Source organism: Cutibacterium porci, from assembly GCF_009696315.1.
GTDB lineage: Bacteria > Actinomycetota > Actinomycetes > Propionibacteriales > Propionibacteriaceae > Cutibacterium > Cutibacterium porci.
In genome coordinates, this window is the sequence record NZ_VUMG01000001.1 from 115,343 (window position 1) to 173,013 (window position 57,671).

Annotated in this window: 49 protein-coding genes and 1 pseudogene (2 of these 50 running past the window's edge); 38 read left to right on the forward strand and 12 right to left on the reverse strand. The window is 60.7% G+C overall.

Annotated features, from left to right (window positions below):
* A pseudogene (locus FYJ43_RS00505) lies at nucleotides 1-401 on the forward strand (SOS response-associated peptidase); it begins 249 nt to the left of the window's first position.
* Between the two features lie 272 nt (nucleotides 402-673).
* Here FYJ43_RS00505 and FYJ43_RS12135 read toward each other — a convergent pair.
* Both FYJ43_RS12135 and FYJ43_RS00515 read right to left on the reverse strand, forming a co-directional pair.
* The gene (locus FYJ43_RS12135) at nucleotides 674-1,405 is read right to left on the reverse strand and encodes a hypothetical protein (protein ID WP_229771541.1); all 732 of its coding nucleotides are present in this window, start codon (nucleotides 1,403-1,405) and stop codon (nucleotides 674-676) included.
* 179 nt (nucleotides 1,406-1,584) lie between these two features.
* Nucleotides 1,585-1,713, reverse strand: coding sequence for an acyltransferase (locus FYJ43_RS00515; RefSeq protein WP_154561043.1), 129 nt, complete (start codon nucleotides 1,711-1,713; stop codon nucleotides 1,585-1,587).
* Between the two features lie 277 nt (nucleotides 1,714-1,990).
* Between FYJ43_RS00515 and FYJ43_RS00520 the strand changes: the two genes are divergently transcribed.
* The 4 genes from FYJ43_RS00520 (at nucleotide 1,991) to FYJ43_RS00535 (ending at nucleotide 7,436) form a co-directional block, all read left to right on the forward strand.
* Nucleotides 1,991-3,172 (forward strand): L,D-transpeptidase, encoded by a 1,182-nt coding sequence (locus FYJ43_RS00520; RefSeq protein ID WP_154562021.1) that lies wholly within the window; start codon nucleotides 1,991-1,993, stop codon nucleotides 3,170-3,172.
* A gap of 242 nt (nucleotides 3,173-3,414) precedes the next feature.
* On the forward strand, nucleotides 3,415-4,629 hold the full coding sequence (locus tag FYJ43_RS00525) for a septal ring lytic transglycosylase RlpA family protein (protein WP_154561045.1): 1,215 nt from the start codon (nucleotides 3,415-3,417) through the stop codon (nucleotides 4,627-4,629).
* A gap of 278 nt (nucleotides 4,630-4,907) precedes the next feature.
* On the forward strand, nucleotides 4,908-6,194 hold the full coding sequence (locus tag FYJ43_RS00530; protein WP_154561047.1) for a citrate synthase: 1,287 nt from the start codon (nucleotides 4,908-4,910) through the stop codon (nucleotides 6,192-6,194).
* Nucleotides 6,195-6,410: 216 nt separating this feature from the next.
* Nucleotides 6,411-7,436 carry an adenosine deaminase gene (locus FYJ43_RS00535; RefSeq protein ID WP_154561049.1) on the forward strand — a complete coding sequence of 342 codons (1,026 nt, stop codon included), beginning with the start codon at nucleotides 6,411-6,413 and terminating at the stop codon, nucleotides 7,434-7,436.
* Between the two features lie 58 nt (nucleotides 7,437-7,494).
* On the opposite strand, the gene ald is transcribed toward FYJ43_RS00535, so the two are convergent.
* Together ald and FYJ43_RS00545 are read right to left on the reverse strand one after the other, a co-directional pair.
* Complete coding sequence (gene ald / locus FYJ43_RS00540; RefSeq protein ID WP_154561039.1) at nucleotides 7,495-8,607, reverse strand: alanine dehydrogenase; 1,113 nt, start codon at nucleotides 8,605-8,607, stop codon at nucleotides 7,495-7,497.
* 168 nt (nucleotides 8,608-8,775) lie between these two features.
* A complete protein-coding gene (locus FYJ43_RS00545; RefSeq protein ID WP_154561051.1) occupies nucleotides 8,776-9,786 on the reverse strand; it encodes an Lrp/AsnC family transcriptional regulator in 1,011 nt (336 codons plus the stop codon).
* Between the two features lie 298 nt (nucleotides 9,787-10,084).
* On the opposite strand from FYJ43_RS00545, the gene ord reads away from it, so the two are divergent.
* From ord to alr, 10 genes are all read left to right on the forward strand, one after another.
* The gene (gene ord, locus FYJ43_RS00550; RefSeq protein ID WP_154561053.1) at nucleotides 10,085-11,128 is read left to right on the forward strand and encodes a 2,4-diaminopentanoate dehydrogenase; all 1,044 of its coding nucleotides are present in this window, start codon (nucleotides 10,085-10,087) and stop codon (nucleotides 11,126-11,128) included.
* 11 nt (nucleotides 11,129-11,139) lie between these two features.
* Entirely contained in the window at nucleotides 11,140-11,487 is a 348-nt protein-coding gene (gene ortA, locus FYJ43_RS00555; protein ID WP_154561055.1) for a 2-amino-4-oxopentanoate thiolase subunit OrtA, read from the forward strand.
* Nucleotides 11,484-12,905, forward strand: coding sequence for a 2-amino-4-oxopentanoate thiolase subunit OrtB (gene ortB / locus FYJ43_RS00560; protein WP_154561057.1), 1,422 nt, complete (start codon nucleotides 11,484-11,486; stop codon nucleotides 12,903-12,905). The genes ortA and ortB overlap by 4 nt, the downstream gene beginning before the upstream one ends.
* Nucleotides 12,902-13,327 (forward strand): D-ornithine 4,5-aminomutase subunit OraS, encoded by a 426-nt coding sequence (gene oraS / locus FYJ43_RS00565; protein WP_154561059.1) that lies wholly within the window; start codon nucleotides 12,902-12,904, stop codon nucleotides 13,325-13,327. Before ortB ends, oraS begins: the two co-directional genes overlap by 4 nt.
* Nucleotides 13,324-15,627 (forward strand): D-ornithine 4,5-aminomutase subunit OraE, encoded by a 2,304-nt coding sequence (gene oraE, locus FYJ43_RS00570; RefSeq protein ID WP_154561061.1) that lies wholly within the window; start codon nucleotides 13,324-13,326, stop codon nucleotides 15,625-15,627. Before oraS ends, oraE begins: the two co-directional genes overlap by 4 nt.
* 2 nt (nucleotides 15,628-15,629) lie before the next feature.
* Nucleotides 15,630-17,060, forward strand: coding sequence for a glutamate mutase L (locus tag FYJ43_RS00575; protein ID WP_154561063.1), 1,431 nt, complete (start codon nucleotides 15,630-15,632; stop codon nucleotides 17,058-17,060).
* Nucleotides 17,057-18,145, forward strand: coding sequence for an alanine/ornithine racemase family PLP-dependent enzyme (locus tag FYJ43_RS00580; RefSeq protein WP_154561065.1), 1,089 nt, complete (start codon nucleotides 17,057-17,059; stop codon nucleotides 18,143-18,145). Before FYJ43_RS00575 ends, FYJ43_RS00580 begins: the two co-directional genes overlap by 4 nt.
* Before the next feature lie 38 nt (nucleotides 18,146-18,183).
* Nucleotides 18,184-19,656 (forward strand): amino acid permease, encoded by a 1,473-nt coding sequence (locus FYJ43_RS00585; RefSeq protein ID WP_407643714.1) that lies wholly within the window; start codon nucleotides 18,184-18,186, stop codon nucleotides 19,654-19,656.
* Nucleotides 19,657-19,983: 327 nt separating this feature from the next.
* Nucleotides 19,984-21,495: an amino acid permease gene (locus FYJ43_RS00590; protein WP_154561067.1), complete on the forward strand. Its 1,512-nt coding sequence runs from the start codon at nucleotides 19,984-19,986 to the stop codon at nucleotides 21,493-21,495.
* Between the two features lie 214 nt (nucleotides 21,496-21,709).
* Nucleotides 21,710-22,837 carry an alanine racemase gene (alr, locus tag FYJ43_RS00595; RefSeq protein ID WP_154561069.1) on the forward strand — a complete coding sequence of 376 codons (1,128 nt, stop codon included), beginning with the start codon at nucleotides 21,710-21,712 and terminating at the stop codon, nucleotides 22,835-22,837.
* Between the two features lie 200 nt (nucleotides 22,838-23,037).
* On the opposite strand, the gene FYJ43_RS00600 is transcribed toward alr, so the two are convergent.
* The 3 genes from FYJ43_RS00600 to FYJ43_RS00610 form a co-directional block, all read right to left on the reverse strand.
* Nucleotides 23,038-24,462, reverse strand: a complete 1,425-nt coding sequence (locus FYJ43_RS00600) for a phosphoglucomutase/phosphomannomutase family protein (protein WP_154561071.1) — start codon at nucleotides 24,460-24,462, stop codon at nucleotides 23,038-23,040.
* 115 nt (nucleotides 24,463-24,577) lie between these two features.
* A complete protein-coding gene (locus FYJ43_RS00605; RefSeq protein ID WP_326833204.1) occupies nucleotides 24,578-25,768 on the reverse strand; it encodes a galactokinase family protein in 1,191 nt (396 codons plus the stop codon).
* Nucleotides 25,765-26,601 carry a nucleotidyltransferase family protein gene (locus FYJ43_RS00610; RefSeq protein ID WP_154561073.1) on the reverse strand — a complete coding sequence of 279 codons (837 nt, stop codon included), beginning with the start codon at nucleotides 26,599-26,601 and terminating at the stop codon, nucleotides 25,765-25,767. Before FYJ43_RS00610 ends, FYJ43_RS00605 begins: the two co-directional genes overlap by 4 nt.
* Before the next feature lie 124 nt (nucleotides 26,602-26,725).
* On the opposite strand from FYJ43_RS00610, the gene FYJ43_RS00615 reads away from it, so the two are divergent.
* Nucleotides 26,726-27,526: a hypothetical protein gene (locus FYJ43_RS00615; protein WP_154561075.1), complete on the forward strand. Its 801-nt coding sequence runs from the start codon at nucleotides 26,726-26,728 to the stop codon at nucleotides 27,524-27,526.
* A gap of 221 nt (nucleotides 27,527-27,747) precedes the next feature.
* On the opposite strand, the gene FYJ43_RS00620 is transcribed toward FYJ43_RS00615, so the two are convergent.
* Nucleotides 27,748-28,629: an endonuclease domain-containing protein gene (locus tag FYJ43_RS00620; protein ID WP_154561077.1), complete on the reverse strand. Its 882-nt coding sequence runs from the start codon at nucleotides 28,627-28,629 to the stop codon at nucleotides 27,748-27,750.
* 256 nt (nucleotides 28,630-28,885) lie between these two features.
* Here FYJ43_RS00620 and fumC point away from each other — a divergent pair, with 256 nt between their 5' ends.
* Complete coding sequence (gene fumC, locus FYJ43_RS00625; protein WP_154561079.1) at nucleotides 28,886-30,292, forward strand: class II fumarate hydratase; 1,407 nt, start codon at nucleotides 28,886-28,888, stop codon at nucleotides 30,290-30,292.
* A 197-nt stretch (nucleotides 30,293-30,489) separates the two neighbouring features.
* Here fumC and FYJ43_RS00630 read toward each other — a convergent pair whose 3' ends face one another.
* From FYJ43_RS00630 to FYJ43_RS00640, 3 genes are all read right to left on the reverse strand, one after another.
* Nucleotides 30,490-31,401 carry a carbohydrate ABC transporter permease gene (locus FYJ43_RS00630; protein ID WP_154561081.1) on the reverse strand — a complete coding sequence of 304 codons (912 nt, stop codon included), beginning with the start codon at nucleotides 31,399-31,401 and terminating at the stop codon, nucleotides 30,490-30,492.
* 1 nt (nucleotide 31,402) lies between these two features.
* The gene (locus FYJ43_RS00635; RefSeq protein ID WP_154561083.1) at nucleotides 31,403-32,308 is read right to left on the reverse strand and encodes a carbohydrate ABC transporter permease; all 906 of its coding nucleotides are present in this window, start codon (nucleotides 32,306-32,308) and stop codon (nucleotides 31,403-31,405) included.
* Between the two features lie 223 nt (nucleotides 32,309-32,531).
* Nucleotides 32,532-33,842, reverse strand: a complete 1,311-nt coding sequence (locus tag FYJ43_RS00640; RefSeq protein ID WP_154562025.1) for an ABC transporter substrate-binding protein — start codon at nucleotides 33,840-33,842, stop codon at nucleotides 32,532-32,534.
* Nucleotides 33,843-34,094: 252 nt separating this feature from the next.
* Here FYJ43_RS00640 and FYJ43_RS00645 point away from each other — a divergent pair, with 252 nt between their 5' ends.
* Entirely contained in the window at nucleotides 34,095-35,075 is a 981-nt protein-coding gene (locus FYJ43_RS00645) for a LacI family DNA-binding transcriptional regulator (protein WP_195839879.1), read from the forward strand.
* Nucleotide 35,076: 1 nt separating this feature from the next.
* Here FYJ43_RS00645 and FYJ43_RS00650 read toward each other — a convergent pair whose 3' ends face one another.
* Complete coding sequence (locus tag FYJ43_RS00650; protein ID WP_154561087.1) at nucleotides 35,077-35,769, reverse strand: suppressor of fused domain protein; 693 nt, start codon at nucleotides 35,767-35,769, stop codon at nucleotides 35,077-35,079.
* A gap of 125 nt (nucleotides 35,770-35,894) precedes the next feature.
* On the opposite strand from FYJ43_RS00650, the gene FYJ43_RS00655 reads away from it, so the two are divergent.
* From FYJ43_RS00655 to FYJ43_RS00750, 20 genes are all read left to right on the forward strand, one after another.
* Nucleotides 35,895-36,752 (forward strand): mechanosensitive ion channel family protein, encoded by an 858-nt coding sequence (locus tag FYJ43_RS00655; protein WP_154561089.1) that lies wholly within the window; start codon nucleotides 35,895-35,897, stop codon nucleotides 36,750-36,752.
* 142 nt (nucleotides 36,753-36,894) lie between these two features.
* Nucleotides 36,895-37,566 carry a ParB N-terminal domain-containing protein gene (locus FYJ43_RS00660; protein WP_326833205.1) on the forward strand — a complete coding sequence of 224 codons (672 nt, stop codon included), beginning with the start codon at nucleotides 36,895-36,897 and terminating at the stop codon, nucleotides 37,564-37,566.
* A 98-nt stretch (nucleotides 37,567-37,664) separates the two neighbouring features.
* Nucleotides 37,665-38,564 (forward strand): ABC transporter ATP-binding protein, encoded by a 900-nt coding sequence (locus FYJ43_RS00665; RefSeq protein WP_154561091.1) that lies wholly within the window; start codon nucleotides 37,665-37,667, stop codon nucleotides 38,562-38,564.
* A 1-nt stretch (nucleotide 38,565) separates the two neighbouring features.
* A complete protein-coding gene (locus tag FYJ43_RS00670; protein ID WP_154561093.1) occupies nucleotides 38,566-39,363 on the forward strand; it encodes an ABC transporter permease in 798 nt (265 codons plus the stop codon).
* Nucleotides 39,364-39,391: 28 nt separating this feature from the next.
* Nucleotides 39,392-40,321, forward strand: a complete 930-nt coding sequence (locus FYJ43_RS00675) for an ACP S-malonyltransferase (protein ID WP_154561095.1) — start codon at nucleotides 39,392-39,394, stop codon at nucleotides 40,319-40,321.
* Nucleotides 40,321-41,784: a class I adenylate-forming enzyme family protein gene (locus FYJ43_RS00680; RefSeq protein WP_154562029.1), complete on the forward strand. Its 1,464-nt coding sequence runs from the start codon at nucleotides 40,321-40,323 to the stop codon at nucleotides 41,782-41,784. Before FYJ43_RS00675 ends, FYJ43_RS00680 begins: the two co-directional genes overlap by 1 nt.
* A gap of 71 nt (nucleotides 41,785-41,855) precedes the next feature.
* Nucleotides 41,856-42,089, forward strand: a complete 234-nt coding sequence (locus FYJ43_RS00685) for an acyl carrier protein (RefSeq protein WP_154561097.1) — start codon at nucleotides 41,856-41,858, stop codon at nucleotides 42,087-42,089.
* Nucleotides 42,090-42,093: 4 nt separating this feature from the next.
* Complete coding sequence (locus FYJ43_RS00690; RefSeq protein ID WP_229771542.1) at nucleotides 42,094-43,278, forward strand: aminotransferase-like domain-containing protein; 1,185 nt, start codon at nucleotides 42,094-42,096, stop codon at nucleotides 43,276-43,278.
* Nucleotides 43,275-45,587, forward strand: a complete 2,313-nt coding sequence (locus FYJ43_RS00695) for a lantibiotic dehydratase (protein ID WP_154561099.1) — start codon at nucleotides 43,275-43,277, stop codon at nucleotides 45,585-45,587. The genes FYJ43_RS00690 and FYJ43_RS00695 overlap by 4 nt, the downstream gene beginning before the upstream one ends.
* Complete coding sequence (gene sbnA, locus FYJ43_RS00700; protein WP_154561101.1) at nucleotides 45,571-46,635, forward strand: 2,3-diaminopropionate biosynthesis protein SbnA; 1,065 nt, start codon at nucleotides 45,571-45,573, stop codon at nucleotides 46,633-46,635. Before FYJ43_RS00695 ends, sbnA begins: the two co-directional genes overlap by 17 nt.
* A complete protein-coding gene (gene sbnB / locus FYJ43_RS00705; RefSeq protein ID WP_154561103.1) occupies nucleotides 46,632-47,654 on the forward strand; it encodes a 2,3-diaminopropionate biosynthesis protein SbnB in 1,023 nt (340 codons plus the stop codon). Before sbnA ends, sbnB begins: the two co-directional genes overlap by 4 nt.
* On the forward strand, nucleotides 47,651-48,439 hold the full coding sequence (gene fabG, locus FYJ43_RS00710; protein ID WP_154561105.1) for a 3-oxoacyl-ACP reductase FabG: 789 nt from the start codon (nucleotides 47,651-47,653) through the stop codon (nucleotides 48,437-48,439). The genes sbnB and fabG overlap by 4 nt, the downstream gene beginning before the upstream one ends.
* Nucleotides 48,440-48,534: 95 nt before the next feature.
* Nucleotides 48,535-48,831, forward strand: a complete 297-nt coding sequence (locus FYJ43_RS00715) for a phosphopantetheine-binding protein (protein WP_154561107.1) — start codon at nucleotides 48,535-48,537, stop codon at nucleotides 48,829-48,831.
* On the forward strand, nucleotides 48,828-49,334 hold the full coding sequence (gene fabZ / locus FYJ43_RS00720; protein ID WP_326833206.1) for a 3-hydroxyacyl-ACP dehydratase FabZ: 507 nt from the start codon (nucleotides 48,828-48,830) through the stop codon (nucleotides 49,332-49,334). Before FYJ43_RS00715 ends, fabZ begins: the two co-directional genes overlap by 4 nt.
* A 30-nt stretch (nucleotides 49,335-49,364) precedes the next feature.
* Nucleotides 49,365-51,407, forward strand: coding sequence for a GNAT family N-acetyltransferase (locus tag FYJ43_RS00725; protein WP_154561109.1), 2,043 nt, complete (start codon nucleotides 49,365-49,367; stop codon nucleotides 51,405-51,407).
* Between the two features lie 26 nt (nucleotides 51,408-51,433).
* Nucleotides 51,434-52,438 carry an aminomethyltransferase family protein gene (locus FYJ43_RS00730; protein ID WP_154561111.1) on the forward strand — a complete coding sequence of 335 codons (1,005 nt, stop codon included), beginning with the start codon at nucleotides 51,434-51,436 and terminating at the stop codon, nucleotides 52,436-52,438.
* Between the two features lie 5 nt (nucleotides 52,439-52,443).
* Nucleotides 52,444-54,789 (forward strand): beta-ketoacyl-[acyl-carrier-protein] synthase family protein, encoded by a 2,346-nt coding sequence (locus FYJ43_RS00735; RefSeq protein ID WP_154561113.1) that lies wholly within the window; start codon nucleotides 52,444-52,446, stop codon nucleotides 54,787-54,789.
* Nucleotides 54,786-55,457 (forward strand): 4'-phosphopantetheinyl transferase family protein, encoded by a 672-nt coding sequence (locus FYJ43_RS00740; RefSeq protein WP_154561115.1) that lies wholly within the window; start codon nucleotides 54,786-54,788, stop codon nucleotides 55,455-55,457. Before FYJ43_RS00735 ends, FYJ43_RS00740 begins: the two co-directional genes overlap by 4 nt.
* Complete coding sequence (locus FYJ43_RS00745) at nucleotides 55,454-56,584, forward strand: condensation domain-containing protein (RefSeq protein ID WP_154561117.1); 1,131 nt, start codon at nucleotides 55,454-55,456, stop codon at nucleotides 56,582-56,584. The genes FYJ43_RS00740 and FYJ43_RS00745 overlap by 4 nt, the downstream gene beginning before the upstream one ends.
* A gap of 34 nt (nucleotides 56,585-56,618) precedes the next feature.
* Nucleotides 56,619-57,671 carry the 5' portion of a DHA2 family efflux MFS transporter permease subunit gene (locus tag FYJ43_RS00750; RefSeq protein ID WP_154561119.1) on the forward strand. The gene runs 390 nt beyond the window's last position, so only the first 1,053 of its 1,443 coding nucleotides appear in the window; its start codon is at nucleotides 56,619-56,621; the stop codon falls past the right edge of the window.

Sequence of the window (57,671 nt, forward strand, 5' to 3'; positions counted from 1 at the left end):
GTCGTCCCTATGACCGGTTACTTTGAGTGGACCGGAAAGCGCGGTGACAAAAACCCCATTACATCCACGGGTGTGGGCTCTTAAGTGCCGCAGCCATAGCCACGACGCGAAAAATCGTCACCGGATTCGAAACAACGATGACCATCATCACCGCGCCGTCTCGCGATGCCGCCGGGAAGGTCCATGACAGGATGCCGGTTTTTCTCACTGAGGCGGATAGTGAGGAGTGGCTCGACCCTGGCCGCCTCAATTCTGTTCAGGCACGTGGTCTAGCCGCCCATATTGGCCAGGCGCGCGAAACGATCGCACGCGAGCTGAGGATCGACCAGGTAGATCGACGCATCAACTCAGTGCGCACGATCGACCCAGCCGATCCTCTTCTCATCGAGCCAGTGGCCTGACACTTTTTGTCACGGCATGGGGGGAAGAAGCCCTGGCGATCCATGAGCCTCGCGGTCATAGCAAGCGCGCAATTCTCGCCCAATGATTCTTCGCCGCAGACGACGCAACTCCGTGTCGAAGTCACCGACCGCTCCATTGCGCGCCTTCCCGCCAGCAGAAACCAGGCTCGGTCGGCTACCGACGCGCGTGAGCAACCTCCCATGACGCCCCCAGGTGTCTGTCGCCGCTGACCGGGAGCGCAATGACGCCCCCAGGTGTCTGGGCCGAGCTCTTAGTGCACTTGGGGAATCTTGACGGGTTCACCAAACTTAGACATGGATTGATCTGTGATTATCTGAGTTTTGGGCTCCGTCACCTCAATCTTCATTCCGAGGACCCTTTTGGAGTCATCGAGCCAGTAGGTAGCCTTCAGGCTCTCATGGCTTGCCTTAATGTCTTTCCCGTATGGCAACTTGGCGGCGTCGAGGACAGCGTCAAACCGATGGCCCCGAGATTCTTTGCCCACATAGCTCGCTGAACCGATGGCCTGCCGCGACGCACTGAGTCCCTCGTGGGGATCCGTCATCAGCCTGAACATCGCTGTGGCGAAGGCATCGTCAGTACCTTTGACCCACTTGGATCCGCTCTTTTTGTAAATATCTTTGCCGACGAAAACAACGTCCTCCTTGATCTTCCCGTCAGGTGTGGAAACGTGGGAGAGAACCTTGGGTTTGGCCTGATCACGAGCATCAGAGTCTGACGACAGCTTGATAGTGTCCTTCTTCCCAGACTCAATCACGCTCAGGGAGCCCTCGGTGCGGTACGTCGTCATGGTCTTCATACCGGTAGCCAAAGCGTCAGAAAGATCACTCTTGCTGACCTTCCCCTCAGTGAAAAGTGGATCGGAGGAGGGGGTCGGGCTGGAGGCTGCACTAACAGCCGTACCCGCTGCCGTGTTAGCAGCTTTAGCCCCATCATCGCGACCGCCGCATGCCGTCAAAGACAGGCTTGTCCCGGCAATCACGGCTATAACTGCAACCTTGACGTGAGCTCTTGAAACACTTCGCATAAGAATCACGGCTCTAGAAAAGTGCCGTCCTTTCTAGAGGCACATACTACCTATGCTCATGGTCCCAATGGAGCCCCGAGACGCGCGCCAGACGACCGGCCGATCAGAAATGCAGCTACCGCATCACGTTTGGCTCAGCCCAGCAGGCAATACCACCAAAGGGCAATAATGGCGACACCGACGACCGTCACAACAGCGACGATAAGCCACGTCAGCCAGTCAGGACGCTTGCGCACCGCGATCTGTTCGTCACCGTCATGCATAAGGAAACCTCCGAGGATCGGTCACTTTGGGGGATGCTCACGCCAGCGTAGCTTCGCGCCACAATTACCCCAATCTCGCCGATCAGCGTGCAGTGAACAGCATCTCGGTGACGCGTCAACGTTTGGAAAGTTGGCAGTATCCCGCTGTACGATGTAACTCGTTCATCTTCTCAAACCATGAACCATAGCTCTCATTTCGCGCACACGTATGGAGGTCACTGTGCCATCGAGACTGACCCGCCGTTCGGTTCTGGCTACAGGTGCCGTCGCTCTTCCATTGACAGTCGCCGCCTGTGCCAAGACCTCCACGGGTGAGGATGGTTTTGGCTCTAGTGGGCATCTAGGAGACGCCGGCGCCTCGGCCACTCCAACTCCAACACCCACCCCCACTCCAACCCCCGCTGCTGTGACGGTCACCGCAGATCACCCGATTACCAAGCTCCAGCCAGGCGATGCGCTGAAGTTTGCTGTCACCAATGGGGCTCTCACGGACGTCAAGGTCACGGACTCCGAAGACGGCGAAGTCAAGGGCACCCTCGAGGGCACCTCATGGACCCCGACGAAGCCCTGGCGCCTCAACCGCTCTTACACCGTCGCTGCGACCCTCTCGAATACCGACCCCCATGCTGGCCCGACAACGACGGTGACCACGAAAGCCAAGAGCATCGACGGCGACGTCAACGTCGTCCAGATGCTCTACAGCGACGCCTCGGTTGGCATCGGCATGCCAGTCATCATCAAGTTTGAGCATGAGGTTATCGACGCCGGTATGCGTGCCGCGATCCAAAAGGCCATGCAGATCGACGTCTCCCCGAAGCAAGAGGGATCGTGGGGATGGATCGACCAGACCCAGCTGATGTGGCGGCCCAAGGACTTTTGGAAAGCAGGCACGAAGGTAAGCGTGCGCGGAAACCTCACCGGCCTGCCAACGTCGAGCCACCGCTGGATCACCCACGACGTCGAAGGATCCTTCCAGATCGGCGATGCGCGAATTATCAAGATCTACATCGACGACCACAAAATGGATGTTCTCCGCAATGGCAGCGTTGTGCGCACAATCCCGGTGACCACCGGTAAACCCGGTGCATCCACCACCACTAGGTCCGGCACCAAGGTCATTATTGAGCGCGATACCACGAAGGTTATGGACTCCTCGACGGTTGGCATCCCTAGCGGAAGCTCGGGTTACTACCGCGTCAAGGTCAAGTACGCTATGCGTGTCACCTACACCGGTGAATTCATCCACGCCGCGCCGTGGTCCGAAGGTTCTCAAGGCAGCGCCAACGTCTCCCATGGCTGCGTCGGTTTGTCCACCGCAAGCGCCAAGTGGCTGTTTAACTTCTGTGCCGCCGGCGATCCGGTCATCAATTCAGGTTCAAACCGGCAGTTCAAGCCCGGCGAGGGCATCGGTTGCTGGTGCTACGACTGGGATGGCTGGCAAAAGCTCAGCGCGGTCTGAGACGTTTTATACCCGGCAAAACCCTCTACCTCGATGCAAGGTAGAGGGTTTCGTTATATCCGAGACCTCCGACATCTAGTGGTTTCTTTTGGCGTCACGACGCGGTTTCAGCTCTCATCAGCGCTGTTTAGCAGCAGTTGACGCGACACGCTCAAACCCTCAACGTCTTTGAGACGGCGGGCCGTGAATTCCTAAGGTCCCATCTGTCCCGGAAACGCCGGGACCAAAGCCCCGATGCCTTCATGGCGAGAGGAAGTCACACCGTGATCCGCCCTACGCGCTCAATCCGAGGTGCTGCCGCCACCATCGCCCTCACCTCCGGGATCAGCGTCGTTGCGCCGGCTGTCTTTGGCTCGGTCGCACACGCAGCAACCACGCAGAAGATGTACGCGACCACGGACGTCAACGTACGCTCTGCCTCCTCCAACTCCGGCAAGGTGCTGACCGTCGCAGCGCGCGGCCAGTCGGTGAAGGTCACCGGCGAAAAGGTGCGCGGATGGGTTCCCGTCGCCGTCAATGGCACCACCGGCTGGATCTACGAACGATTCCTCACCGAAGAGGCTGTCCGCCCGGCCCACGTTGATTCTTCCGAGTCCGTCCCCCACACCATGACCGCTACTGTCGCGGTGAACGTCCGCGGTGCCGCTAGCAATGACGGCAAGGTCCTCACCTTTGCCGAGCGAGGTCAGCAGGTGAAGGTCACTGGACGCCCCGACCGCGGCTGGGTACCGGTCTCGGTTAACGGCACGTCCGGATGGATATACGGACGCTACCTCACCACTGGAAAAGTAGCTGCTGCCCCCGCTGAGCCGAAGAATGACGCCAAGAAGAATTCTTCAGCGAGCCGCGACCAGCATCGTCCAGCCCTTGACAACGCCCCCATCCACACCACCACCGGAATCAACGTTCGCAGCACCCCCTCCGCCTCCGGCAACCTCGTCAGCCAACTCGCCGCCGGCACAGGCGTCCACGCCACCGGCAACGTCCACGGCAACTGGGTCCAAATCAACACCAACGGCCACACCGGCTGGGCATACCGCACCTACCTCACCGGCAAACTCCCCGCCCCCGAAACAACCAAACCCGAGAAGCCCAAGGCGAGTAGCACCAGCCGCGACAGTGCCCGTCCGCCCCGTCAGGATGCGAATAATGGTGACTCCAAGGGCTCGGGTAGCGTCGACGGACGCTGCATCGCCTCGTTCTACGATGAGCCGCAAACAACCGCATCGGGCGAGCAGTTCAACCCGAATGCCATGACCGCAGCTCACAAGAGCCTGCCGCTGGGTACCCGCATCCGCGTCACGAATGTCCGTAATGGCCGTTCAACTGTCGTGCGGATTAACGATCGTGGCCCGTACGTCGCTGGCCGTTGCGTCGACCTGTCGCGCGCGTCGTTCGCCGAGATTGCAGATACCGGCCAGGGAACGACCCCGATCACCTACTCCGTCCTCAGCTGAATAACACACTTAGGGGGCGGTCCGCCAGACCGCCCCCTAAGTGTGTCTATTGGCGGTCCACAAGCCCCGGCGGCGAAAACTGTCAGCCAACGCCCGGTTGTGTCTCGACCGTGACGTGTGTTCCCGTTTCTTGGTGTTTTGTGTCGGCTAGCCGTAGCCTAGGTTGTGCCATAGTTCACACCGTGGTGACGCTCGGGAATGACCCCGTAGAGCCACCCGTCCACGTATGCCCGGCCACCGGTAATCGTCCGGACGAGGCCGCCAGGAAGGAACGCACGATGGGTTCGAGTGCAAGGTTCGTCGACGAAGACACCCAACTCGATTTCGATAAAGTTGTCGCAACCGACGGCCAGGTGGGTTACGACATCGCGGGTCTGCTCAGCAAGACCGGCAACGTCATGATCGACCCGGGATTCGTCAACACGGCATCCTGCGAATCGCAAATCACCTACATTGACGGTGAACAGGGAGTTTTGCGCTACCGCGGCTACCCAATCGAGCAACTTGCTGAACAGTCGACCTTCCTTGAGACCGCTTACCTTGTCTTGTACGGGGAATTGCCAAGCAAAGCCCAGCTAGACGGCTTCGAGGAGCGCATCCGACGCACCACTCTTATCGATGAGCGAATGCGCGACCTGTTCCGCTGCTTCCCGCGCCGGTCCCACCCGATGCCTGTGTTAGCTGCCGGCATCATGGCCCTATCGACATTTTCACAGAAGTCATCCGGCACAGATCCCGACCAAATTGAGGCGGCCACAACGCGCCTTATTGCCAAGGTTCCCACTCTGGCCGCCTTCGGTTACAAGAACTCCATGGGTCAGCCGACCCTCTACCCCGACAATTCTCTCAGCTACGTCCAGAACTTCATCCGGATGAGCTTCGGCTTTCCGACCGAGCCTTATGAGTTTAATGATGAGATCACTCGCGCTCTGGAAACGCTGCTCATCCTGCATGTCGATCACGAGCAGAACTGCTCAACATCGACGGTCCGTATGGTGGCGTCGTCGGGTGCCAACATGTATGCGGCAGTTGCTGCAGGCGTCAATGCCCTGTCTGGTCCGAAACACGGCGGCGCGAACCAGGCCGTCCTCGAGATGCTGCAGTTTATTCGCGACTCTGGCATGACCACTAAGGAGTTTGTGCGCAAGGTCAAGGATAAAGAGTCCCCTATCAAACTGATGGGCTTCGGCCACCGGATCTACAAGAACTACGATCCCCGCGCAGCCATCATTAAGAAACATGCCGACCGCATTATGGAACTCCATACTGGCCGTGAGGACCTCCTCGAGATCGCTAAGGAGCTCGAGGACACCGCGCTGAACGATGACTATTTCAAGGAGCGCAAACTCTACCCCAACGTTGACTTCTACACCGGCCTCATTTACGAGGCGATGGGCTTCCCGATGAATATGTTCACCGTGCTATTTGCTCTGGGACGCCTACCTGGCTGGATCGCCCAGTACAGGGAACAAGTTGCAACTGGTGGCAACAAGATTTGGCGTCCGCGGCAGATCTTCACCGGGGCTGACAAGCGAGATTACGTGCCTCTTGATAAGCGCGCCTGATACTAACCGGCCTGGGGGAAATATCTCCCAGGCCGGCGTGTGTAGGCACCGCATCCACACCGATGCTTCTGCCCCCCTGTATCTGATCCCTTGGACCATTTTTGTCAGTTCCGGAGGCGTCGGATCACCAAGGTGCCCAACCCACCCCTCGCTCGGGATTTTTCGCGGTACTCTGCCACCTTCCTCGCCCATGACGACCCCGATAGACTCCAGCGCATGGATTTGGTCGACGCGATGAATCTCCCCAAGGTCGTGCTGCACGATCATCTGGATGGTGGTCTACGCCCGGCAACCGTTGTGGAGCTCGCCGCGCAACGAGGCCGCGTGCTCCCCGCGCACACGCCCAAGGATCTCGCCGACTGGTTCTTCGAGTCGGCTAATTCCGGCTCTTTGGTTCGCTACCTTGACACTTTTGTCGAGACCGTTTCCCTGATGCAGGATGCTGATTCTCTTAGGCGCATTGCACGGGAATTCGTCGTGGATATGGCCGCTGACGGCGTCATCTATGCCGAAACTCGATGGGCCCCCCAACAGCACCTCGCCGGTGGATTGACAGCTGCAGCGGCTACTGAGGCAGTCCAGGCGGGTCTCGTGGAGGGAATGGAATCGGCATCTCGGTCGGGCAAAACGATCATCGTCCGCCAGATCTTGTGCCTCATGAGACATCTCGACGTCCCCGAAGACGTCGTGGATCTTGCCGTCAACCATGCCCCAGGGGTCGTTGGCGTAGATATTGCTGGACCAGAAGATGGTTTTCCGCTTGCGCCATTTTCCGAGTCGCTGGCACGCATCCAAGCGGCCGGAATCCACGTCACCGCTCATGCCGGCGAAGCAGCTGGGCCGGAATCGATCCTCGACGCCCTCAATCATGGAGCAGAACGCCTCGGTCATGGGGTGCGAATCATCGAGGACCGCGACGACACTGGGTGGGGTCCGACAGCCCAACGGGTACTGTCGGACCACGTCCCACTAGAGGTCTGCCCGACGTCGAACACTCAGACTGGCATTTGTCGCACGGTTGCCGAGCATCCGTTATCTACACTGTGGCCTGCCGGTTTCAACATCACGGTGAGCTGCGATAACCGCCTCATGAGCCGCACGACGACATCTCGAGAAATATCGCTGGTTTCTCAGGCACTCAATTGGGGCCGCAACGACGCGTTGACCATCCAGCGCAATGCGTTACAGGCAGCATTCTGTTCCCGAGAGGATAAACGGACTCTCATTCCTCTCTTGGTCTGAACACAGCGGGGTGGTGGTGGGGTGGTGGTGGGGTGGTGGTGCCCCACCACCACTAACCTCACAACACCTCAGCAGGAGACACCGTCGGCATACCCAACGCCTCACCCACCGGCGCACTCAACAACGCACCATCATGAGTCGCCAACCCACGCCTCAACTCACCCCGAGCCCGACACGCACCACGCCAACCCTCATCAGCCAACAACACCGCATACCGCATCGTCGCATTCGTCAACGCATACGTCGACGTATGCGGCACCGCACCCGGCATATTCGCCACACAATAAAACACCGAATCATGCACCCTAAACGTCGGATCAACATGCGTCGTCGGATGAGACCCCTCAAAACACCCACCCTGATCAATCGCAATATCCACCAACACCGACCCCGGCCTCATCTGCGACACCACCTCATCATCAACCAAATGAGGCGTCCGCGCACCCGGCACCAACACCGACCCAATCACCACATCAGACTCACGACACACCTGCCCCACAGCCAACCCACTCGAAAACAACGTCCGAATACGCCCACCACTCACCTCATCGATATACCGCATCCGCGCCACATCCACATCACACACCGTCACATCAGCACCCATACCCACAGCCACACGAGCCGCACACAACCCAGCAACACCACCACCAAGAACCGTCACACGACCCGGACGCACACCCGAACCACCACCCAACAACACACCACTACCCCCAGCAGACTGCAACAAACAATTCGCACCCACCTGAGCAGCCAACCGACCCGCAATCTCCGACATCGGAGACAACAACGGCAACGAATGATCCTCCAACTCCACCGTCTCATACGCAATCGACGTCACCCGACGCCCCACCAACTCACGCGTCAACGCCTCATCCGCAGCCAAATGCAAATACGTAAACAACACCAACCCCTCATGCAACCTCCCATACTCCTCCTCCACAGGCTCCTTCACCTTCAACACCACATCAGCGTCATCCCACACCGACCCCACATCACCCACAATCCGCCCACCAGCAGCCACAAACTCCTCATCCGAAATACCCGAACCCACACCAGCACCAGACTGAACCAACACCTCATGACCATGACCCACCAACGCATGAACACCCTCAGGCGTCACAGCCACACGAAACTCACTATTCTTCACCTCAGTAGGAACACCAACACGCATTTCACTTCTCCTTTGACAGTGTGCTCGTCGACATCTTCGTTAACGAGCTGCGGATAACGCCACGAGAATATGCATCGACGCAGTGCCAGCACCACGACTTGGCAAGGGAACTTTCGACTTTGCCAAAATGACCCCGCAAACCACGGGATCTAGCCATCACCGGAGGCGCTAGTGATCGGCCTTCTCGGATTCCTCGATGAGCGGCGGACAGACAAACTCGCCGGTGGCACGACCCTTCCGGTCCAGCATCCAACCCATAGATTTGTGGCTGCGCATGTACACGATCGTCTCCGCAGGGGCTAGACCCGGAATCGCCTCAGCGATCGCCGATTCGATCGTGCCGATTCCGCTGTGACGCTCCACCCGGAAGTTAACTCGCAGGTTGTTGCTACCCGTGATCCACATACAGGACCGCAGTGCCGACTGTTGACGCAGCAATTCCAACACCCGCGTCTTATGGTTAAGGGGAATCGTCGCGGTCCAGGTGCACTCTTGACTCCACCCACCCAGCTCCGGGGCAACGTCACACCGCAACTGAATCTGCCGGTTGGTCAGTAGTTTCTGCAGCCGGCGGTGCAGGGTGCTGGCAGGCACGTCTAGAGTACGGGCAAGCGAGGTGGCGCTAGTGCGCCCATCAATAGCTAGCAGGCGAGCCAGCTCGCGGTCCAAGTCGTCGGGAGGCAGCATCCACAGTTCTCCCGGCCGGGGCCCTTTTGCAAGGCTTTTCTCCCTTTTACTCAGGACGCCGATGCGCCAGGAATCCGAACCGATAACAACTGATGTCACCAAGGCGCTGCGCGAGCCATGGACGCCACGCAACCCTCCGATCCAGTCGATCACCATATCTGACAGCGTGGGGAAATCCGGTGCAACGACGGTCAGAAGAAGGTCACGGTTCCCTGTTGTTTCATCAACACTGACGATCATGGGGTTTGCGCACAGGGCCTTGATGACCTGAGGAAGACTCTCGGTGTGACAGTCGACCTCGACGATCGCAGTCATCTGCTGATCGAGGTTCGGACAAGCCGTTATCCACGCGACTCCGTCATCAACGAGACGCTGCCAACGGTGCGCGACGGTCGTCGGAGAGACGGCCAAAATCTTACCCACTTTAGCCCAGCTGGCACGTGGGTCGATTTGCAACACGTTGACGAGTCGTCGGTCAAGCTCTTCGTACATGTGGCTCCTTCGCCGACGCTGGGAAGATCACCAAAAGTGTCTCACTTCGGTTGGGAAAAACGTGCACCCACCCGGCCAATTGTGCGCACATCTGTCACATGGGCCGCTGCACAAACTCCCAGTGCCAGGGTAGGGGCCGAACGGATCAACGAAGAGCCGTCGACCTGCACAGCCGCAGGTCAGGGCAGGCCCCCTTCGGCTGCAGAGATGCCGCCAGCACAGCGCGTGTGACTGACAGTGACGCCACAAGGAAGCCGGCTCGCTTCAGCATCAGACATCGTCGTCAGGAGGAACCACAATGACCGCCACTACCCCCATCCGAGTCGTCCAGTGGGGCCTGGGAGCGATGGGCCAGGGCATGGCCAAACTCATCGCGGCCAAGGACGGGCTTGACCTCGTCGGAGCCATTGACGTTAATCCAGCCCTTGATGGCAAGGATGTTGGCGAGGTTCTCGGCACCGATCCGCTGGGAGTCAGCGTCACCACCGACCCGGCGTCCATCCTCGATTCCAGCAAGGTCGATGTCGTCACCATCGCCACAACCTCGTGGGTGCGCGATCAGATCGCCGATCTACGCACCATCATCACCGCTGGCATCAATGTCGTAAGCATCGCCGAAGAGATGTCCTGTCCCGAGGCTCAAAACCCCGATCTAGCCAAGGAACTTGATGACCTCGCCAAAAAGCACGGTGTTTCGGCCGTCGGCGTCGGCGTCAACCCCGGATTCGTACTTGACCACCTCGTCGTCGCCCTCTGCTCCGGAAACCAGGAAGTCACCCATATCGAGGCCCGCCGTGTCAACGACCTCGCCCCGTACGGCCAAACTGTCCTGCGAACTCAGGGAGTCGGTACCACGCCCGAGGAATTCAAGGCTGGAGTCGCGGACGGATCCATCGTTGGTCACGTCGGCTTCCCAGAGTCCATTCGGCTCATTAGCGACGCCCTAGGACTCGGGGTCGACTCGATTGAACAGCACATCGAACCCATCATCGCTAAGGTCGCCCGGCCCGCACGTGACCGCACCGTTGAGCCGGGACAGGTGGCCGGCTGCAACCACACCGCTGTCGGACGCCGTGGCGGCGATGAGGTCATCCGACTCATCCATCCGCAGCAGGTAGCCCCGGAAGCTGAAGGCCAGGAGACCGGCGACTTCATTACCATCACCGGTGTTCCTGACATCGCGATGTCGACAGGTCCAGAAATTGCTGGCGGCAAGGCCACCGCGGGAATATGCGTCAACACCATCCCGCGCATTCTCGCAGCCACCCCCGGCCTTAAGCGCATCATTGACCTGCCCTCGCCATGTGCCCTCATGGGGCCGTCGGCCTACGAGCGTCGCTGAGCGAGGTCACCATGGCAGATATCCCGAACAACGCCCCACTGGCAAGCGACCCCATTCCGAAGGGCACCTGGGTTGAGGTTCGCACCATCATCTTGCAGCCCTCAGAGCGTGCCGCTGCCGTACCGGCGGACACCGCCGCCACACCTCTCGTGCAGTGGGTCAGCGGATTCCTCGACGACGAGGCGCACCTCGGCGACGAAGTCACCATCACCACAATTATCGGCCGCCACCACACCGGCGTCCTCGACTGCGTCAATCCCAGCTACAGCCACAGTTTTGGCAACACCGTGCCCGAGTTGTTGACCATCGGCACCAGACACGAACCCATCACGTCTTGCGGGCAGGAGGACCAGTCATGAGCAACTCATATGACGACGTTATGGCGCGCCGTAGCGACATCATGCGGCGTGCCCTTGCCCTTGACTACGACAGTTTTCAGCGCAATGACCTGGTCTTCGACTATGACGCCTTGATGTCTTCTACCGGTTACGACCTGGACGACGTCGCGCGCATCCAAGCCGAGACCAAGGTTGGTCACACCCCGCTGTACGAGTTGCATCGCCTTACCGAAGCCGTCCGTCAGATCGCCGGCCCCGGAAAGGGAGCCCGCATTCTCCTTAAGGACGAGGCCGCTAATGCATCGGGCAGTTTTAAGGCCCGCCGAGCCTCCTTGAGTGCCCATGAAGCCCAGGTGAAGGGCTTCGCTGGCATGGTGACGGCAACCAGCGGTAACTATGGCGCTGCGGTTGCCTCTCAAGCCGCTCAGCGCGGGCTAGCCTGCATCGTCATTCAGGAAATATACGACTCCCACCACATTGGCCAGCCCGAGATTGTCGAAAAATCCCGAGCGTGCGAAGCCTACGGCGCAGAAGTGATCAAACTGACCGTTGGGCCAGAGCTTTTCTACGTACTTCTGCGAACCCTGGAGGACACCGGGTACTTCAACGCCAGCCTCTACACCCCCTACGGCATCGCCGGCATTGAGACCCTCGGTGCCGAAATCGGCCGTGAGGTGCAGCAACGCTACGGACGCCAACCCGACGCCGTCGTCGTCACCCACGCTGGTGGCGGCAACATCACCGGAACCACGCGCGGCCTGCGCAAGGTCGGCTGCGACGAAACTCAGGTGATCGCCGTATCGGTGGACCTCACTGGACTCCACATGGCGTCCGACCACGACTTCAATAACAAGTCATTTACGACCGGACACACTGGTTTTGGCGTTCCGTTCGCAACCTGGCCCGACCGCGTCGACGTCCCGCGCAATGCTGCCCGTCCGCTGCGGTACATGGATGGCTACCAGTTGGTGTCCCAAGGCGAAGTTTTCTACATGACCGAGTTGCTCACCAAGATCGAGGGGTTGGAGCGTGGACCGGCCGGCAACACCAGCCTGACGGCGGCAGTAGCCATGGCTCGTGAGATGGATCGCGACCAAATCGTCGTCGTCCAAGAGACCGAATACACCGGCGCCGGAAAACACCATAACAGCCAGCTGTCTTTTGCGCGGTCACGCGGAATTGAGGTTCGACGCGGCGACCCCGCCGGCAACGTTCCGGGCAAGGCGATCGTCATTCCCGAACGCCTCGACCAGATCAGCGTCCATCCTCTCGATCTCGACAAGCTGCGCCACAGCTATCTGCGTCACGCCAGTCAGATCGTGGCACCCGAGCGCTGGGGAGACGCTGAGCTGGACTTCCTAGCGGCTGAAACTAACACCACCGCTGACGACGTTCGCCAGATCGGCGTTGACCTGGCTACACACCCGAAAGGAGCATGATGTCCAACTCGGATCAGGAGCGCATCGAGCGTTATGAAGCTCTGCGCACCGAACTCGCCGGTCTTGACGACGCCGCCCTCAAAGAGCGCTTTTGGCAACTGTGTGAACAGGTCATGACCCCAGTCGTTGACCTCGCCCGCACTCACACCACCCCGTCTATCGAGCGGTCCGTGCTCTTGCGCATGGGCATCGACTCGGTGACAACTCACGCCGTTGTTGAGAACGTCTTCGCCGCCGGCCTGGGAGGCAAGGGAGCTGGCCACGCCGTGTTGCGGCTATCTCGCCGTGACGGCATCAATCTACGGGACGCCGCCTCCCGCATCGCCGAGGACCCCAAGGCCCTCGACGGACTCTTCGATGGCAGTCCGCTGCCACCAGCGAAGACGCCGACTGCGGATTCCAAGGAAGGAGCCTCGGCATGACCATCCAAGACCCGTGTCTGCACCACGCCCATGCCCATGAGCAGGCAGACCCTACGACCGTGACGCCTCCGCAGAACGTCGAGCCCCGTCCCGAACCGGACTTGCCCGGCCCGAATACCAAGCTCGACGTCGAGAACATTCTCACCGACCTTGAGCACTATCACCCCCGTCGCAAGGGGTGGACGTGGCGCAACGTGCCCGAAGAGGGAGTCGACATGGGCGACTTCCACTACCGGAATATGTCGACTCCGCTGAAACAGAGCGTGCCCCTGCCCGCCGCGGAATACTTCGAGAATATTGATCCCCAACCGGCACCCGTCGTCACCTCTGAGATCGCTTCCGGGCACTTCGAAGACGATCTTCGCCGCATGAGGATGGCCGCCTGGCATGGTGCTGATCACATCATGGTCATCCGCACCACCGGCCAAAGCCACATCGATGGACTGCTGGAGGGCACCCCGGAAGGCATCGGCGGTGTTCCGATTACCCGTAAGCAGCTGCGAGCAAGCCGCAAAGCCTGCGACCTTATCGAGGACGAGGTAGGACGCCCCATCAATTTCCACTCCTATGTGTCTGGAGTGGCCGGTCCCGAAGTGGCCGTCCTCTTCGCCGAGGAAGGAGTCAACGGCGCCCATCAGGATCCGCAGTACAACCTGCTGTACCGCAATATCAATGCTTATCGCAGCTATGTTGATGCCGGCGAGGCCAAGAAGGTCATGGCTGGAGCTCAGATCTTCCAGATCGACGGTGCCCACAATGCCAATGCCACAGCCAGACATGGCTGGAAGGTCATGCCGGAGCTCATGGTCCAGCACGGCCTCAACTGTATGTTCTCGGTACTGGTAGGAATGCCGAAAGACCTCATCGGTTTGTCGACGGTCCCGCCCAGCGCACCCCCGGCACCGAAACTTTGGTACGACCTGCCGTACGCGGTGGCCTTGCGGGATTTGTTCAGCGAGTACAAGATGCGTGCGCAGCAAAATACCCGGTATATCGAGTCTGACCTTGCCGAGGCTATCCGCACCCACACCATCGACACCCTCATCTCGATGCTGACGAGTGCGGACATTCAGTCGACAATCACCCCTGACGAAGGTCGCAACTTGCCCTGGCACCACAACTCGGTGCGCGGCATCCAGACGGTCAAGCAAACCTGGGCCGCCCTCGATGGCATCAAGGAAATGGTGACCATTAACCGCGAGGGGCCACTGGGAGATATGGCCCGCGACCTCAAGGAGAGGGCAATCGGGTTCCTTGCCGAAATGCTCCACGTTGGCGGCTATTTCGCCGCGGTTGAAGACGGGTTCTTTGTCGACTCGGCAGAATTCCCTGAACGCAACCACGACGGTATTGCCCGTGACGGCCAAGGCGGAATCGCCGAGGGAACCGTCGTCGAGCGCGACCCTGACTACCTCGCCCCAGTTTGCGACCATTTTGGCAACAACAGCGTGCCTGAGGGCCTCGACAAGCCATGTGACCTCATCGACGGCTGCACTCTGTGCAAACCCGAGAAAATCGTCTACATCGACGAGCTCGACCCCAACGATTCGGCAGCCACTCGCTTGGCCCGCACCCGCCCATTCCGCGATGGCACGGCACTGCGGCCCGAGGCTGAGTGGGCTGGTGACGGCGTTGTCTTGGTGCAAATGAACATCCCCGCGTCCGAAGACATCGCCCGAGAGGCAGCCGTCGAGATGGCGCGCAAGATGGGCCTCACCGATCCTCAGGTGTGCAACCTGCAAGTGCTACACCCTGCTGAAGGGTGCTTCGTTGAGGTCAAGGGTCAGGTGACCCACGTCGACGTCGACCCGTCCACGCTGACGATCCCCGAAAAGATCGAGTTGCTTCCTCCCGATGAGCTGCGCCAGTACGTCACCGACCATGAAGTGTCGGTTGTTGCCGGCACTGTTGGCGAGGACGAACACAGCGTCGGCCTGCGCGAAATCCTCGACATCAAGCACGGCGGGATCGAGAAATATGGCGTCAAATACCGCTACCTCGGCACCTCCGTTCCGGTGGAGAAGATGGTCGATGCAGCCATCGAAAGCGGCGCCGACGCCATCCTCATCTCGACCATTATCAGCCACAATGACATTCATCGCACGATGATGCGCAAACTCGCTGATCTTGCCACCGAGAAGGGGATACGCGACAAAATCGTCCTCATCGCCGGTGGTACCCAGGTGAGTCGGGAAATGGCCGCCGAGACCGGCCTTGACGCCACCTTCGGGCGTGGCACCAAAGGCATCGACGTCCTCGACGCCATCGTCCGCACCATGCAGGCCCGCGAGGAAGCCTGATCATGTCCGTGCTCACGACTCTGGAAATCGGCTCCACCATAACCAAGGCCAACGCCTTCACGCTGGAGTCCGGACTGCTGCACCACATTGGACAGGGGTTCGCTCCCACCTCAGTGTCCGCCGGCGACGTACGTATCGGTGCGGATGCCGCAATTGCCCAGATGCGTGAGCGCTGCGGCCTACCACTCGACGCCGGGGAGATCTTCGTGAACTCCTCGGCGGCCGGTGGGCTGCGCATGAGCGTCCATGGTCTCACTCGGTCTATGACAGCCAGGGCTGCCCGCGAGGCGGCCCTGGGTGCCGGAGCCATCGTCACTATGACGACCGTCGGGGCGATGGACGAGTTCGACTTAGAAGATCTTCAAGAAAACAACCCCAACATCATTTTGTTGGCCGGCGGAGTCGACGACGGGGAGAAACGCATCGTCGTCGAGAATGCCCGCATCATTGCGTCCGCCCAACTAGGGGTCCCGGTGATCTATGCCGGAAATGCCCGAGTGAGGCGGCGGATCCAGCACATTTTTGCCGACGCCGGGCAGCCGCTGGCATGTGTCGACAACGTCTTCCCCGACGTCGACGTACTGCGCGTCGAACCGGTGCGTGCCGTCATCCACGACGTTTTCAACAACCACATCACGGCCGCCCCCGGTATGGCCGGGCTGGCAGAATTGACGAGCCACGAGATCCTTCCCACCCCAGGCGCGGTGCTTCGCGCCACCGAGCTTTTCGTTGATGCGGTCGGAGACGCTGTCGTCATCGACGTTGGTGGTGCCACGACCGACGTTCACAGCGTCACCGACGGGTCGCCGGAATGGACCGCCCGGGTCATCGACCCCGAGCCTCGCACCAAAAGGACCGTAGAAGGGGACCTGGGAGTTTTCGTCAACGCCCGTCGAGTCGCCGCCATGACAGACGAAGGTGAAGACGAGGAACGTCTGGAGTGGTTACGCGCCATACCCAGTGACGATCGTGAGGCCGAAGTAACACGGTGGCTCACGAAGGAGGCCGTCGACATTGGCGTGAGTCGCCATGCCGGTACCGTGACAGAAATCTTCACTCCGACAGGAAAAACGCAGGTTGTTCGCGGCAAAGACCTCAGTGCAGTCCGCTGGGTGGTGGGAACCGGCGGTGCCTTGACCCGGGTGCCAGGCGGTGCGGATATTCTTCGTCGAATCTGCACCGGAGCTGGCGCTCAACTGCTACCGAGTCCCGAGGCCACCATCGTCATCGACCGCGACTATCGGTTCTCCGCGCTCGGCACGGTCGCCCAGTCCTACCCCGATGAGGTCCGTCAAACCTTCGCCGCCTGGATTGAATCTCTCACCGGCTACACAAAACTACCCGGCGACGAAGGGGGAGACGTGAAAGATGACGCAACCCCACCTGGCCCGGCAAAAAACGACCCCACGCATGGGACGGAAGCCACATCATGAGCGGCCCCACTCCGCGATTGGAGATTTTCGCCGACCGCATCCGCAACAACGCCCGGGCAATTGTCAATCAATGCGCCGAACACGGAGTTCAGGTGGCAGCTGTCACCAAGGTGCTGCATGCCCACCCGGTACTCCTTCGAGCTCTGGAGAGTACCGGCGTCACGATGCTCGCCGATTCTCGGCTCCAAAACCTGCGCCAGATCGCCGAATGTGGCACCTCGTTGCCAACAATGTTGCTGCGAGCGCCCGGACGTCACGACATTGACGACACTGTCCAGCTCGCCGACATTTCTCTCAACTCTTCCCTCACAACGATGACCGCCTTGTCGGACGCCGCTGTCCGAGCCGGAACCCGTCACGGGGTAATCGTCATGGTCGATGTCGGAGACCTCCGTGAAGGGGTGTGGCCCGACCACCTCGTCGACGTCGTCGCCTCGGCGGCTACTCTGCCCGGCATCGACGTCAAGGGGGTCGGAACTAACCTCGCCTGCTATGGCGGAGTCCAACCAAGCGTTGAAAACATGACTCGTCTGGTCCAGCTTCGCGATATGGCACGCGCAGCGACCGGTCTCGAACTGAGTCTCATCTCAGGCGGGAACTCGGCAAATCTTCCCCTCATGATGAGCGGCGCCATGCCGTCGGAGATCAACAACCTGCGCATTGGCGAGGCCATCATCTTGGGTCGCAATACTCTCGATCGATCACCGTGGCCACAAACTCGCCAAGATACCGTCGAAGTTGTCGCAGAGATCATCGAACTCGAGCGCAAACCGTCGATTCCGCTAGGACGCACCGGCGAAGACGCGTTCGGCCAACATGTCACCTTCACTGATCGCGGGATTCGGCTACGTGCTATTTGTAATCTCGGCCGTCAGGACGTCAATGCGTCCGATCTGACGCCCGTTGACCCCGGCCACATAGTGCTGGGGGCCAGTTCCGATCACCTCATCGTTGATGTGACCGACTCTGCCGAATCCGTCGAGATCGGCACCGAAGTGAGATTCCGGCCCACCTACGCCGGTTTACTCGCCACCGCCACCTCCTCTGCTGTGTGGAAGGCAGCGGCCACTCCCCATCGCCTGTGAGGCGACCGTCATCACCTTCACCGAACAAAGGAGTTCCCGTGAGCGCACGAGAAACGCAACCTGTCGACGGACCGGGTCGCAGCGCCCTGTCCAGACCCGTGAAGAAACCTTCAACTGCTGATCGGCAAGGTCCTGAGGAAGAGCGCGAGCTGCAGCGCGGGCTAACCAACCGTCACCTACAGCTCATTGCTTTGGGCGGTGCCATCGGCACCGGAATGTTCATGGGATCCAGCAGTACCATCCATCTTGCTGGCCCATCTAGTGCCCTCGTCTACGCTCTCATCGGGTTCTTTATGTACTTCATGATGCGGGCCCTTGGCGAGATGCTGCTCTCTAATCTCAACTACAAGTCTTTCCGGGACATTGCCGAGGATCTACTCGGGCCAGCCGGTGGTTTTATCGCGGGTTGGACGTATTGGTTCTCGTGGATTGTGGCCGCGATGGGTGATATGGCCGCTATTACTGCCTATTTCCAATATTGGTGGCCGAATGTCCCAAAGTGGCTACCCGCAACCGCTCTAGCCGCAGTGCTACTCGCCCTCAATATCGTTGCCGTACAGTTCTTTGGTGAAGCTGAGTTCTGGTTTGCCCTCATCAAACTCATCGCAGTAGGTGCGCTGGTAATCGTCGCTATCGCGCTGTTGGCTAGCCACTTTGTCTCTCCTGACGGTGACCCCGCGACCATTGCCAACTTGTGGAACGATGGCGGGTTCTTCCCCAACGGCCTGATGGGCTTCCTCGGAGGCTTTCAGATCGCATTCTTTGCGTTCGTCGGTATCGAGCTCGTCGGTACTGCCGCCGCTGAAACAAAGGATCCCTGCACCACTCTCCCGAAAGCCATCAATGCTATCCCGGTGCGGTTGGCTCTGTTCTACGTGCTAGCCCTCCTAGCCATCACCACCGTTATTCCGTGGCGCAAGGTTGTACCCGGGGTGAGCCCCTTCGTGTCGTTGTTTGGGCTAGCAGGCTTTGGTGCGGCCGCCAGCGTGATGAACTTCGTCCTGCTTACCGCCGCGGCATCCTCAGACAACTCTGGCCTCTATTCAACCTCACGAATGATGTACGGTCTCGCTCTTGACGGTCAGGCTCCCTCGCGCTTCCGAAAACTGTCAAGCAACAACGTGCCACGCAACGCACTTATCGCATCGTGCCTGCTGCTGCTAAGCGGCATCATCTTCCTCTACACCTCGGATTCGATTATGCAGGCCTTCGCCTTAGTGACGACGGTTGCCGCTCTGCTATTCCTCTTCACCTGGTCACTCATCGTCGTGTGCTATATCGTGTACCGCCACAAGCGTCCCCAGCTCCACGAAGAGTCCATCTACAAGATGCCTGGCGGTGTGCCGATGTGCTGGATCGTCCTGGCCTTCTTCGTCATCAGCTTGGTCATTCTTACCTTGGACCCGACTACTCGGATCGCCGTGTTCATCACCCCGATCTGGTTCGTGTTCATCGGATCGATGTACTTCGTGTACCGCCGCCGCAAGCAGCGAAGGGACACGTTAGGTTGATTCTTGCCGACGCCCCGGCTCTTACGGCACATCACGTGTTCGGTAGGCCGGGGCTCGGGATTTTTGTAACGCGAGGTGACGCGGCGATGCGACGCGATGCGCTGGATCGGCGTTACCTCGCACCCCCGATATCGAGTGCAACAACCGTGAAACCTCGCTAATCTGTTCAGCCAAACCCTTCTTTGATTGTCACCACTGTGATTTAGCCATTCATGATCCTCACCGTATTCTTCCCGGCGGCGTTACACTGCAATCAAATCACGGTGGTTTGAATCACCCCCATGATGAATACCTCGTCTTGGAAATCGTTTTACAGAGGCAACTAATATGAATGGTTTTAACAACATTCCAGACGGGAGGGGGCACCCACACGCACCAACACCAGCTTTCCACGACGACATCACCGCATACGCGGTTGAATCGCAACCACACCATCCAGCCAAGGCTCATCTACACCGCAACCTGAGCAACCGTCACATCCAGCTCATCGCCATCGGTGGAGCTATCGGAACCGGCCTGTTTCTGGGCTCTGGCAAGGCTATCCGCGCCGCCGGTCCGAGCATTGTCGTGTCCTACCTCATCATCGGTACCATGCTCTACTTCGTCGTCAGGGCCATGGGCGAACTGCTGATGTACAACCTTGACTACAAGAGCTTTCAGGACTTCGCAGCTGATCTGATAGGCCCCTGGGCCGGATTCTTCCTGGGGTGGACTTACTGGCTTTGTTGGATCGTCACCGGCATGGCTGAAATCATTGGAATCACGACATACTGGGATTTCTGGGTCAAGAATAAAGGTCTTGCAACTTTCCTCGCAGCTGCCACACTATTGCTACTTCTCTGTTTGAATCTACTCACTGTAAGAATGTTCGGAGAGCTAGAATTCTGGTTCGCATTTATTAAAATCATCGCGATTATTTCCCTTATCCTCCTCGCCCTCGTACTAGCGGTCATGAAATTCCACTCGCCGACTGGAGGCGCGGCATCCATCTCCAACCTATGGAATCGTGGCGGCTTCATGCCGAACGGCTGGAGTGGATTCTTCGCTGGTTTCCAGATGGCAGCCTTCGCGTTCGTCGGAATTGAACTCATCGGGACCACCGCCGCCGAGACACAAGATCCCGAGAAGACCCTCCCCAAGGCCATCAGCGCTGTTCCTGCCCGAATCCTCATCTTTTACATCGGCGCCCTGCTCGCAATTATGACCGTCGTTCCCTGGAACGAGGTGCGAGCAGATTCTTCACCGTTCGTTCAAGTTCTCGGCATCGTTGGATTCGCTGGTGCGGCCAGCGTGATGAATTTTGTCGTCCTGACATCGGCAGCTTCGTCGTCTAACTCTGGGATCTACTCCATCTCAAGAATGCTTTTCGGACTTGCCCACAAGCGCATGGCACCGCAGCTGTTCGGCCGACTCAGCGCCCACGGTGTCCCTCGTTGCGGCCTCGTCGTCACTGTCCTGGTCTTAAGCACGGCGCTGCCCCTAGCCGCATCGGCGTCGTTTGTTGAGGCATTCACTCTCGTCACGACGATTTCATCAGTACTGTTCATCTTCGTTTGGAGCATGATCGTCATTAGCTACATGAAGTACCGCAAGGTCGCGCCCTCAGCCCACGCCGCATCGAAATACCCCATGCCTGGCGGCCGCGGGATGTGCTGGGCTGTACTGGCTTTCTTCGCGCTCGTCCTCGTGCTGCTGGCGCAGGAAGCCGACACTGCGCGAGCCCTGAGCCTCACACCTATCTGGTTTGCCATCCTCGGAATTGGTTGGTTTTTCGACCGGCGCCACGCCATCTGCGACGACGTTGGTACCGACGACGCCCATTCGAAGGGAGATAGTTAGATGACAATAATCGTCAGGTGTTACGACAATGCCACCGCCGCATCTGCTACACCTTCACACCGTCCTGTCTTCGATCCGTCTCCTACCGCCAGCCTTCCCCGTGACCAGGCCATGGTGAATCCCACCGCCCCCAAATCAGCCCGAACATGCTCTCCTGGCCACGGGCCGACCAGATTCATTGCCCATTTCTGACAGCTCAAAGGAGTTATGACACATGCCACGTTGTCCATCGCCTTCACACGCCACTATTGATCTGTCTGCCATCGCCATGAACCTCACCGAGGTGAGAAAGCATGCCGGTGATCGAAAGGTCCTCTTTGCCGTTAAAGCCAACGCCTATGGCCATGGAGCAGTCGAGGTCTCGCGCTACGTCGAAAAACACGGGTACGCCGACTGGCTCGCTGTCGCCACGGTCGCCGAGGGACAGGAGTTGATCGAAGCCGGTATCACCCTGCCTATCCTCAAGCTCTCCCCCGCTGATCCGTGGGATATGGATGCTGCAATCACGTCTGGGATGCGTCTCACCGTGCTGGATTTCGACACTGTGGACGCGGTAAACCGAGCCTCTACGCGACTAGGAATCACGACCAAGGTACACATCGCCGTCGACAGCGGCATGGGACGTATCGGTCTGCCTCCAAATCGCCTCGCTGAAGTCACGGTTGCCGCTGATCGCGCTGACGGAATCGAGGTCGAAGGTGTCTTCACTCACCTACCCATCAGTGACGTCCCCGAGGGAGAAGAATTCACCCGAAACGAGATCGACACCTTCATGAATGCTGTCTCGCAGGTGGAAGCCGACCGTGGACCGTTCCCCCTTGTCCACTTGGCGAATTCTGGCGCTATCCTCGGGCACGATCTAGGCAAAACCTCCATGGTGCGTGCCGGCATCGTTGGATACGGATACGACCCAGACCCCCACGCCGACCGCGCCGACCTTCGCCCTGCCCTGTCGTGGATCAGTCACGTCACGTTCGTCAAAACTATCGGTTCCGGGGATACCGTCGGCTATGGCAGGACGTGGACGGCCAGCGAAACGACAAAAATCGCCACTGTCCCCGTCGGTTATGCCGACGGATTGTCCCGAGGCCTGTCAAATAAGGGGCACGTCCTCGTCGGAGGATCGGTTCGTCCCATTGTCGGTCGGATCTGCATGGACCAATTCATGATCGACCTTGGCCCTGACTCGAGCGTCACGGTAGGAGATGAAGTGGTGCTCATTGGGGCCCAGGGCGATGAAGTTCTCACCGCTGATGACATGGCCGAGCTCCTTGGGACCATCAGTTACGAGATTACCTGCGCCATCTCCAAACGTGTGGATCGGCGCTGGGTCGGGCAATAGTGAGCGCTGCCCAATGTGCGGCGGCTCTCCCGTTAGCCAACTACGCACCGTCTCCTACATCGTGATGCCACAACCCCCGATTTGGTTGAGGTCTGGGCATTCGAGAGCCTGGACCGCGTTCGGGTCGGGAATAATTGTGTACCGGTGTCACTACTCTCCCCGACCGCACAGCAAACGGATGGAGGGCAGTACTGTTTTTCTCAGGCGAAGTGGTAATGCTTCACAACCTTGTCAACGCATTCGCGGGCAGTCTCTACATCGGGCATCTCACAAAAGACCCGCAGGAGAGGTTCCGTGCCGGAAAACCGGACAATGATCCACCCACCGTTAGCGAAATAGACCTTCACCCCGTCCATGTCACTGATGTGGTCGACCTCTAAGCCAAAATCGGGCAGGTCCTTGTCCTGGTAGATGCGCTTCTTGAGGGATTCCTTGTCCTCAGGGGCGAAGGAGAAGTCATCTTCTACCATCTCTAGCCGACCGTAACGTTCCTCGATGTCAGCGTAGATCTGCGAAAGCTTCTTGCCCCGCTTAGCGATCATTTCTACCAGCAGAGTGCCAGCATAGATACCATCCTTACCGGCAATATGCCCTTTGACTGTCAAACCCCCGGACGACTCACCGCCGATGACGGCATCGGTCTCGGCCATCTTGGACGACACCCACTTGAATCCGACCGGCACCTCGTAACAAACCTGCCCGTGAGCTTCAGCGACACGGTCAAGGAGGTGGGTGGTTGCGAGGTTGCGCACGCACGGCCCTTGCCAACCCTTGTCCTCCAGGAGGTAGGTGTACAGCAAAACGAGGATCTGGTTGGGATGTAAGAAATGCCCTTGATCATCGATAATGCCAAGGCGATCTGCGTCACCATCGGTTGCGATGCCAATATCGGCCCCACGCTCAACGACTTCCTGAGTCAGGGCTTGAAGAGTGCGCGAGTTCGGGGACGGGAGACGTCCACCAAAGAGAGTGTCACGACGCTCGTGAATGGTATCGACGTCACAGCGAGCCGTCATAAGGATGGTCTGAAGGCAGGTACGCGAAACGCCAAACATGGGGTCAAGGACAACTTTGAGGTGAGCATGGCGGATGGCCTCTAGATCGACGTGATCAAGAATCGCATCGATGTACCAGTTCATCGACGTCTGCACCTCAATAATGCCGTCGCGAAGAGCATCAGTGCGGTTAATGCGCCGGATGCCCCCTGAACTGATGGAATTGGCACGGCGTTGGATCGGTTCGGTGATCTCGACCTTGGCGTCACGGCCACCTTCCGTAAACACTTTGAGGCCGTTGTAGACGGCAGGGTTGTGGGAGGCTGTGACTGCCATTCCGTAGGCGCAGTCGAGCTCCCGAACGGTCCACATGATCATCGGAGTCGGGGCGGGCCGGTCAATGATTCGTACCAGGATGCCGTTACCGGCGATTACTTCCGCAGCCCACCAAGCGAATTCTGGAGAGAGAAAACGCTGATCGTATCCAATAACGACAGGGCGATGGTGCTGATTTTCGTCACGTATGCGGTCAGCAAGCGCCTGGGCGACCCGCTCAACATTGAATCGAGTAAATGTGTCCGCGATGATGGCTCGCCAGCCGCCGGTACCAAATTCAATCTCGTCCGCCATGGCTCACAGATTAGGTCGAAAAGTCCCCACTCGTTGGCGAATCCGCACGCCACACCACCTGTGCTCATTGCTACTGCGCGATAGTAGGAGCGCAGTGAGCGCACCACCGACAGCGTCAGTCCAACCGCCGAGCCGACGGCCCCGGCCGTGTGACCACGGTGGTGGCTTGTGCAGCTTCTTCTGGGTAATCGTCACGGTACTTCCGAAGCCACGCGTTGGCGAATTCCGGAGCCTCGGAGGTAGGGACGAGAGCCCACACCGAGCCACCGAATCCCGCCCCAAATGAAGTAGCTCCGACAGCTCCAAGCTCTCGAGCGATACGCGCAAGCGCCGATGTCTGTGGCACTTGATTGCCAAGGAGGGTTTCGGCCGCACGCTGCGACTCATCAACAATCCGCCCGAATTCGTCGAGATCACCGCACGCAAGTGCCTCAGACGCATCCGGAACGATGGTTTCAGACTCGGTAAGGAAGTGATCGAGGCGCCGAATTAGATCCTCGCGACCACTCACCACCTCACGCAGCTTCACAGCATCGGGATCAACAGCCAAAGCATCGCCGAGAACAGCATCCTGGCGACCTGTGGCCGAATTCCACCGCTTGATAATCTCGCGAGTCGCCAGCGATGCCGCGTTGTAGAGATCACGGGCAGCTCCGGTCTTCTCGGCCGCCACTCCAGAAACGATGACGACAAGGGACATGTCGGCTGGGAATGGGACCCGGCGTTGCAACCGAATCGGGCAAAAACGAAATTGACCGAGTTGCCCGTCCTCACTGCACACCATCGCCGTGTGGTCCTCTGAACCGCCAAAAGTACCCACGCCTGCGGCACCTGCAAGGTTCTTGAAGGTCATGCCGTTCTCGTGACATGCCAGGTACCCGGCAAGGTCAACATCGTCAGTGATGTTGTCCTGCCACGTGGGGGTATCAGGAAGCCCATTGAAATCAGCCAAACCCAATACGATCGCGCTGACGAGCGCCGAGGAGGAGCTCATTCCACTGGCAAGCGGGAGATTAGAGGTTAACCGAACTCTCGCCGGAGCCAGGTCTCCAAAATTTGCCGTCAGGCGATCGATAACGGCTTGCGCGTACCGACCCCAGTGCCCAGTCGGCAATTTTGGATCACGACCCGCGATAAGAAGCAGCTCACCGGGAGCGGCATCCGTCGATACCGTTACCCCGCTATCGGCCGATTCGACCGAAACTGTCACTCCACGATCCACAGCGGCCACCAACGTAGACCCGCCTGCATAGTCAGTGTGCTTGCCAAGGACTTCGATACGTCCAGGAACGAACCACCGGATCACAGTGTCACCTCACGATGACTAAGGGCATCCACCACAGACGCAATGTCACCGCGATTCGACATGTCAAGAACTCCCGACTCGACCGGGACGACATCAAAACGCTCGCCGTGCTCCACCATCCAGCGCACTGCATCGACAATCTCGTACTCACCGCGCTCTGACTTCTCGATCGAGTGGCACGCCTCGAAGATCTTTGGAGTGAGCAGGAAACAGTTCATAGACACCAGTGCGGTCTCGCCAGCAGCATCAACGACGCACGGGTCCGGCTTCTCGATGATGTCCGTGAGCTGACCAGAATCGTCAGAGTCCAGTAGGGCGAAGGCGCGAACGCGCTCTGGATCAATGTTCGATTTCGCGATCATGGCGCGTTTTGTGAAACCTAGGGTCCCGGAAGCGGGAACCTCACGAAGTCTGGCGACCGCATCCTCTGGGTAATAATTGTCAGAATTTACAACCAGTACTCGGTCGCTTCCCGCGAAATCCTCTGCAACTGCAACAGCATCCGCAGTGCCCAGAGGATGCTCCTGGATCGCATACACGATCGACACCCGCGATTTTTCGCACGAATCGTAATAGTCCCGAATCACAGTGTGCTCAGGGCCGATTACCAGACAAAAATCGTCAAAGCCGGCGTCGGCTAGCGCCGAGATGACGTAATCGAGAAACGGACGGCCGTCAAGACTGATCATGGCTTTCATGCCAGCTGCTGCAGCAGCAGCCTGGTCTGCCGTAAGAGAGACTCCCTCGGCAGATTTGCGCATCCGCGTTCCCAGACCACGCGCCATGATGACGACCTTGTGAGGAGCCTGTTGTGCCACGGGGTTGTGTGTCATGTGGGCAATCCTATGAATCAGTTCACGTCCGCATGTAGGTAGGGCAGCATCCGGTCACTTAGGGTGATCCTTTCCATTTTTGTCCGTTGACCGGGACGAGACATCAATCACGTATCCTGACGGCATGGCCACCGGTAGTAAGGGCACCTCAGGCAAGAAATCGCCAACCGGCACATACGCCTCTGCGATCATCTTCTTCCTCATCCTCATCTTTGTTACGCGAGCCAGGTCTTTCGGCGCAGTTCTTACCTTGGTACTGATCCCGATGATCGTCATGTGGGTCATTCAAGGGCGGAAGACCAAGCACATCGAGAACGACAGGCGTCGCGAGCCCACCTCAGGTGAGGACAGCTCGGCGATTCCAAGCCCGGATCCCATGGGGACAAAGAAGGTTGTAAGGCGCGGACTCCGATCATCTGTCAACGAACCAGCTGAGCTTTCTGACTCGCCAGATAAAAGCGTATTCGATGGCTCCTTTGCCGCTTTGACCGGTGCATTGCCCGGCAGCGTTAATAAGCCGAATACCGGCATTGAATCAGCACATCACCAGCAACATCATTCCATCCCGGCCCCGGAGTACGCGCCGCATTTGTCCCCTCAGCCCCCGGATTCCGTAGGCCTCGATGGTTCATCGGGCATCACCGCGACCAATACCGAGCCGCTCATCAAGCCTGTCATCCACGGTGCAGCTTTCACACCACAGGCTGAAACTGAGCAATCCCCAATCCTCGCTTCTGCTGTCACTGAAGAAACCACATCAACCCATCCCCCGGCAGAAATCGCCGGCTCCGGTCGACTCGCCAGCACCCAAAACGGATCCGCGGCCATTTCCATGACTCGTGAATCAGCCACGGCGAGCCTCCATAAGATTCTCGAAAGCGGTGGCTCGTGCCTGTCTACATCTTCCCTCTTTACGCAACCGTGATTGGACTCGTGTGACGGCGAGCAGGGGCTCGTTCAGAAGCCCGTCACGACAAGCTGCTAATGACGTCTGGCCGCCTCAGGATCGGACACGGTCGTGCCTGTTTCCCCGCTATACCGACGTTTTTCGCAACCATGCGAGCGCAAGCTCAAGCACATGAGAACGGGCTTCAACGCGGGAGTACGCACACAGGAGGTACGCACCAGCTACACCACCGACACGCATCACACCGTCGCAGCCACTCCTTTGTGCCGACTCCAGAGTGCTGATCTGACAGTATCGAGGACCAACTCCGGGTTATCACGAATCATATTTGGAGTGATCCGAATGACACGAAATCCAGCTCCCACCATAAGAGCATGGCGCCTAGCCGTCGCCTCGTAATCTGCCGCTCCGCCGTGGAAAGCATAGCTATCAACCTCAACGACGGCATTCTCCTTCTTAAACCAGAGGTCCGGGACGACGGCGTCTCCGCCAATCCACAGCCTCTCGTTTGCTTTCCACCCGCTGATGCGATGACGGCGGAACAAAGCATGTATTTCTCGCTCAGCAACAGACCAAGGGCGGTCTAGTAATTGCCGCAATACCCGTCTGACAACGCTATGTGGGGCCTTCCTCGCCACCCTACGGCGAACCTCGCGGAGCTCGTCGGAAGTCACGTAACCTTCCCGAAGGCATTGCGTAGCGGCTTCCCAATCTCCACGCAGCGCCAGCCAAAAGCACGTATAGGCGCGGGTGGTACGTACGCCATAGCGATCCTCGACGACGGGTTCACTCGCGGCGCGATGAAATCTGAGCCATCGTCGACGCGAACGCCAGGGCATCGAGTGTGGGACAATGACGTCGATCTCGGTGATTTTAAGGTCCCTCATCCCGGCAAGGTATAACGCAGCTCTGCCAGTAAAAACCGCAGTCGGGCGCCACAATTTGACTGCGCGTATCCACGCCTCTGGATGTCTGGCAGCCGCCGTCGACATGACGATTCTGGGCAGCGGTCTAATGACATGACCTTCCCGTGCCGCACGCCGCGCCTGCCGAGCTACTCGCCCCACTGAACTAATCTTGGCCACACCACCGTTGGCCTCCAGAATGTCAACTAACTCCATACCTTCAGTTGTCGTTTCGATCAGGGTTTCTTGTCACTGGATTCAATATCTGTGGACAACGACCCTAAAAGCCGCCAGAGTTATCCACAGAAACGACTTATCTTGGCGCTGGCCTTATCTGGGGAGCACAAGGTTCAGGCGCAGCGAGCTGGTCCCTCACCGCAACGTCTCTCTGTTGGCGTGTCTTCACTCCCCGTGACTAAAAATCCCTCCACCCCGCCACCTCGGTCTGTGCCGTGCAAAGTAGGCTTACAACATGGCAGAGATGCGCATTGAAAAAGACAGCATGGGCGAGGTCGAAGTACCCGCCGAGCATTACTGGGGAGCCCAGACGCAGCGTTCCCTCCACAACTTCGAGATCGGCCGTGACACCTTCGTGTGGGGCCGCGACATGATCCGTGCTCTCGGTACTCTCAAGAAGTCCGCAGCACTGGCTAACAAGGAACTGGGGGAGCTGCCGGGCGACGTGGCCGACCTCATCGTTCAGGCCGCTGATGAGGTTATCGCCGGAAAGCTTGACGACGAGTTCCCGCTGGTGGTTTTCCAGACCGGATCAGGCACTCAGTCCAACATGAACACCAACGAAGTCATAAGCAACCGCGCGATTGAACTGGCCGGCGGCGAGCGCGGCTCGAAGAATCCCGTTCACCCTAATGACCACGTTAACCGAGGACAATCCTCTAACGACACCTTCCCGACGGCCATGCACATCGCCGTCGTGTGCGCTCTCAATGAGCGTCTGTACCCCGCCGTCCAGCAGCTTCGCGACACCCTCGACGAGAAGGCCAAGAAGTACGACGATGTTGTGATGGTTGGCCGTACCCATCTGCAGGACGCCACACCGATCCGCCTCGGCCAGGTCATTAGTGGTTGGGTCGCCCAGATCGACTTCGCCCTTGACGGCATCCGCTACGCTGATTCCCGTGCCCGCGAGTTGGCCATCGGCGGCACCGCCGTCGGGACCGGTCTCAACGCCCACCCCGATTTCGGCCCGACCGTCGCCAAGCACGCAACAGAAGAGACTGGCATCGAATTCAAGCAGGCCGACAACCTGTTCGCCGCATTGAGCGCCCACGACGCCTTGGTGCAGGTTTCAGGGTCGCTGCGTGTTCTAGCCGACGCTCTCATGAAGATCGCTAATGACGTCCGCTGGTATGCCTCTGGGCCCCGCAACGGTATTGGCGAACTCCTCATCCCCGAGAACGAGCCCGGTTCTTCAATCATGCCCGGCAAAGTCAATCCGACCCAGTGTGAAGCGATGGCAATGGTAGCCACCCGCGTATTCGGCAATGATGCGACGGTTGGTTTCGCCGGTTCCCAGGGCAACTTCCAGCTCAATGTGTTCAAGCCGGTCATGGCTCACGCCTGCCTGGAATCGATCCGCCTCATCGCCGATTCGTGCATCAGCTTCGATAAGCACTGCGCCTACGGCATCGAGCCGAATCCGGCCAAGATCAAGGAAAACCTTGACAAGAACCTCATGCAGGTCACGGCCCTCAACCGTCACATCGGTTACGACCTAGCTTCGAAGATTGCCAAAAATGCTCACCACAAAGGCATCAGCCTCCGTGAGTCTGCTCTCACGGTTGGTGGCATGAGCGAAGAGGACTTCGACAAGTGGGTCGTCCCCGCCGATATGACCCACCCCAGCGCCGCTGAATGATTTTCCCGCCACGGCGACACGTCGGGCCTGTCACTGCAGTAACAGTGGCAGGCCCGACGTTTTTGTAATCGACGCGTGGGGCGAGGGAATAGCGAGAAACTGGCAATCCCGAAGGCGTCAGTATTCCGCGTTGAGGCGAACCGAAACCTCCCCCGATAAGACAGCCGAACGACTGCGTGTGCCCGGCGTGTGGTGCATCACCCCTTGACAGCCCCGGCAGCAAGCCCGGACTGCCAGTAACGCTGAAGGACGAGGAACAAAATCACCAGCGGAATGACTCCAATGACGGAAGCGAGCATCACGGCGCCCTTGTCTGGGGCGAAATACGCCATCATGCCGTATAGGCCCTGGGTGACTGGCTGCAGGTTTTCGTTGGTAATCATCATTAACGGCAGCAGGAAGTTGTTCCACGTCGCGACGAATATGAACAAAAAGATCGTCACCATAGCTGGCGCCAACAGACGCAGCACCATCGTAGAGAAGATCCGGAATTCACCCGCCCCGTCAATCCGGGCAGCTTCGAGGAGCTCCGTCGGCACCGACGACTCGGCGTAGACAGTGCCGAGGAATACCCCGAATGGGCTAACCATCGACGGAATGATCATGGCCCACACAGTATTGACCAGGTGCATCTTAATGAACAGCAGGTACAACGGAACGGTAAGTAGTGCTACCGGCATGAGCAGACCAGTCATGACGACGACCAGCAGGACTCGGCGCCCCGGAAAGTGGAATCTAGCTATTGCATACCCACAGGCGACAGAAATAAGCGTGCCAACAACACCTGACACTGTTGAGTACACCAACGAGTTGAGCACCCACCGTGGAAACATGCCTTTGGTCCAGGCCATGAGGGAATGGAAATTGGCACCCCAGTTGAACTCGCCGAAGGCGAACCCGGAAGTGTTCACCAAATCGGTGTTGTTCTTGGTAGACGCGATGACTAGCCAGACGATGGGCAGCAAAAAATAGCACGCCACAAAAGCCAGGATCACCAATGTGATTGTCCGGGCTGTCCTAGAGGGAGCAATCGATCGAGGAGGAAGCCCAACCAGTGAAGGGCGGTACCGGATGCCATCCTTGGTGACGGCGGTTTTATCATGTGCCATGTCAGTCCGCCTTTCGTTGGACAAGGGCGTAGATTATTGCGAGCACTCCAGCCACCAACGCCATCATGATGGACACCGCCGACGCTGGGCCGGCACCACTAGGGCTGATATTTCCGTTCATGGTGTTATACGCCATCATCATCGGCGTGTAATCGCGCGGCATCCACGTCACAACAGTCGCTAGAACCGTCGGCTCATTGAACAGCTGCACAGTACCGATAATGGATAGCAAGACCGCCAACATGGCCGCACTTCTAACCAGAGGGATTTTAATTTTCGTCATGATCTTCCAGCCAGACGCACCATCGATACGTGCCGCCTCGTAAAGGTCTGATGGAATCGCCTGTAGGGCGGCCAGGAAGATCAACATGTTGTAACCAGTAAAGGTCCACGTAGTCATATTGGCCATTGAGGCGAGGATGACGTGGGAACTCAACAGGTTGAAGCTTAGATGCCCCGCGAAAGGGGATATTTCTGGAACATAGAGGTAGGTCCACATGATCGCTGCTACCAACCCTGGAATCGCGTAGGGCAAAAAGTATGAGAGACGCCAGAATCCGGGATGACGTACCAAGTACGAGTCGATGACCAATGCGAGAAATAGCGCCGCAAGGATCATGATCGGAATTTGAAAGACACCAAACAGCATCACGCGACCGATACCGTGCCAGAAAGCTGGATTCGTACATACGTCCTGGAAATTTTCCAAGCCGACGAATTTTTCTACCGTCCGGCCTCCACCGAAGAGGCCTCCACCCTCGGCAACCTGCTTGTGAAAGCTAGCCCGGACGCTCTCGATAATGGGAGCAACAAATACGATGATGAAGACAATGGTGAATGGCAATGCGAATAACCAGCCAGTTAGCGCCTCGTGTCTGGTCTTGCGACTAGCTGTAGATGAGGACATCGCGTCTCCTGTGAAGAATATGCAATGGCGCAGATCGCCCCGCGCCGTTCGGCGACCACGCTGATCGCCGCGAACTGCGTCGATCACAGATCAAAACTGCCGGTTAGGGCGTAGGCAAGGCCCTCCCAAGCCATAGGACGCCCCGTACCGGTAAAAATGGTGGGCCCGGAGAGCGCAGATTGCTCCGCCCAATCCGGGCCTCGGTTCCCAATCCCGTCAGCGCTCACTCATCAACGGGAAGTCCAGCATCCTTAAGGGCCTGAACAGAGGTGTCCTGCGCGGTTTGCAAAATGTCGGCGACCTTAGCCTTACCCGAAGCGGCATCGGCAGCTTTCTCATTCATCTTCGTGCCTACCACGGCGAATCCGGGGATGTACCCAAACTGAGGGGTAAGCCTCTCGTTAGCTTTGGCAAGTTCCGCCATGACGTCCTGACCGCCAAACTGCTTCTTCATTTTCTCAGGGGTAGTTACCTGGCCCTTAGCTGCGGGGACCAGACCCTGAGTGGCGAGGTCGTTGACCTGAGTGTTGAACCAGTCATTAAACTGCATCGCCTGTACCGGGTACTTGCAGTCCTTGACAACAGCGACACCGGAACCGCCGTCAGGGCCAGTTACGTCCGATCCGCCGAATGATGGCAGCTGAGCGACGCGCCACTGACCGTTGTAGCTGGTTTTGTCGAGCGCATCCAGCATGAAGCCGGTCTCCCAGGCAGCGGCGACGTTGCCGATAAGTTTCCCGCTGACGAGGGCCTTCGTGTAGGCATCGCTCCACCGGGCGTCAGTAATAGCGGTTTTGTCGTCGAGAGCTTTCTGCCAAAAGTCGGCGACAACCTTGCTCTTGTCGCCAGTGGTATCAACCTTCCACTTGTCGCCTTCGGCGGAGTACCAGACAGCGCCTGCTGCAGCAGCCTGAGCGGACAGCCAACTCTGGACTTCATCGGGCTCAAAGCCGAGGATGTATTTGCCCTTGGCGGTGGCCTTCTTGGCGGAGGCAAGCAGCTCGTCAGAGGTCTTCGGAACCTCAATGCCAAGTTTCTTGAACTCAGTCTCGTTGTAGACGTACACAAGCGGGCCCGTGTCTTGGGGCAAACCAACGACCTTGCCGCCGACAGACATCTGGCCATAGGCGCCAGAGAAATGGTCCTTATACTTCTCAGACTCGGTAGTGACGTCCTGCACCAGACCCTTGACATACATGTCTGGGACCTCAGCGTATCCCGCCTGGACTAGGCACGGAGCGGTACCGGCCTTGACGTCAGCCTCGAGCTTAGGCATGAGCTCATTGGCCTTACCAGAAAACTTCGTGGTCTCAACCTTGATGTCAGGATGCTCCGAGTTCCACTTCTTGACGATGTCGGCAACCTTTGTCATGCCCTCACCGTCGGGCAGGCGGTGCATGTATTTGATGGTGACCGGGCCGGAAGCTGCCGCGGACTGTGACGCAGCTTCGCTTGGCGATCCCGATCCCTCTGACGAACTGCCACAGGCACCGAGAACGAGCGTTCCAGCGACGATCGCAGCCACAGAGGCCATCCGACAAGTACGGCGTGTGATCATGTCAACCCTCTTCCTTGAGTGTCGGGACGCGGAGAGCCCGCATCCTCGGGATGTTGACCGGCGTGTGCTGGAGACCGTCTGGGAGTCCGACACAACGTCGTGTACACGTGTACATTACGACATGTCGCCCCGCTTCGACAAGTGGGGGCCCACAAATCGGAGCGTCGCCGATGACGACCCGGAGACAGAGGAGGATTACCGATGAGCGAGGGCACGAGTCGGCCCACGATGCATGACGTGGCTCGGGTAGCCGGCGTTTCCCACGCCACGGTGTCACGGGTGCTCAACGGCCACACCAATGTGGCCCCAGCAACCGCACGGGCCGTTGCCGACGCGATCGTCACCACCGGTTACGTGCCAAATCGAGCAGCACGGTCGCTGCGAGTGCAATCGACTGACACCGTGGTGCTGGTGGCGCGAGAAAACGTCAACGTCTTCTACACCGAGCCGACACTCTCTCCAATGGCGTCCGGAGCGAACCTGCGACTGTCCGAGCACGGCTACCAGATGCTCCTTGCCCTCGTCGATTCTCCCCGCTCGGCAGAACGTGTCGGGTCATTAATTGCCGGTGGGTCCTTCGACGCGGCGATTTTGGTCGCGATGACCAACGAAGACCCGCTGGTCGCCCGTCTCATGACGACAAATATCCCGCTCGTCACGGCTTCCACCCCTTTCCCTGGGTCAGACATCCCCTCAGCGGACACTGACAATGTCGGGGGTGCCCGAGCCATCACCGAACGGCTCGTGGCCACCGGACGGTCGAAATTGGTCGCCATCGGCGGGCCAGCGTGGGCACCAGTCACCCCAATGCGTCTCGAGGGATTCCACCAAGGTGCGAAAAATGCCGCCATCGGGCACACCGCGGTCGACGGGTGGACGATGGCTGCCGGACAGCGGGCAATGTCCGAGCTTCTCGAACGTCACCCAGACCTCGACGGAGTTGTCGCCGCGTCTGATCTCCTCGCCACCGGTGCGATGCGGGTCCTCAACGAAGCTGGCCGACGAACACCCCAGGACGTTGGGGTTGTCGGTTTTGATGACGCCCCTGTCGCGGCCCTCAACGATCCTCCGCTGTCGACGGTACGAAGCGACGCCAGGGCAACCGGAATCGCCCTGGCAGACATGGTCGTCGCGCAGATTCGCGGTCAGGAACTGCCCCAGCGTCACGTCGTCATACCGAACGACGTGGTCTGGCGGGAGTCCGCCTGAATTACACCGCCGACGGACGATTCAAGTCGGTGTAGTTCACTGCCTTGGCGTCAAGTAGTTCGACGAAAGCGTCAAACCCATTGGTCTCCAGCCACTGACGCTCAGCCTCGGTGATCGGAACTCCCAGCAGCCAATGCACCTTGAGGTCGCCGATTTCCACCCGGTCGAGCTGGGGTGCGGTAAATGGATGGCACCACATGAGGTGCGGGGTGGTGGAATTCGGCGCGTACATCGACACGACGTCACCGAAGACGATTCCCGGGGCCATCGGCCAGTGGTCACGCAGCACCGCGAAGGCGCACGATCCCAGCACCTTGCCCATGACGTCGGATCCGGGAGCGCCCACCGCCATGAGCTCGGCGCGAATGTCACTGCTGGTGCCGTCAACAAGGGCGATGGCGTTCGGCTCCACGTGCAGGCTCACCGTCGACCAGGTTGACCATCCCGGCGCGGGAGCGTCCGCAAAGGACAACACGTCGATGCGAACCTCCTCAGCGGCATCCACCATGCCGTCAGCGCGAGGGGTTCCACCAACTGCCTCGACCACGGCCTGAGCAACCTGGGGGCCAGTCGAAGGCATCTGCGTCGGTGCGGCCAGATGCTCGGGCAGGTCTTGTGAGTTCACCGCTTGTTCTGCCGCCGGCTGGCCACCGCCAGGAAGGCGCGCTGCGGGGGAGACGTTGTCGTCACTCATGCCTCGATCCTGTCACGTTGATGGCTCGGGCGTGTCCGGGGTGGGGTTTTTCTTGCCCGAGATGGAAAGGTGGAAGTGTTGCCACGACCACCTCAGTCGCCTGACCCCAACCGCGAAGGGAGACCATGCCTCCGCTGAAATCCGACGTGTGGACATGGGACACGCTGATCCACATCCTCATCATCATCGCCCTTGCCATCGTTGCCCGTTGGCTGCTTCGCAAGGGCGTCGACTGGACGATTCGCCTCATGGTGTCGCGATCGGAAAAGCGCGACGCCACGATGCCCGGACGCACCCGTCGCATTCTCGCCGAGGCGACCGGCGCAAGCATCGACAGACAAAATCAGCGCACCACGACGGTTGGCGGACTGCTCTCGAATGTCGGTGTGGCGGTCATCATCGTCGTCGCCTTGCTGTCGGGATTCAGCACCATCGGCATCAAGATCACCCCCATCCTCACCTCTGCCGGAATCGTCGGCGTGGCGCTGGCTTTCGGCGCTCAGACCCTCGTCAAGGACATCCTGGCGGGACTTTTCATCATCTTTGAGGACCAGTACGGTGTCGGCGACGCGGTGAAGATCAACGAGGTTGAAGGCTTGGTCGAGGACGTCGGTTTGCGCGTCACCCGCATCCGGGACTGGAACGGCGCAGCCTGGTACCTGCGCAATGGCGAGATCACGAAGGTCGGCAATGTGACGCAGGGATGGACGACCTCGTACACCGACATCAAGGTGCACGCCTTGGAGGACCCGAATCAGGTCATCCGCGTCATCAGGAAGGTCCTCGACGATCTCGAAGTCGAATTCGAGTCCGTTTTGCTCGACAAGCCCCTCGTCCTCGGGGTCGGCGACATCACTGGTGACACCATGACCTTCCAGGTGATGACGAAGTGCATCGCCAACCAGCACCACAGCGTCCTGCGTGCCCTGCGCCGCGAGTGCAAGGACGCCTTTGATGCTGCCAGAATTCGCGGTGCCTTCTGATCGGGGATGCTGACTGCCGTGACGGTTCAGCATGACTCCTGTCACATGATTCCTAGGAGTTCATCAGTCGAATAACCTTCACCCGTAATGAGTGTCCAGAAATATCTGGACATGGCTTTCCGGGACGTTTGATGATCATTCCGTGCTAATTCCACAACGCGCGGAGAGGTCGTCAGAGGTGAGGATCGAAAACATTCCCACACGGCTGCTCGTGTGGCACGAACAGACCGATCCGCACAAGCTCCTACACATCAGGAACGCCGTCGAGGACGACGCACCGCTGCCCCCCATCGAGGCCATGGCCATCGGCCACAGGTTCCTCGTCCTCGACGGCGCCCATCGCGCACAGGCTCATCATGAGAGCCACCTGCCCCACATCCGCGCGCGTCTGCACACCTTGCCGTTGACGGCGGAGGTCCCCGGGTGGAGTCACGCGATCCCACTTGACGCTGCGATCAGGCTGGCTCGACTCGCACTGCCCGCCGGCAACCGCGGCCAGGCAGACATCGTCATCAATGGAGTGCGCCGTCACCTCGGCACCACCTCGCGACGACTGCGGGACCAGTACCTCTTTAGTCACAAGATCGCCCGCATCGCCTATGCCCATGGCATCACGCCTCTCGAGCCGGACAGCTGCGTCGAGCACGCCCACGACTCGATCGTCATGACGTGGCAACCCCCGAATCTGGGCGATTTATGGGCCATGGCCAACGACATGGGACCGCTGCCGGCAACCGTCACCCGGTTCGCTCCCCTCCTGGCCCATGGCTCCGTCAACACATCGACGATGACACCCGTCATCCCCGCGGCGTGACGCCGCACCCCAGTTCTGCCCCAAAGCTGGATTCAGACTCATCACCGCAGCAACACTCGTGACGGACGAGAAATTCAGCGATTCCCCCAGGAGAAATCATGGTCACCAGTACAAGTCCTCTCACTGTGACAAATGTGTCGAAATCATTTAAGGGTTCCGCCGGTGAAACCATCCACGCTGTGCAGGATATTTCCTTCACCATTGGTCGTGGCGAGGTCGTTGCCTTTCTCGGACCGAACGGCGCCGGAAAGTCGACCACCATCGACATGGCCCTCGGACTGACCCGCCCCGACAGCGGCCGGATCCAGGTCTTCGGCACCGATCCGCTCAAGGCCGCCCGCTCCGGGCGCTGCACCGCCATGACCCAGACCGGCGGTCTTCTCCCTGACATGACGATCCGTCAGACGATGGAAATCATCTCGTCCCTGTACCGCGGCTCCGACATGAACACCTGCATGGAACGAGCGAGGCTCACCCACTTGGCCAACCGTCAAGTGTCCAAGTGCTCCGGCGGTGAACGTCAGCGCCTGCGTTTCGCCCTGGCGCTGCTGCCCGACCCCGACTTCCTCATCCTCGACGAGCCCACCGCGGGCATGGACGTCGAGGCTCGCCGGGACTTCTGGGACGAGATCCACGAGGACACCCGCCGCGGCCGCACCATCCTCTTCGCCACCCACTACCTCGGTGAGGTCGACGAATTCGCCGACCGGGTCATCCTCATCAAGGAGGGCCGAATCATCGCCGACGACACCTCCGACGCCATCCGCACCCTCTCTGGCGGCTGCACCGTCACGGCGACCATCCCGAACTTCTCCCTCACCCAGCTCGACCTGCCCGGCACCCAGCTCATCAAGCAAGACGGCAGCCGAATCAACCTGCATCATCCCGACTCCGACGCCCTGGCCTCGAAGGTCATGCAGCTCGGAGGAACTGACCTGCGCGTCGTCCCTCGAAGCCTCGACGACGCTTTCCTCGCCCTCACCTCCAAGGAGTCCTGACATGACCGCTGCACAGACCATCGCGCCAGCTATCGCTCGCCGTCCCCGTCGTCAGTCCTCGATCTCCCTCAAGTACCTCTGGTGCGAACTGCGCCGCCCATTTCGCCGCTCGACGCTGATCTTCAACCTCGCGCTGCCCGTCGTGCTCTATCTCGCGCTTTTTCGCACCAACCATTCCGCCAATCTGCCGGGAGGCAACTTCGCGATGTGGATGATGATCGGCATCGCCGTCTATGGTGCGGCAACCTCCGCCACCAGCTACGCGGCGTCGATTTCTGTCGACGAGGCCAACGGCTGGACCCGCACCATCCGCCTCACCCCGTTGTCGTCGGTGGGTTATGTGCTCATCAAGGTGCTGTGCGCCATGGTGATGGCTCTGGCCCCCACCCTGCTCATCGGCATCCTCGGCATGCTGACCGGAGCCCACGGCACCCTGCGTGCCTGGGTCGTCGGACTGACGGCTGCCTGGCTCAGCTCGGCAATTTTCTCCGCCTTCGGACTGGCGATCGGCCTGTCCCTGCGCCCCGACGTCGTCATGCACATCCCCGGCCTGGTCATCACCGGACTCGCGTTCCTCGGCAACGTCTTCATCCCCCTCTCCGGGACGATGCTCACCATCGGCCGCTGGAGCCCCGCCTACGGCATCACCGCTCTGGCCCGCTACCCGCTGACCAACGGCATGGACATCGGCGGTGGCCACGACTCCCTGTCCGCAGCCATCATCGGCACCCTGTGCTGGTTCGCAGGGTTCGTCTTCTGGGCGTCGCGCCGGTTCGGCAAGAGCACCGGTCGTCAGTGACATTTCGACCTGCGAAAGGAACAATGCGATGAACCGCATCGCCGTCGTCGCTGCCGGACAAGGCGCGCAGAAACCTCGCATGCTCACCGGGTGGCTCAAGCTTCCGGGTGTCCGAGAAGCCGTCACCTCCTGGTCGGAACAGGCAGACGTCGATCTCATCGAACTCGGCACCAAGGCCGACGCCGACACGTTGGCGGCTACCGAGAACGCGCAGCCGATCCTGGTGTGCCTCGGTGTCCTCATCTCGGACATGCTGGCCGACAAGGACCTCGTGCTCGCGGGTCATTCCGTCGGCGAATTGACGGCAGCCTGTCTCGCGGGCGTCGTCGATCCGGGAACGGCGGTGACCCTCGCCCGTCGACGTGGACTTGCGATGGCGCGAGCATGCGCTGCCGAACCCACGACCATGGCTGCCGTCATCGGCGGTAATCCGGACGACGTGGTCTCGCGCCTGACAGACCTCGGTCTCAGCGCCGCCAACATCAATGGTGCCGGGCAGATCGTCGCTGCCGGACCGGTCGACGCCGTCGCCAAGCTCGTCGCAGAACCACCCGCCGGGACTGCTGTGAAGCAACTGCATGTCGCCGGGGCCTTCCACACCGCGTACATGGAACCTGCCCAGGAAGCATTCGCCCAGGCCGCTCATGAGATCACCTTCTCGGACCCGAAGTACCCGATCATCTCGAATCTCGACGGTCAGGAGGTGCGCTCGGGTGACGAGCTGCGCGATCGACTCATCGCCCAGGTAACAGCTCCCGTCCGATGGGATCTGTGCCTCAAGCAGCTGGCGGCACGACAGCCTGACCTTGCGATCTCAGCACCGCCGGGAAAGGTCCAGGCCTCCCTGCTCTCGCGTCAGATCCCTAGCCTTCGGACCCTCTGCGTCACCACGCCTCGTGACGCCACCCAGGCAGCTGCACAGCTCGAAGAACTCTCCCCGGTTCTACAGGAGGCGTGATGCTCATCCCGGAATACTTCCTCGAAACTTGCTCCCGACGCCCCGAGCATCCTGCGATCATCGACCGCGACGAGGTCGTGACGTGGTCCAGCCTCGCAGTCCGCATCGAGGCGGTCCGGCGCTGGTTGCGCGATAACGGGGTGCGACGCCACGACCGGGTCGTCCTTCAGGCCCCCACCAACGTGACCACCGTCTGCCTGGTGTGGGCGTGTCTGCTCGATGGACTCACCGTCGTCCCGGTCCACCAGGACCTCACTCCGACCCAGGTGCAGCATGTAATCGACGACTGCGACCCCGCATTGGTCTGCGCAAGCACAGACCTCGTCGAAGCAGTCACCGTCCCCAACGGGCACGCCGTTACTCCCCCGACGGGGTTAGTCCACGCCGACCTCGATCCTTGTCCTTCCCGAGCTGACGCCGACGATCTGGCACTCCTCATCTACACGTCGGGCACCACGGGAGCTCCCAAGGGAATCAGGTGTCCCCACCGGCAGGTGGCCACCGCAGCACGAACCGTCCACGACTGCTTGGGGTACCGGGAGGACGACGTCATTCTCTGCCGCCTTCCGTTGTCCTTCGACTACGGGCTCTACCAGGTCCTCATGTCAGCCATCCGCGGTGGGACCGTCGTCCTCCACGGTGGTGGGCCTCGCGACCGCAATCTCGTGCGTGACATCGCTTGTCACGGCGTCACCGTGGTCCCGGTCGTACCGTCGATGGCAGCGATGCTGCTCACCCTGCAGCGCCGCGATCGGTTGGAGACAACGATCCGGCTGTTCACCAACACCGGAGCTCGCTTGTCCCCCGAGGTCGCCGATCAGCTTCTCGCCGCTTTCCCCGGATCCCAGTACGCCTCGATGTACGGCATGACCGAGTGCAAGCGCATCTCGATCCTTCCGGTCGACGAGTACAAAGACCATCCGGACAGCGTCGGCAGAGCCCTACCCGGTACGCGAGTACAGATCGTCAATGACTGTGGTGTCGCGCTCCCGGCCGGCGAACACGGGGAGATCACGGTGTCCGGCCAGACAGTGATGGACGGTTATTGGAACGTCCCTAACACCTCTACCGGCCGATTCCGGCCTACTCCCGATGGACTCACCCTCTTCACCGGAGACCGAGGGTGGATGGATCCGGACGGGCGCATCCACCTCTTGGGACGTGACGACGACATCGTCAAGCACCACGGCGTGAGGATCTGCCTGCAGGAGATCGAGGTGGCGGCCGAGGCCATCCCGGGTGTCGACGCGGTCATCGCCCTCAAGCCCGACTCTGACTCTGCGCCACTCGAGGTCGCCTACTGCGGGACTGCCAGCCCAGAGTTCCTCGCACAGCAATTCGACCTCGTCCTCGACCGCGCTCGACGACCCCAACTCATCCACCTGCTACCTCAGATCCCCCTGACCCGCAACGGAAAACCAGATCGAGCAGCTGCCGCCGCGGCCGTCCACGCACGGTCGTGACGTGCGGTTCCTCGTCCCACAGATGCTCCACCCGGCAGACGCCCCGCCTCACAGATGGAAGGAAACCTCTCATGACCCAGGCCGAGTTCAACCAGTTCATCGAAACCACCTGCTCAGCGACGATTCTTGACGCCGATCGCCCCTTCGTCGATCAAGGCATCGACTCGCTCGGAATGCTCACCCTCATGGTGGCCGTCGAGGACCAGCTCGGGATTGAGCTCGACCCCGAAGCCCTCGCCGACGGCCGCGGCTCGACCCCGTCCGGCCTGCTTTCCCTCATCGAACAGTCGAAGGCGACGGTGTGACGACATGACGACCACCACACGTCGCCGCGTGGAGATGCCTCAGTTGTTTGATCGGATCCCCGGAACCATCTCCCTGTCCGGTGGCTTGCCTGATCTGACGGTTCTCCCCGCAGCCAAGATCGCCGAATTGACCTCGCGAATGCTACGGCTGGGGTCGCGCACCCTGCTTCAGTACTCCACCCCGACCGTCTCGTCCTCCCTGATCCCGGCCATCCTCGACCTCGCAGCACGGACCGGTATGACTCCCGATCCGGACCATCTCGTGCCGACCGCCGGATCGCAACTGGGCATGATGATGGTCGCCAACATTCTCGACGGCGACGCAATTGTCTGCGACAGCCCCACCTATCCCGGAGCTCTGGCGGCCTGGGCGTCTGCCGATATGGACCTCATCGGTGTTGCCGGCGACGAGGAAGGACTCAACCCCGACGCCCTGGCCCATACCATCTCCGACCTGCGCGGCAGAGGTCGTCGTGTCGCGGCCGTGTACACCACCCCCACCTTCCAGAACCCCACTGGTTCGGTGCAGTCCGAGGCTCGTCGCGCCGACATCCTCGAGATCTGCGCCAGGAACGATCTGCTCGTCATCGAGGACGACCCCTACGGGATGCTCTCCTTCGAGGGTCGTACCTGGCCAGCACTGAAATCTATGGATCCCGACCGGGTCATCTACCTGGGCACCTTCTCCAAGGTGTTCGCACCGGGAGTGCGATGCGGATGGATCGATCCCCCGGCAGACCTTGTTGACGATCTTCGCGCCATGTGCGAGGTCATGACCCTCTCCCCGTCCGCCCTCAACCAGGCCATCATCGGCGAGTACCACCGCCGCCATGGATGGGACGACCTGCTGGAGGCATATCGAGCCTCCTACCGAGACCGGGCCCAGGCGCTCAGTCATGCCCTCGAGTCCGAACTGACCCAATCCGGACAGCCGACCACGTGGACGTGGCGGACACCCCAGGGCGGCTTCTACTTGTGGCTGGAGAACGTCTCCGGTGTCAGCGGAGCTGACGTCGCTCGTCGTGCCGCAGCGAATGGAGTGCGAGTGGTACCCGGCCTCCACTTCGACCCCGCGGGGCTCGACTCGCCGTCGATGCGGGTGTCCTTCAGCTACCCGCGCCCGACCGAGTTGACCGAAGGAGCACGACGACTCGCCGCCGCCCTCGTGGAGACAGGAGTATCAGCATGACCCTCCTGGCAGAAACGACCAAACCCGACGCCCTTCAGCAGACCTTCCCGTGGGGACGCCATGGTCGCCGCGTCTTCGGACGAGCACTCCTGCGCAGCGCCGGTTTCCCCGCCGAGGGACTGTCCCTCTTGGAGTCAGATCACGTCCTCGACCTTCTTGACTCATACCTGGCCGGAGACATCCCGAAGGCAGAGTTTGAGCAGCAGTACACCGACCATGAGGTGTCGATCACGAACGCCCTCATCTCGCTGCTGCACAACAACGAGGCGCTGTCCACCGCCATTGCGTGGCAGAACCCCGGAGCATGGCAGACCTTCGGATCCCTCGCCTCGACAGGGAAAACGAACTCGTCACTTCGCCGGAAGGTACGCCTGATCGGTCTGTACTGGCAGCGGTACTGCTCGAAGGCCGAAACCATCGGGTATTTCGGACCGTCGGACTGGGTGGACGTCAACACCGACGGACCGGCCCTGGAATTCACTGCCTCGGATCACCTGGTGGCCCGTTCCCATGTCGCAATGGAGGCCTGGGCTGCCATCGCGATCGGGACGACCTTGGCTGAACGGCCCGAGCTGAAGTGGTGGATGCCACCGATCCTCTCCCCCGCCGTTGACCTCGATATGGAGACCAGGACGGTGACCGCAGTCGGGCGACAGCCCCGCCGGGTCACCGAAGACGAGGCAAGGGTTCTCTTCCTCGCCGACGGCACCCGTGCGGCAGCCCAGATCGCCGAGCAGCTCGACATGGCTCCTGAGCATCTGCGCAAGATTCTCACCACCCACGAGCGTCGCCACACCGTCATCTGGAACGCCAACATCCCAGTCTCGGTACGTGCCTGGGACATCCTGCACCAGCGTGTGGATCGCATCGGGGATCCTTCGCTGCGCGATGGGGCGAAGACCGAATTGTCACGATTCGACGAGCTCATGGACGTCATCCGACACGCTCCTGACGCGCGCTCCCTGACCGAGGCGTCCGTTGCGCTGTCCGAACACTTCGAGACCTTCACGGGCGCATCCTCCGAGCGCCGAGCCGGCCAGGCCTACGCCGCACGCAGTCTGTGTTACCTCGATTGCACACGTGCCGGGACGACGACGATCGGGACCGCACTGCTGGAGTCCCTCGACGCCCCCCTCGGCCTCGTGCTGCAGTCAGCCGACTGGTTCGCCGACACCTTGGCCCAGGAGTACTCCGAGGCGATCACCGAGATCGCGACGCGCAAACAACAGGCCTCCCGCCATCGGCTGTCGATGGCAGACGTGTGGGCATCGACGATGTCGCTGTTCTGGGGCAACTCCCCCGATCCCCTTGACCGTGCGGTGTCGGAGTTGTCGAGTCGTTGGAACACGATCCTCGAGGGACTTGAACCAGTCGATGGTCGCATCGACACCACCTCTGCTGCTCTCGCCGCCAAGGTGGACGAGCTGTTCCCGGTGCGCACGCCGATCCCGGAGCTGTCCGTGCACAGCCCGGACCTCCAAATCATCACCTCCGACGTCGATGAAATCGCAGCCGGGAACGTCACGGCCGTCATGGGCGAGCTGCATGCCTGTCTGAGCAGCCTCGACATGCCGTTCCTTGACTGGACACTGCCCAGCGGCACCGTCCGGGACCGCATCAACACCGCTGTCAACCTGGAACGATTGGTCCCGCTGTTCCCCGAGACGTGGAGACGAAACACCGGTCGGATGGTTCCCGCGACTGTTGGAGTCGGTGATCGTGCCATCGGCTTCACCCGGACCGCTGATCAGGACCGCGCCAACACGTGGTCGATGTCGGCACTTCTGTTCGAACAGACCGACGACGGTCTTATGGTGCGTGACCCCTCCGGCAAGCTCTGGACCATTGCACAAGCGTGGAGCGTCCCCATCTCGATGGTTGCAGCAGACGCCTTCAAGATCGGACTGCCCGGCTCTGACGCTCCCCGGCTCACCATTGACAACCTCGTGGTGTTCCGCCGTACCTGGCGCTTCCCCACCGAGACGCTCGACGTCCTGCACGGATCATGCGCCCAGCGACACGCTCTGCTGCGTCGGTGGCAGCGGGACAACCATCTCCCGAACCACCTGTTCGTCAAGTTCGCCTCGGAGCCCAAACCGATCTATTTCTCCTTCGAATCCCCCGTCATGTCAACGATCTTCACACGGTCGTTGCAGCGCGACCTCAAAGAGAATCCTGGCGGCACGGTGACGATGTCCGAGGTCCTCCCGGAACCGACATCCTCCTGGCTCCACGACACGCATGGACATCACTACGTCCACGAATTCCGTCTTCAGCTGACGAAGGATCGACATGACGACAACTGTTGAAACGCATTCTGCCCCACTACCCAAGGCAGTGATGTCGGTCTCCAACCTCATCGGCCACACTCCCCTCATCCGTATGGACCGTTTCTTCGGGAATGTGCCCTTCGAGGTCTACGGGAAGCTCGAGAAGATGAATCCCGGGGGCAGCATCAAGGACCGGGCCGCACGGTCCATACTCCAAAACGCCATTCGACGCGGCGAGGTCATTCCCGGACGTACCACCGTCATTGAATCAAGTTCGGGAAATCTCGGAATCGCCATGGCGATGCTGTGCCAGGAATTCGGGGTCGACTTCATCTGCGTCACCGATGCCAAGGCGACGCCGACGAATATCCGGCTGATCGAGGCCTTCGGTGCGACCTTGGACATCATCACCGTGCCCGACCCAAGAACTGGTGAATTCCTCCCCATGCGACTCAAACGGGTCAAAGAGCTGCTGGACTCGGTCCCTGATTCGTGGTGGTCGAATCAATATGGCAACCCGGACAATCCTGCCGCCCACGAGCAGACCGTCAGGGAGATCCTCGAGGACATTCCCCACGTCGACGTCCTGGTGTGCGCGACTGGCTCCTGTGGAACCCTTCGTGGCTGCCACGAGGCGTTGAGATCGATGTCACCCCACACCCGCCTCATCGCCGTCGACGCCCAGGGCAGCGCCATCTTCGACGAAGCGGGCACCCCGCATCCCCGATACGTCCCGGGTCACGGTGCCTCGGTCCGCCCACCCCTGTGGAGGGCTGGACTGGCTGATCAGCTCGTCCTGGTCTCCGACGCGGACTGCGTCATGGGATGCCGCGAAGCCCTCCGAACGGAATCCCTCCTGCTGGGCGGGTCATCGGGAGCGATCCTGACGGCCATCCACCGGGCGGCACCCACCATTCCTACCGGTTCGACGGTCGTCGCAATTCTGCCCGACGGAGGCGAGCGCTATCTCGACACAATCTACGACCAGTCCTGGGTCACGTCCCATGTCCCCAACCCGTTGACTCCCGCCGAGTGGAGGTCAGCCGAACCCGACCACATGTATTACCTGAACAGGAATCCGTCATGAAACTCTTCGACCGAGACGCCGTCGAGAAGGCCCTTGCCGACCGCCACGAAGAGGTGCTCAACGCCGTCCAGAGTGCCTACATGCTCCATTCGAGCGACGAGACCTCCCTGCCCTTCTCGACCTTCCTTCGCCCCAAGGGCCATCCGGATGACCGCATCATCGGCCTTCCCGCCCACGTCGGCGGCGAGTTCCGGCTCGCCGGAATCAAGTGGATCTCGTCGTTCCCGGGGAACCTCAACCTCGGGATGCAGCGCGCATCGTCGGTACTCATCCTCAACAGCCTCGAGACCGGCTATCCGACAGCTCTACTGGAATCCAGCCGCATCTCTGCCACCCGAACGGCGGCATCAGCGGCCCTGGCCAGCGCCACCCTCCACGGCACCAGCGACCGGGTCGACACGATCGGGGTCATCGGGTGCGGCACGATCAACATTGCGACGATCGACTACCTGTTCCACGTGCATCCTCAGATCACCACGGTTATCGCCGTCGACGTCCAGGCTGAACGTGCTCAGAACTTCGCGCGCATCGTCAAGAAGTCCCATCCCTCGACGAACATTCACGTCGCCACGGACCTCGACGCGGTGCTGCGAGAGGCTGACACCGTTGCGATTGCTACCACCGACTCCAGCCACTGGCTCACTCTGCCGCCGTGGGAGAAGTCTGGTCACCAGGTCGTCCTGCACACCTCCCTGCGAGATCTGTCGGTGGCCTCGCTCCTGGCCGCGACGAATGTCGTGGACGATCCGGACCATGTCTGCCGCGAGGCGACCACGCCGGATCTCGCCGCCCAGCAGACCGGCAATCGCGACTTCATCGCGGCGCGAATCGGCGATCTACTCCTGGGCACACCGCTGGAGACCAGCCCCAACTCCCGCATCATCTTCTCCCCATTCGGTCTCGGAATCCTCGACCTCGCAGTCGCGTCAGTCGTCATGTCCTCTTCGTCGGAAGCCGTCGAGATTGATGGATTCGATCCCGGAACGCACGCAACGAGCACGATCGAGGTGAACAGATGACCACGTCACTGACCAACGAGAATCCGCATGCCCTCCACGACGTCTTTCCCCCGGACTCCGTCGCCCTGGTGACTGGTGCCTCACGCGGCATCGGCGCGGCATGTGCCCTCGCTCTGGCGGCGGCCGGATGCCACCTGGCCATCACCTATCGCAGGAAGGAGGAGGAAGCTGCCCGAATCGCAGAACAGATCGAGCAGATGGGTCGCCAGTGCCTCACTTTTCGCCTGGACGTCACCGACGAGAGCCAGGTGACCGACATCTTCCGAAAAACCCGCCAGCACTACGGACGACTCGACGCGGCCGTGCTGAACTCCGGGATCACCGACGACGGCCACCTGGCCACCATGAGTCGGACCAAGTGGAGCTCAGTCATCGACACCAACCTGACCGGAACCTTCCTGTGCGCCCGAGAGGCAACCAAGGCCATGTACTCAACCGGAGGATCCATCACCATGGTGGCCTCCACGAGCGGGGTGGCCGGCCGGCCCGGTCAGGCGAACTATGCCGCAAGCAAGGGCGGAATCATCGCGATGGTCAAGACCCTCGCAGCGGAGGTCGCGGCCAAGAACGTCCGCGTCAATGCAGTGGCTCCCGGATTCATCCAGACCGACATGGTCGCGGCGGTGCCGAAGGCCGCGATGGCCCAAGCACTCACACATATTCCCATGGGTCGGCTTGGCCAGGTTCACGAGGTGGCATCAGCCGTCACGTTCTTGGCGTCCCCGCTGGCCTCTTACATCACTGGGAAAACCCTCACCATCGACGGCGGAATGGTCAACGGCTGACGTCGATACCACGATTCCCAACAACATTCTCCAACACCTTTCCCCAACAACTTTGGCCAACATCTTTTCCCAACGAATTTCTGAAAGGACAAACCATGACTGAGATCGCCAACAACATCAACGCCATCCGTGCCCGTGCCGAAGAGCGTGCGGAGAAGACCTGGCATCTGAAGGAGGAGATCATCTCGAAGCTCGGCCTGGAGACCAAGCCCGAGTACGTCTCCGACAACCAGCCGCTCTTCGGTCGCGGACTCGAGATGGATTCCCTCGACACCCTCGAGGTCGTCGTCACTGTGAACAACGAGTTCGGAGTCTCGGTGAACGACGACGACACCAAGGCTTTCGGGTCCATCAATGCCATGGTCGACTTCATCGAGGAGAATCAGAAGTGAGTGCCCTCACCGTCGCCTCAGCAACGCTCACGAGCGAGAAGAGGAAATTCTCCTACGACAGTGACGCCATCAAGAGGATGCTCCCGCATCGCTGGCCGATGCTCATGATCGACCGGGCCTATGACGTCGTTCCCGGAAAGTCTGGCAAGGGCATCAAGTCCGTCAGTGTCAACGAACCCTTCTTCGCCGGTCACTACCCCGACCACTCCATCATGCCGGGCGTCATGATCGTCGAGTCCATGGCGCAGCTAGTGGCGGTCATCTACGTCGCCGAGGCCATCGAGAACAACCCTGACATGTCGTCACAGGACGCTCGCTCCCACGTCGGCTATCTCGGGGCAATCCGTCAGATGAAGTTCCGACGCCTTGTGGTACCCGGGGATCAGCTCACTCTCCAAGCCCAGCTCGGCGAGAAGTTGGGGTCCCTGCGCGAGGTCTATGTCAAGGCACTCAACGGTCGCGACATCGTCGCCCAGGGGGAGCTCATCGTCACCGAGCGGTGAATCCCCACCCACTCATCAGAAGGACATCCCATGATCGTTCGCCATTACGAACCAGGCGACGCAGCAGCGATCGTACAGCTCTACAACACCCATTCGGACGCTCCGAATCCCGTTGACGGAGGTATCACCACCGAACAATTCCAACAAGAAATCGATGAGCGCGGATCGATGACCTTCCTTGTCGCCGAGGAAGACGGAGCCATCGTGGGGACATTCGGGGCATTTCGCACCAACGGTCGTCACACCATGGCTGAGGACGAAGTGTTCGCCGACATGTTCTACGTCGCCCCCTCCCATCGCATGTCGACGGTGTCGGGCCAACTCATCGCTGAGGTCATCAGTGAATGCCTGGCCCAAGGCACCGATGTCATCCGTCTCACCGTCAACCCGACGAATACACCGGCCCTCAAAACGTACCGCAAGGTCGGCTGCGCCTGTCTGGGAGCGACCGACGCATGCGAGGACGGAAACATCGAGCTCCACAACTTCATGCCCATGATCATCAGGGCATGTATCAGGAAACTCGACCCTGAGACACTGCGCACTTTGGGGGAGATGACCTCGTTTGGATGTCTCACCGAGGGGCGCCCGCTCGACCTGTCCCACGACGTCACCGTCGTCAACGGCAGGAAGCTGATCTCTCAAGCCATCGAGATCGGTCACACCCGAATCGAGGCTGTGGTCGACACCACCTCCCATACCGTCGTGGAGGCGACCCTGAGCAACCCGGCATGGCCTCAACCGAAACGGATCATCGAGTCCTCACCCGCCCCCGATGAGCCCGGCACTCCTTCTCCTGACTCCGTCCGGCTACTGCACGACGTTCTCGAGGTCGCCTTTCATTCGGGTGTCATCGAGATCAGCACCGCAAACCACTGGGGACCGGTCCTCGCCATGTCGTGGCCGTCTCCGAGCGCCCATCGTGCTCACGGTTGGCGACAAGGCCCCGCGACCTCCTACCGGAGCGAGATCCATGACAACCGTCTGGTTGTCCGCGACGACCAGGGCGTCACGTGCACCACCACCATCACCGATGGCAGGGTCACGATCCGCATGGACGGCACCCCGGGGACACAACTGCGGACGTACCAATGGTGCAATCTGCGCCAGGCTTATCTGACAGCCGACACCACCCCGGGCAGCTTCGAGCTAGCGTCCAGCGGCCTCGGCGTCGCCCTGCGCGACGCATCGCAAATCCCCACGGCGGGTGTTCCGGTCAACGCGAACTCGCCCATCACCTGGTCGCAGGGCAACATCTCAGTGAAGCTCGATCCCTGCGGGCGCACCACTCTGATTCACTCGACCCTCGTCGACCGACGAATCGTCCTGGACGAAACGGGGACCGCGTGCCTCACGATGATCATTCGATCGGCACCTGGACCAGCCGAAGATGTCACCACCGATCTCCCGCCCCACCTCGCAGACACCGACAAGGTCGTCCTCAAGCCGGCCGCAGGAGGAATGACTACCTGGCGCGTTGGAACCACCAAGGTCCTCAAATCGCCATGGCCTCACGTCCGGTCTCTGGGATCGAACCCGCACTGGCGGGCCGGCCTGTGGGTCAGCCAGGAACCTGACCGTCACAATCGACGCCACGGAATGGGGTGGGGATCTGACGGACGCGAGTGGTCGCTGGCGGACGACACCATGACCAGCACTGACGGCGTCCTCTCCTGGTCACTCAGCGGAGCGGCCGACACCGGTTGGACGATCGACGTCACCACCTCGGACATGCATGGGGAAACGGTCGTCTGGCTGACTCCCAACTGTGCCACCGATGAATGCATTCGCACGTCCGACCACGGTGTCACAACCCGTCTGGCGACCGCGACATCGTGGCAACGCTGGACCACCCGTTGCGCCATCCCACTCAGCCAAGGCGGATGGCTCCTCATCGAACCCGACCACGACCTGACCGACTCTCCCGAGATCCTCCTTCGATCCATCCGAGGACAACTGCTCGTCGGCTGCGTCGCCCGAGCACGATCTGGATCCGCCACGTGGCGTTTCGCCATCACCTCACAACTGCCCACCCACAACCCACGAAGCAACGACTACACCTGCGTCGCATAACACACCCCAAGAAATGGAGAACCACCATGACCACCATCACCCAGTACCAGGCCCTCCGTACCACCGTCGGCTTTCACATCCCCTCCGCACCTCTGGTCCGAATCACCGGTGAGGACCGACTCGAGTTCCTTGACTCGTTCCTCTCCCGTTCCTGCGACTTCGTCGATCCCGACACCACCCGCGAGTGCCTCGCCCTCACTGAGGACGGCCTGCCACTGACGATCTTCCTCCACATCGAGCGCGAGGAGGAATCGTGGCTGCTGCCTCGCACCGACATCGACAACGAGGCCCTCACTTCCTACTTCGACGGTCTCGACACCGATGGCGACGTATCCGTGGAGATCGCCCCGCAGGGATGGGGAGCTGCTGCCGTTGAGGGGCCGCTTTCCTGGCAGATCGCCGAGCAGCTGCTCGACTTCGACGTGGCCGGTCTGGTCCTCCACGCCGTGGCCGACGTCGTCATTCCTGGCGCACCCGAAGGCTCCGAGGCATGGCTGGCTCGCGTCGGAACCACCGGCGAGTACGGGTACCTGCTGGTCTCGAACTCCCCGGACATCGCTCGTACCACCCTCCTCGGTCGAGCTGAGGAGATCGGGGGCCAGGCCGTGGATGCGGACGCTCTGGCCCGAGTCCAGGCTGAGGCCGGCATGCCCTACTACGCAATGGGGGTGCACCACCTTGACGTCGCCGAGGCCGACTTGGCATGGCTCGTCGACTGGCAGCGAATCGGGGAGTTCCACGGTTCAGACAACCTCACCGTTCCCGTCCGCAACCAGCGCCGTCTCACCGCCGTGGCCGTGCCTGCGGGACATCGTCCCGCTGTGGGCGAGACAATCACTGCCGGGGGTGAAAGCGTCGGTGTCGTGGTCTACGTCGCCCCGTCCACGAACCCCGACGAGGAGCTGCTCTTCGCCTTGGTGGACGCCCCCTTCTGGGCTTCGACGATTCCGCTGACCGTCGGCGATCAGGATGGTGTCACGGTCACCCTCCCGCGTGTCGTCGCCGCTTCCAGCCTCAACAAGCTGGGGTGACGACGATGACAATCACCCTTGAAAAAGGCACTGTGGCCACTCCCGCCGAGTCGACCAGCAGCATCGTGGTGACCGGCGTGGGCATGGTCACCGCCCAGGGGCTCCGCACCGACGAGTGCTGGTCGAGTCTGCTCAACGGCGATTGCGGAATCACCATGAACATCACCTTCGATGATTCCGGCACGACAATTCCATGCGCCGGTGTCGCCCCCGTACCGGACTGTGACTCGATCGATCGTTGCTATCTTCTCGGTTCCCGTGCCATGCGCGAGGCCCTCGAAATGAGCGGCGTCGACCTCGACTCGGTGGACAGGGACCGCGTGGGTCTGGTCGTGGGATCGAGCCTCGGCGCCATGCCCACCCTTGAGGCGACCCATCGTCGGGCGATCGAGTCCGACATCCTGGCCGCCGGGGCCGCTGCAAGCTCGCAGCTGCACTGCGTCGCCGATCAACTGGCCACCGAATTCGACCTGCGTGGGCCCCGCATCGTCACATCAAATGCCTGTGCAGCAGGTGCGGTGGCAATCGGCTACGCCGCGGAACTGTTGTGGTCCGACGACGTCGATCTGGTGGTCTGTGGCGGTGTCGATCCGCTGGCCCAGATCTCCGCGAACGGGTTCACCTGTCTGGGAGCCCTCGACGAGCAACCATGCAGCCCGATGGCAGGTTCATCCGGCCTGACCCTCGGTGAAGGTGCCGGATTCATGGTGCTCGAGAAGGCCGACGTGGCCGCTGCGAGGGAGCAGGAGGTGATGGCCCAAATCGCGGGTTACGGGACGAGCTGTGACGGCTACCACCAGACTGCCCCTGATCCCGGTGGCAAGGGCGCCTACAACTCGATGGATGCTGCCCTGCGATCGGCTCAACTCAAGCCGGGCGACGTCAGCTACGTCAACCTGCACGGCACCGGGACCCCGACCAACGACGCCGTCGAGCCGAAAGCCATCAGGTCGCTGTTCAAGAACATTGACCTGCCGCCGGTCAGCTCCGTCAAGGGTGCGATCGGGCACACTCTGGGCGCCGCAGGGGCCATCGAGGCAGTCTGCTCGATCAAGGCCGTTCACGACGGGGTGCTCCCTCCCACCATCAACAACCGCGACCAGGCATCACGAACCGGTCTCGACATCGTCGCGAAGCATGCTCGCCCCGCGAATCCTGAAGCCGTCATCTCGAACTCCTTCGCGTTCGGTGGCAACAATGCGTCGATCGTGATCACCAAGCCCGGCAGGAACAGCGTCCATGTAGAACCAGTCCCGGTTCGTGAGGTGGGGATCTCCGGTATCGCCGCCCTGGCGGGCGCCGCCGGCAACTCGGAGGAACTCTTGTCGGCCTTGGCAACCGGCTCGCCGGTCTGGCGGACCAATGAGAAGTCGTGGGAGGGCGAGGACCTCCAGAGCGGCAAGGTCGACGTCGAGGCCCTGTCTCGCGGACTCAACCCGTCCAAGGTCCGACGCATGGACCCCCTGGGAATCATCTCCTGCGCGACGGTGAACGATCTCCATGACAGTTACGGCAAGTTGAGCCGGAAGGAGTCCGAGGGAACCGGGATCATCTTCGCCACCGGTTACGGTCCCGTGACGGCGGTCACTCAGTTCAACGACGGGATCATTCGTCAGGGGCCCGATGGTGCCAACGCCTTGCTGTTCCCGAACACCGTGGTCAACGCAGCCGCCGGCCATCTGGCGATGTTGAACCGGTACCGCGGTTACACCGCCACCCTGGCCTGCGGAGGCACCAGCTCGATCATGGCGCTGCAGCTCGCTGCACGAGTCATTGGGCGCGGAGCTGCCGATCGGATCATGGTTGTCGTCGCCGACGAGTTCCCCAGCATCGCCGTCCAGACCGTCACGAAACTCCCTGGTTACCGTCACCGGGTGGACGGCCCTGGCGCTGTGCTGTCGGAAGGAGCCGTGTGCGTCCTCGTCGAAGCGGTCGACACTGCGGAAGCACGCGGTGCCTCCGCCATCGCGACCCTGCGAGGATTCGGTGCCCGTGGTGAATCCGTGGGGATCGGCCGCTCCGCCCCTGATGGCCGGGCATGGGCCAAGGCCATGACCGCTGCGCTGGACCAGGCTCATCTTGACTCATCGAAGGCCGCGACTGTCGTTTCGGCGGCCGGCGGACACCGTCGCGTCGACCGAGCCGAGCGTGCCGCCAGGCAGTTGGCCGGACTCTCCTCGACGCCGACGATCTACCCCAAGTCCGTCGTCGGAGAGACCTTCGGTTCGGCTGCCGGAATTGGACTGTTCGCGGCACTGCGTGGATCCTCGCCGGCTCCCGGCGACGTCATTGTCGTCAATGCCTTCTCCCACGGAGGCGGCTACGCATCCATGGTGGTGCAGGCGCGATGACCGCACTCGCGAATCCGTGCCGCTCGTCAGTGGAGGTGGGGACGGTTGACGTTCCGGACGCCGATTCCATCGAATGCGTCCTCACCCACCACTGTCACACGCCTCGTGATCGTGGCGGGCACCCCACCTCCGTGTCGGGACGCTATCTCCTGCAACAGGCAGCGGAGCTTCTGCACGGCACGCAGATCGGGGAGCGCCCGATGACCGACTCGTCACGACGCTGGTACTGGCCTGGGACCCCCTGGCACGGTTCGGTGTCTCACATTCCCGGATGGAGCCTGTCCGGTCTGATCACCGACGGGCACATCGGCGTCGACGTCCAGGACGCCCGGGAGCGACCCGGCGCACTCGACTTCATCGCTGACCTGGTCAGGCTGCCGCGGCGGGCGTCCATTCTCGAGTTCGCCGAGTGCGAGGCACTCGTAAAGGCATCCCGTCTGACCAAGGAGACCTTCGGTCACGTGAGGCTGCCACAGTGGCGACCCGGATGGCGTCACGTCGTCGACGAGTTCTGGGTCTGGAGCACTGAAGTCACAGGCGTCGGCGCGGTGGCCGTCACCTCCGACCGGCCCCGAAAGATCCGATGGTGGCGCTGCTACGCCGAAACGCATGGCCAGCTCAGCGCACCGGAACCCCTCAATGGCTTCAACACTGGAGACATCTCATGACCTGTTACTCAAGGCGGATCTCGGGAATCGAACGAGGCTACCTCCACATTGCCACCCGAGGACCCCACCCCACCATCCACACCGTCATCGATTTCGACGGAACCGTCCCCGCCGAGACCTGGCATCACGCGTCTGGGGTCGCTACCGCTGCCAACCCGGGGATGGCGGTCGTCAGGAGATCACGACGCTGGGCCCACAATTCACACCCGTGCCCGGTCGTGTTCCACGAATGGGTCGACGATCCCAACGACGTCAAGGAATTCCACGACGACATCAACCTGGTCACGGGTCCTGTGACAACGGTGCACGTCTTCCAGGACGAGGACCGCACCAGAGTCGTCCTGGCGGCCAGCCACGCTGTGACGGACGGTCGAGGGATGGAGCGTTTCCTCGTCGACCTGTTGGCAGCCGTGGACGGTCGTGAACCGGTCGGCAGCCCGGACGTCGAGACCGATGTCGAAGCGGCACGGTCCCTCGGTGCCAGTTCAAGACCCCAACCCAATGTGACCCGCCGGGATCCGGTTCGCTCCCCGTTGGGGGGAAAGGACAACCACCGGCACTGGACATCCCGAGCCTGGCCTTCGGCGCCCGGTGCGATGAGCGCCCGGATCGGCGCGGCGGTGGCCCGAATGATCGATCACCCGGTGATGGTCATCATCCCCGTCGACCTGCGGAGACATCTGCCGCACCTGAGGTCAACGGCGAACCTGAGTGCGCAGCTGCCATTGACGATCCAGCCCGGTCAGCCGTGGAAGAGCATCCACGGTCACCTCTTGATGGCTCTGGCACGCAAGCACGACCTCGCCATGATCAGCGAGGACTTCCGCCAGAACAACCCGTTCACGACCACCTTGGTCGGGAGCCAGACCGACGGACTCGACGGGAATTTCCCGTGCGCGGCCATCATCTCCGACCACGGAAAGCTCGACATCTCCAGGTTCCGGACGTCCACCCTGACACCCGTGGCCATGCACAGCCTTCCGATGCTCGTTCCCTACTCGGGCATGTTCATCAGCAGCTCCACGGTAAACGACGCCACAACCGTCACCATCGCCCACCGTCTCGACGACGACCCCCAGATCATCGACACCTTCTTCGACCTCATCAACGACCAGATGGCGGACTGACGCCTCCACGACCCACTCCCCAGGAGATCAACCCATGACCACCCAAGACGTCCTGGCTCCCACATCCATCACCACTCATCCACCCACAGCTAAGTCCGATGCACCGCCGCGCAACACCGTGAGCTCGATGGTGGTCGCAATGATCGCCACCCTCATGGTCATGCTCGACACGACGGTCGTCAACGTCTCACTCCACGCAACCACAGCCCGATTCGGAAGCATGAGCAATGTGCAGTGGGTTCTCACGAGCTACCTGCTGGCCTTGTGCGCCACCATGACGGCATCTGCCTGGATCATCGATCGCATTGGCCCGCGACGCACCTTCATCACCTCGATGACCGCGTTCCTCATCGGATCCGTGATGTGTGCACTCAGCCCGTCAGTGTGGACACTGGTGACGGCGCGGGCTATCTCGGGAGCGGCTGCCGGAATCATCATCCCGACATCCTCCGTTCTGCTCATTCGTGGGGTGCCACGCGAGAGCCTCGGAAAGGTCCAGTCACTCAACGGCAGCGTCCAGCTCATCGCTCCACTCATCGGACCAACTGTCGGCGGCCTCCTCGTCGACCGATGCGGTGGCTGGCCCGCGATCTACTGGGCGAACGTACCGATTGCTGCTGTTCTCCTCGTCGTAGCCCTACGCATTGATCCGGATGAGGCCCACATCGGACACCGCAAGCTCGACGTCCTCGGCCTGTTGTCGGGAAGCGCTGCCATCGTCCTGACAGTGTTGGGGGTCTCGCGCATGGGAACCACGTCGCGCAACATGACCGCCTTCACGACCATCGCCCTGCTGGCCATCGTCTCCTGGGCGATCTTCCTCCTCCACATCCGCCGTGCCACTGAACCACTGCTTGACGTCTCGCTGTACCGAAATCCGGTGTATTCATGGTCGAGTTTCAACGTTGCGGTTCTGGGATTCGGTCTCTACGCGCCCATGGTCGTCATGCCTCTGTATCTGGAGGCGACGCGTCACCTCGACACCGTTCGAACCGGTCTCGTCATGTCAGTGTCAGGCATCGGCGTCATTGTCGCCGGCGTTCTGTGCACCACGCTCATGAAGAAGATCGGCGGGGGATTCACCATG

Coding starts and splice junctions, on each gene's coding strand:
- FYJ43_RS00515 (WP_154561043.1), bottom strand. CDS start 1,713: ATGCATGACGGTGACGAACAGATCGCGGTGCGCAAGCGTCCTGACTGG.
- FYJ43_RS00525 (WP_154561045.1), top strand. CDS start 3,415: ATGGCGAGAGGAAGTCACACCGTGATCCGCCCTACGCGCTCAATCCGA.
- FYJ43_RS00530 (WP_154561047.1), top strand. CDS start 4,908: ATGGGTTCGAGTGCAAGGTTCGTCGACGAAGACACCCAACTCGATTTC.
- FYJ43_RS00535 (WP_154561049.1), top strand. CDS start 6,411: ATGGATTTGGTCGACGCGATGAATCTCCCCAAGGTCGTGCTGCACGAT.
- ald (WP_154561039.1), bottom strand. CDS start 8,607: ATGCGTGTTGGTGTTCCTACTGAGGTGAAGAATAGTGAGTTTCGTGTG.
- FYJ43_RS00545 (WP_154561051.1), bottom strand. CDS start 9,786: ATGTACGAAGAGCTTGACCGACGACTCGTCAACGTGTTGCAAATCGAC.
- ord (WP_154561053.1), top strand. CDS start 10,085: ATGACCGCCACTACCCCCATCCGAGTCGTCCAGTGGGGCCTGGGAGCG.
- ortA (WP_154561055.1), top strand. CDS start 11,140: ATGGCAGATATCCCGAACAACGCCCCACTGGCAAGCGACCCCATTCCG.
- ortB (WP_154561057.1), top strand. CDS start 11,484: ATGAGCAACTCATATGACGACGTTATGGCGCGCCGTAGCGACATCATG.
- oraS (WP_154561059.1), top strand. CDS start 12,902: ATGATGTCCAACTCGGATCAGGAGCGCATCGAGCGTTATGAAGCTCTG.
- oraE (WP_154561061.1), top strand. CDS start 13,324: ATGACCATCCAAGACCCGTGTCTGCACCACGCCCATGCCCATGAGCAG.
- FYJ43_RS00575 (WP_154561063.1), top strand. CDS start 15,630: ATGTCCGTGCTCACGACTCTGGAAATCGGCTCCACCATAACCAAGGCC.
- FYJ43_RS00580 (WP_154561065.1), top strand. CDS start 17,057: ATGAGCGGCCCCACTCCGCGATTGGAGATTTTCGCCGACCGCATCCGC.
- FYJ43_RS00590 (WP_154561067.1), top strand. CDS start 19,984: ATGAATGGTTTTAACAACATTCCAGACGGGAGGGGGCACCCACACGCA.
- alr (WP_154561069.1), top strand. CDS start 21,710: ATGCCACGTTGTCCATCGCCTTCACACGCCACTATTGATCTGTCTGCC.
- FYJ43_RS00600 (WP_154561071.1), bottom strand. CDS start 24,462: ATGGCGGACGAGATTGAATTTGGTACCGGCGGCTGGCGAGCCATCATC.
- FYJ43_RS00610 (WP_154561073.1), bottom strand. CDS start 26,601: ATGACACACAACCCCGTGGCACAACAGGCTCCTCACAAGGTCGTCATC.
- FYJ43_RS00615 (WP_154561075.1), top strand. CDS start 26,726: ATGGCCACCGGTAGTAAGGGCACCTCAGGCAAGAAATCGCCAACCGGC.
- FYJ43_RS00620 (WP_154561077.1), bottom strand. CDS start 28,629: ATGGAGTTAGTTGACATTCTGGAGGCCAACGGTGGTGTGGCCAAGATT.
- fumC (WP_154561079.1), top strand. CDS start 28,886: ATGGCAGAGATGCGCATTGAAAAAGACAGCATGGGCGAGGTCGAAGTA.
- FYJ43_RS00630 (WP_154561081.1), bottom strand. CDS start 31,401: ATGGCACATGATAAAACCGCCGTCACCAAGGATGGCATCCGGTACCGC.
- FYJ43_RS00635 (WP_154561083.1), bottom strand. CDS start 32,308: ATGTCCTCATCTACAGCTAGTCGCAAGACCAGACACGAGGCGCTAACT.
- FYJ43_RS00640 (WP_154562025.1), bottom strand. CDS start 33,842: ATGGCCTCTGTGGCTGCGATCGTCGCTGGAACGCTCGTTCTCGGTGCC.
- FYJ43_RS00645 (WP_195839879.1), top strand. CDS start 34,095: ATGCATGACGTGGCTCGGGTAGCCGGCGTTTCCCACGCCACGGTGTCA.
- FYJ43_RS00650 (WP_154561087.1), bottom strand. CDS start 35,769: ATGAGTGACGACAACGTCTCCCCCGCAGCGCGCCTTCCTGGCGGTGGC.
- FYJ43_RS00655 (WP_154561089.1), top strand. CDS start 35,895: ATGCCTCCGCTGAAATCCGACGTGTGGACATGGGACACGCTGATCCAC.
- FYJ43_RS00665 (WP_154561091.1), top strand. CDS start 37,665: ATGGTCACCAGTACAAGTCCTCTCACTGTGACAAATGTGTCGAAATCA.
- FYJ43_RS00670 (WP_154561093.1), top strand. CDS start 38,566: ATGACCGCTGCACAGACCATCGCGCCAGCTATCGCTCGCCGTCCCCGT.
- FYJ43_RS00675 (WP_154561095.1), top strand. CDS start 39,392: ATGAACCGCATCGCCGTCGTCGCTGCCGGACAAGGCGCGCAGAAACCT.
- FYJ43_RS00680 (WP_154562029.1), top strand. CDS start 40,321: ATGCTCATCCCGGAATACTTCCTCGAAACTTGCTCCCGACGCCCCGAG.
- FYJ43_RS00685 (WP_154561097.1), top strand. CDS start 41,856: ATGACCCAGGCCGAGTTCAACCAGTTCATCGAAACCACCTGCTCAGCG.
- FYJ43_RS00690 (WP_229771542.1), top strand. CDS start 42,094: ATGACGACCACCACACGTCGCCGCGTGGAGATGCCTCAGTTGTTTGAT.
- FYJ43_RS00695 (WP_154561099.1), top strand. CDS start 43,275: ATGACCCTCCTGGCAGAAACGACCAAACCCGACGCCCTTCAGCAGACC.
- sbnA (WP_154561101.1), top strand. CDS start 45,571: ATGACGACAACTGTTGAAACGCATTCTGCCCCACTACCCAAGGCAGTG.
- sbnB (WP_154561103.1), top strand. CDS start 46,632: ATGAAACTCTTCGACCGAGACGCCGTCGAGAAGGCCCTTGCCGACCGC.
- fabG (WP_154561105.1), top strand. CDS start 47,651: ATGACCACGTCACTGACCAACGAGAATCCGCATGCCCTCCACGACGTC.
- FYJ43_RS00715 (WP_154561107.1), top strand. CDS start 48,535: ATGACTGAGATCGCCAACAACATCAACGCCATCCGTGCCCGTGCCGAA.
- FYJ43_RS00725 (WP_154561109.1), top strand. CDS start 49,365: ATGATCGTTCGCCATTACGAACCAGGCGACGCAGCAGCGATCGTACAG.
- FYJ43_RS00730 (WP_154561111.1), top strand. CDS start 51,434: ATGACCACCATCACCCAGTACCAGGCCCTCCGTACCACCGTCGGCTTT.
- FYJ43_RS00735 (WP_154561113.1), top strand. CDS start 52,444: ATGACAATCACCCTTGAAAAAGGCACTGTGGCCACTCCCGCCGAGTCG.
- FYJ43_RS00740 (WP_154561115.1), top strand. CDS start 54,786: ATGACCGCACTCGCGAATCCGTGCCGCTCGTCAGTGGAGGTGGGGACG.
- FYJ43_RS00745 (WP_154561117.1), top strand. CDS start 55,454: ATGACCTGTTACTCAAGGCGGATCTCGGGAATCGAACGAGGCTACCTC.